At 48.8% G+C, this 57,671-nt stretch carries 54 protein-coding genes and 1 riboswitch (2 of these 55 cut by a window edge); of the genes, 23 read left to right on the top strand and 31 right to left on the bottom strand.

What is annotated here, in order from left to right; translation table 11 throughout:
* The 11 genes from ATL39_RS14275 to ATL39_RS14325 form a co-directional block, all read left to right on the top strand.
* On the top strand, window positions 1-15 hold the 3' end of the coding sequence (locus ATL39_RS14275) for an acetyl-CoA C-acetyltransferase (RefSeq protein ID WP_120194047.1). It extends 1,164 nt beyond the left edge of the window; the window shows 15 of its 1,179 coding nt (coding positions 1,165-1,179); its start codon lies off the left edge, out of view; the stop codon is at window positions 13-15.
* Window positions 16-92: 77 nt separating this feature from the next.
* Complete coding sequence (locus tag ATL39_RS14280) at window positions 93-2,075, top strand: sigma 54-interacting transcriptional regulator (protein WP_245961002.1); 1,983 nt, start codon at window positions 93-95, stop codon at window positions 2,073-2,075.
* Window positions 2,076-2,354: 279 nt separating this feature from the next.
* Entirely contained in the window at window positions 2,355-3,926 is a 1,572-nt protein-coding gene (locus ATL39_RS14285; protein ID WP_120194048.1) for an acyl CoA:acetate/3-ketoacid CoA transferase, read from the top strand.
* A gap of 14 nt (window positions 3,927-3,940) precedes the next feature.
* A complete protein-coding gene (locus ATL39_RS14290; RefSeq protein ID WP_120194049.1) occupies window positions 3,941-5,224 on the top strand; it encodes a GntP family permease in 1,284 nt (427 codons plus the stop codon).
* A 28-nt stretch (window positions 5,225-5,252) separates the two neighbouring features.
* Complete coding sequence (gene fabG, locus ATL39_RS14295; RefSeq protein WP_120194050.1) at window positions 5,253-5,996, top strand: 3-oxoacyl-ACP reductase FabG; 744 nt, start codon at window positions 5,253-5,255, stop codon at window positions 5,994-5,996.
* Between the two features lie 159 nt (window positions 5,997-6,155).
* Window positions 6,156-7,220, top strand: coding sequence for an ABC transporter ATP-binding protein (locus tag ATL39_RS14300; protein WP_120194330.1), 1,065 nt, complete (start codon window positions 6,156-6,158; stop codon window positions 7,218-7,220).
* Window positions 7,220-8,749: an ABC transporter permease/substrate-binding protein gene (locus ATL39_RS14305; protein WP_120194051.1), complete on the top strand. Its 1,530-nt coding sequence runs from the start codon at window positions 7,220-7,222 to the stop codon at window positions 8,747-8,749. The genes ATL39_RS14300 and ATL39_RS14305 overlap by 1 nt, the downstream gene beginning before the upstream one ends.
* Before the next feature lie 25 nt (window positions 8,750-8,774).
* Window positions 8,775-9,188: a CoA-binding protein gene (locus tag ATL39_RS14310; protein WP_120194052.1), complete on the top strand. Its 414-nt coding sequence runs from the start codon at window positions 8,775-8,777 to the stop codon at window positions 9,186-9,188.
* A 165-nt stretch (window positions 9,189-9,353) separates the two neighbouring features.
* Window positions 9,354-11,330 carry a DNA topoisomerase IV subunit B gene (parE, locus tag ATL39_RS14315; protein WP_281270897.1) on the top strand — a complete coding sequence of 659 codons (1,977 nt, stop codon included), beginning with the start codon at window positions 9,354-9,356 and terminating at the stop codon, window positions 11,328-11,330.
* Window positions 11,327-13,768 (top strand): DNA topoisomerase IV subunit A, encoded by a 2,442-nt coding sequence (parC, locus tag ATL39_RS14320; RefSeq protein ID WP_120194054.1) that lies wholly within the window; start codon window positions 11,327-11,329, stop codon window positions 13,766-13,768. The genes parE and parC overlap by 4 nt, the downstream gene beginning before the upstream one ends.
* Before the next feature lie 33 nt (window positions 13,769-13,801).
* A complete protein-coding gene (locus ATL39_RS14325; RefSeq protein WP_120194055.1) occupies window positions 13,802-14,308 on the top strand; it encodes a metal-dependent hydrolase in 507 nt (168 codons plus the stop codon).
* 700 nt (window positions 14,309-15,008) lie between these two features.
* Here the strand turns inward: ATL39_RS14325 and ATL39_RS14330 are convergent.
* The 8 genes from ATL39_RS14330 to ATL39_RS14365 all read right to left on the bottom strand — a co-directional run bounded on the left by ATL39_RS14330 (window position 15,009) and on the right by ATL39_RS14365 (window position 24,742).
* Complete coding sequence (locus tag ATL39_RS14330) at window positions 15,009-16,046, bottom strand: WD40/YVTN/BNR-like repeat-containing protein (protein WP_120194056.1); 1,038 nt, start codon at window positions 16,044-16,046, stop codon at window positions 15,009-15,011.
* Between the two features lie 34 nt (window positions 16,047-16,080).
* A complete protein-coding gene (locus tag ATL39_RS14335) occupies window positions 16,081-17,604 on the bottom strand; it encodes an acyl-CoA carboxylase subunit beta (protein WP_120194057.1) in 1,524 nt (507 codons plus the stop codon).
* 23 nt (window positions 17,605-17,627) lie between these two features.
* Window positions 17,628-18,770, bottom strand: coding sequence for an acyl-CoA dehydrogenase family protein (locus ATL39_RS14340; protein ID WP_120194058.1), 1,143 nt, complete (start codon window positions 18,768-18,770; stop codon window positions 17,628-17,630).
* A gap of 54 nt (window positions 18,771-18,824) precedes the next feature.
* Window positions 18,825-19,607, bottom strand: a complete 783-nt coding sequence (locus ATL39_RS14345) for an enoyl-CoA hydratase (protein WP_120194059.1) — start codon at window positions 19,605-19,607, stop codon at window positions 18,825-18,827.
* 24 nt (window positions 19,608-19,631) lie between these two features.
* The gene (locus ATL39_RS14350) at window positions 19,632-19,844 is read right to left on the bottom strand and encodes an acetyl-CoA carboxylase biotin carboxyl carrier protein subunit (RefSeq protein WP_120194060.1); all 213 of its coding nucleotides are present in this window, start codon (window positions 19,842-19,844) and stop codon (window positions 19,632-19,634) included.
* Between the two features lie 221 nt (window positions 19,845-20,065).
* Window positions 20,066-22,012, bottom strand: a complete 1,947-nt coding sequence (locus ATL39_RS14355) for an aconitate hydratase (protein ID WP_120194061.1) — start codon at window positions 22,010-22,012, stop codon at window positions 20,066-20,068.
* Window positions 22,013-22,125: 113 nt separating this feature from the next.
* Window positions 22,126-23,001, bottom strand: a complete 876-nt coding sequence (locus ATL39_RS14360) for an aminoglycoside 6-adenylyltransferase (RefSeq protein WP_120194062.1) — start codon at window positions 22,999-23,001, stop codon at window positions 22,126-22,128.
* 19 nt (window positions 23,002-23,020) lie between these two features.
* Window positions 23,021-24,742, bottom strand: a complete 1,722-nt coding sequence (locus tag ATL39_RS14365) for a sigma-54-dependent Fis family transcriptional regulator (RefSeq protein ID WP_170146942.1) — start codon at window positions 24,740-24,742, stop codon at window positions 23,021-23,023.
* A 227-nt stretch (window positions 24,743-24,969) separates the two neighbouring features.
* Between ATL39_RS14365 and ATL39_RS14370 the strand changes: the two genes are divergently transcribed.
* The 3 genes from ATL39_RS14370 to pdxA are packed head-to-tail and all read left to right on the top strand — an operon-like array spanning window position 24,970 to window position 28,377.
* Window positions 24,970-26,076: a 2-keto-3-deoxygluconate permease gene (locus ATL39_RS14370; RefSeq protein ID WP_120194064.1), complete on the top strand. Its 1,107-nt coding sequence runs from the start codon at window positions 24,970-24,972 to the stop codon at window positions 26,074-26,076.
* Window positions 26,045-27,385: a four-carbon acid sugar kinase family protein gene (locus ATL39_RS14375; protein ID WP_120194065.1), complete on the top strand. Its 1,341-nt coding sequence runs from the start codon at window positions 26,045-26,047 to the stop codon at window positions 27,383-27,385. Before ATL39_RS14370 ends, ATL39_RS14375 begins: the two co-directional genes overlap by 32 nt.
* On the top strand, window positions 27,382-28,377 hold the full coding sequence (gene pdxA, locus ATL39_RS14380; protein WP_120194066.1) for a 4-hydroxythreonine-4-phosphate dehydrogenase PdxA: 996 nt from the start codon (window positions 27,382-27,384) through the stop codon (window positions 28,375-28,377). The genes ATL39_RS14375 and pdxA overlap by 4 nt, the downstream gene beginning before the upstream one ends.
* A gap of 33 nt (window positions 28,378-28,410) precedes the next feature.
* Here pdxA and ATL39_RS14385 read toward each other — a convergent pair whose 3' ends face one another.
* The 7 genes from ATL39_RS14385 to hxlR all read right to left on the bottom strand — a co-directional run bounded on the left by ATL39_RS14385 (window position 28,411) and on the right by hxlR (window position 33,767).
* A complete protein-coding gene (locus tag ATL39_RS14385) occupies window positions 28,411-28,785 on the bottom strand; it encodes a hypothetical protein (protein ID WP_120194067.1) in 375 nt (124 codons plus the stop codon).
* Window positions 28,782-29,318, bottom strand: a complete 537-nt coding sequence (locus tag ATL39_RS14390; protein ID WP_120194068.1) for an acyl-CoA thioesterase — start codon at window positions 29,316-29,318, stop codon at window positions 28,782-28,784. The genes ATL39_RS14385 and ATL39_RS14390 overlap by 4 nt, the downstream gene beginning before the upstream one ends.
* Before the next feature lie 170 nt (window positions 29,319-29,488).
* On the bottom strand, window positions 29,489-30,385 hold the full coding sequence (gene cidR / locus ATL39_RS14400; RefSeq protein ID WP_120194070.1) for a cidABC operon transcriptional activator CidR: 897 nt from the start codon (window positions 30,383-30,385) through the stop codon (window positions 29,489-29,491).
* Window positions 30,386-30,399: 14 nt separating this feature from the next.
* Window positions 30,400-31,224 (bottom strand): sugar-phosphatase, encoded by an 825-nt coding sequence (yidA, locus tag ATL39_RS14405; RefSeq protein WP_120194071.1) that lies wholly within the window; start codon window positions 31,222-31,224, stop codon window positions 30,400-30,402.
* A gap of 115 nt (window positions 31,225-31,339) precedes the next feature.
* Complete coding sequence (locus ATL39_RS14410) at window positions 31,340-32,374, bottom strand: zinc-binding dehydrogenase (protein ID WP_120194072.1); 1,035 nt, start codon at window positions 32,372-32,374, stop codon at window positions 31,340-31,342.
* Between the two features lie 184 nt (window positions 32,375-32,558).
* Window positions 32,559-33,293 carry a MerR family transcriptional regulator gene (locus ATL39_RS14415; RefSeq protein ID WP_120194073.1) on the bottom strand — a complete coding sequence of 245 codons (735 nt, stop codon included), beginning with the start codon at window positions 33,291-33,293 and terminating at the stop codon, window positions 32,559-32,561.
* A 105-nt stretch (window positions 33,294-33,398) separates the two neighbouring features.
* Window positions 33,399-33,767: a transcriptional activator HxlR gene (hxlR, locus tag ATL39_RS14420; RefSeq protein ID WP_120194074.1), complete on the bottom strand. Its 369-nt coding sequence runs from the start codon at window positions 33,765-33,767 to the stop codon at window positions 33,399-33,401.
* Window positions 33,768-33,936: 169 nt separating this feature from the next.
* On the opposite strand from hxlR, the gene ATL39_RS14425 reads away from it, so the two are divergent.
* Window positions 33,937-35,103, top strand: coding sequence for an iron-containing alcohol dehydrogenase (locus tag ATL39_RS14425; RefSeq protein WP_120194075.1), 1,167 nt, complete (start codon window positions 33,937-33,939; stop codon window positions 35,101-35,103).
* 92 nt (window positions 35,104-35,195) lie between these two features.
* Here ATL39_RS14425 and ATL39_RS17645 read toward each other — a convergent pair whose 3' ends face one another.
* From ATL39_RS17645 to ATL39_RS14435, 3 genes are all read right to left on the bottom strand, one after another.
* Entirely contained in the window at window positions 35,196-35,330 is a 135-nt protein-coding gene (locus tag ATL39_RS17645; protein ID WP_256497873.1) for a hypothetical protein, read from the bottom strand.
* A gap of 77 nt (window positions 35,331-35,407) precedes the next feature.
* Complete coding sequence (sdaAA, locus tag ATL39_RS14430; RefSeq protein WP_120194331.1) at window positions 35,408-36,292, bottom strand: L-serine ammonia-lyase, iron-sulfur-dependent, subunit alpha; 885 nt, start codon at window positions 36,290-36,292, stop codon at window positions 35,408-35,410.
* A complete protein-coding gene (locus ATL39_RS14435; protein WP_120194076.1) occupies window positions 36,292-36,798 on the bottom strand; it encodes a serine dehydratase beta chain in 507 nt (168 codons plus the stop codon). Before ATL39_RS14435 ends, sdaAA begins: the two co-directional genes overlap by 1 nt.
* A gap of 181 nt (window positions 36,799-36,979) precedes the next feature.
* Window positions 36,980-37,086, bottom strand: a riboswitch (glycine riboswitch).
* A 140-nt stretch (window positions 37,087-37,226) separates the two neighbouring features.
* Between ATL39_RS14435 and ATL39_RS14440 the strand changes: the two genes are divergently transcribed.
* The gene (locus ATL39_RS14440) at window positions 37,227-38,192 is read left to right on the top strand and encodes an iron-hydroxamate ABC transporter substrate-binding protein (protein WP_170146943.1); all 966 of its coding nucleotides are present in this window, start codon (window positions 37,227-37,229) and stop codon (window positions 38,190-38,192) included.
* On the opposite strand, the gene ATL39_RS14445 is transcribed toward ATL39_RS14440, so the two are convergent.
* Together ATL39_RS14445 and ATL39_RS17475 are read right to left on the bottom strand one after the other, a co-directional pair.
* Window positions 38,176-38,775 carry a class I SAM-dependent methyltransferase gene (locus tag ATL39_RS14445; RefSeq protein WP_120194078.1) on the bottom strand — a complete coding sequence of 200 codons (600 nt, stop codon included), beginning with the start codon at window positions 38,773-38,775 and terminating at the stop codon, window positions 38,176-38,178. The two genes, ATL39_RS14440 and ATL39_RS14445, sit on opposite strands and share 17 nt — an antisense overlap.
* A gap of 53 nt (window positions 38,776-38,828) precedes the next feature.
* Entirely contained in the window at window positions 38,829-38,993 is a 165-nt protein-coding gene (locus tag ATL39_RS17475) for a hypothetical protein (protein WP_170146944.1), read from the bottom strand.
* Between the two features lie 216 nt (window positions 38,994-39,209).
* Here ATL39_RS17475 and ATL39_RS14450 point away from each other — a divergent pair, with 216 nt between their 5' ends.
* A complete protein-coding gene (locus ATL39_RS14450; RefSeq protein WP_120194079.1) occupies window positions 39,210-40,958 on the top strand; it encodes a bifunctional diguanylate cyclase/phosphodiesterase in 1,749 nt (582 codons plus the stop codon).
* Between the two features lie 54 nt (window positions 40,959-41,012).
* Here the strand turns inward: ATL39_RS14450 and ATL39_RS14455 are convergent, their stop codons facing one another.
* Window positions 41,013-41,324: a TIGR04104 family putative zinc finger protein gene (locus ATL39_RS14455; protein WP_120194080.1), complete on the bottom strand. Its 312-nt coding sequence runs from the start codon at window positions 41,322-41,324 to the stop codon at window positions 41,013-41,015.
* 181 nt (window positions 41,325-41,505) lie between these two features.
* Here ATL39_RS14455 and ATL39_RS14460 point away from each other — a divergent pair, with 181 nt between their 5' ends.
* The gene (locus ATL39_RS14460) at window positions 41,506-42,219 is read left to right on the top strand and encodes a hypothetical protein (RefSeq protein ID WP_120194081.1); all 714 of its coding nucleotides are present in this window, start codon (window positions 41,506-41,508) and stop codon (window positions 42,217-42,219) included.
* 52 nt (window positions 42,220-42,271) lie between these two features.
* On the opposite strand, the gene ATL39_RS14465 is transcribed toward ATL39_RS14460, so the two are convergent.
* Complete coding sequence (locus tag ATL39_RS14465; RefSeq protein ID WP_120194082.1) at window positions 42,272-43,225, bottom strand: calcium/sodium antiporter; 954 nt, start codon at window positions 43,223-43,225, stop codon at window positions 42,272-42,274.
* A 211-nt stretch (window positions 43,226-43,436) separates the two neighbouring features.
* On the opposite strand from ATL39_RS14465, the gene ATL39_RS14470 reads away from it, so the two are divergent.
* Together ATL39_RS14470 and ATL39_RS14475 are read left to right on the top strand one after the other, a co-directional pair.
* Window positions 43,437-43,709, top strand: a complete 273-nt coding sequence (locus ATL39_RS14470; RefSeq protein ID WP_120194083.1) for a hypothetical protein — start codon at window positions 43,437-43,439, stop codon at window positions 43,707-43,709.
* Between the two features lie 109 nt (window positions 43,710-43,818).
* The gene (locus tag ATL39_RS14475; protein ID WP_120194084.1) at window positions 43,819-44,160 is read left to right on the top strand and encodes a hypothetical protein; all 342 of its coding nucleotides are present in this window, start codon (window positions 43,819-43,821) and stop codon (window positions 44,158-44,160) included.
* A 218-nt stretch (window positions 44,161-44,378) separates the two neighbouring features.
* Here the strand turns inward: ATL39_RS14475 and ATL39_RS14480 are convergent, their stop codons facing one another.
* The 5 genes from ATL39_RS14480 to ATL39_RS14500 form a co-directional block, all read right to left on the bottom strand.
* Window positions 44,379-45,266 carry a universal stress protein gene (locus ATL39_RS14480; RefSeq protein ID WP_120194085.1) on the bottom strand — a complete coding sequence of 296 codons (888 nt, stop codon included), beginning with the start codon at window positions 45,264-45,266 and terminating at the stop codon, window positions 44,379-44,381.
* Window positions 45,267-45,483: 217 nt separating this feature from the next.
* On the bottom strand, window positions 45,484-46,437 hold the full coding sequence (locus ATL39_RS14485) for a ribose-phosphate diphosphokinase (RefSeq protein WP_120194086.1): 954 nt from the start codon (window positions 46,435-46,437) through the stop codon (window positions 45,484-45,486).
* 106 nt (window positions 46,438-46,543) lie between these two features.
* The gene (locus tag ATL39_RS14490) at window positions 46,544-48,382 is read right to left on the bottom strand and encodes a UbiD family decarboxylase (protein WP_120194087.1); all 1,839 of its coding nucleotides are present in this window, start codon (window positions 48,380-48,382) and stop codon (window positions 46,544-46,546) included.
* 143 nt (window positions 48,383-48,525) lie between these two features.
* Window positions 48,526-48,972, bottom strand: a complete 447-nt coding sequence (locus ATL39_RS14495; protein WP_120194088.1) for a universal stress protein — start codon at window positions 48,970-48,972, stop codon at window positions 48,526-48,528.
* Window positions 48,973-48,984: 12 nt separating this feature from the next.
* Complete coding sequence (locus ATL39_RS14500) at window positions 48,985-49,893, bottom strand: universal stress protein (protein ID WP_120194089.1); 909 nt, start codon at window positions 49,891-49,893, stop codon at window positions 48,985-48,987.
* 182 nt (window positions 49,894-50,075) lie between these two features.
* Between ATL39_RS14500 and ATL39_RS14505 the strand changes: the two genes are divergently transcribed.
* Window positions 50,076-51,170 carry a CapA family protein gene (locus ATL39_RS14505; protein WP_170146945.1) on the top strand — a complete coding sequence of 365 codons (1,095 nt, stop codon included), beginning with the start codon at window positions 50,076-50,078 and terminating at the stop codon, window positions 51,168-51,170.
* On the opposite strand, the gene ATL39_RS14510 is transcribed toward ATL39_RS14505, so the two are convergent.
* Window positions 51,157-51,627, bottom strand: a complete 471-nt coding sequence (locus ATL39_RS14510) for a universal stress protein (protein ID WP_120194091.1) — start codon at window positions 51,625-51,627, stop codon at window positions 51,157-51,159. The genes ATL39_RS14505 and ATL39_RS14510 overlap by 14 nt on opposite strands.
* 264 nt (window positions 51,628-51,891) lie before the next feature.
* On the opposite strand from ATL39_RS14510, the gene ATL39_RS14515 reads away from it, so the two are divergent.
* Window positions 51,892-52,791: a YsnF/AvaK domain-containing protein gene (locus ATL39_RS14515; RefSeq protein ID WP_120194092.1), complete on the top strand. Its 900-nt coding sequence runs from the start codon at window positions 51,892-51,894 to the stop codon at window positions 52,789-52,791.
* A 64-nt stretch (window positions 52,792-52,855) separates the two neighbouring features.
* Here the strand turns inward: ATL39_RS14515 and ATL39_RS14520 are convergent, their stop codons facing one another.
* Both ATL39_RS14520 and ATL39_RS14525 read right to left on the bottom strand, forming a co-directional pair.
* A complete protein-coding gene (locus tag ATL39_RS14520; RefSeq protein WP_120194093.1) occupies window positions 52,856-54,109 on the bottom strand; it encodes a Glu/Leu/Phe/Val family dehydrogenase in 1,254 nt (417 codons plus the stop codon).
* A gap of 458 nt (window positions 54,110-54,567) precedes the next feature.
* Complete coding sequence (locus ATL39_RS14525; RefSeq protein WP_245961003.1) at window positions 54,568-55,440, bottom strand: Cof-type HAD-IIB family hydrolase; 873 nt, start codon at window positions 55,438-55,440, stop codon at window positions 54,568-54,570.
* A gap of 219 nt (window positions 55,441-55,659) precedes the next feature.
* Here ATL39_RS14525 and ATL39_RS14530 point away from each other — a divergent pair, with 219 nt between their 5' ends.
* Complete coding sequence (locus ATL39_RS14530; RefSeq protein WP_120194094.1) at window positions 55,660-57,471, top strand: alkaline phosphatase D family protein; 1,812 nt, start codon at window positions 55,660-55,662, stop codon at window positions 57,469-57,471.
* A 103-nt stretch (window positions 57,472-57,574) separates the two neighbouring features.
* Here ATL39_RS14530 and ATL39_RS14535 read toward each other — a convergent pair whose 3' ends face one another.
* On the bottom strand, window positions 57,575-57,671 hold the 3' portion of the coding sequence (locus ATL39_RS14535) for a P-loop nucleotide/nucleoside kinase family protein (protein ID WP_120194095.1). Its footprint extends 401 nt past the window's final position; 97 of the gene's 498 nt are visible here — the last part of the coding sequence; its start codon lies off the right edge, out of view; the stop codon is at window positions 57,575-57,577.

A 57,671-nucleotide genomic window follows, 5' to 3' on the forward strand; every position in this document is an offset into this window, starting at 1 on the left:
ATTGTAGAAAGATAACGATTCTCCCTGCCTGTTTGGTATACTAAAAACATACCGGACAGGTTTTTAATGTATACACACAGGGGGACAGACTAATGAACCGACCGATTGATCTGCAGACATTCGCCTGTACACTTCAGGAAACAACAACTATCAAAGAAGCGGCTTTTTTATTCAAAGAGCACGGGACAGCAGAGCTTCCGGTGCTTAATGAGCAGCAGCAGTTTATCGGCCTGCTTCATCAAAATACATTGTTCGACACGGTCATCCAGGGCATTTCCCCGGAGGAGCCGATCCGCAGCTGGGTCGAGCCGGAAGCTTCGGGGCTGTATATTCCTTCCTGTGAAGCAGGGGGGCGAATTGCCTGTTATGAGGGAGCCGTTTTCGCGGGGCTGGTTCCTCTTGCTCCGCTCATAAAAGAAAACAAACGACTGCAGACGATGCTCGCGATGGCGCCGCTCCAGATCTGGATTACCGACAGGGAAGGCACGGTGTTATTTACCAATGACGGAGAGCCGCCGCTGTTTACACAGGAAGAGTGGAGCCGCGTGCAGACGTCTGAAGCAGCGAGGCTGTCTATACATGTGTCGGCCGCAGATAAAACGTATACGGTGGAAAAACAGCGGTCTGCCGAGGAAGATGGGCTTGTCTTCTATTACGCGATGCGGGCCGAAGCGGCCAACAGTGCAGGAGAAGAGCGGGCGGAGCTTCTGGAAATGATCTACGAATATTTATACGATGGCATTATTACCGTGGACAAAGAGGGTTATGTGACGATGCTGAGCAAAGAATACGGGGAGTTTCTCGGCGTTAACCCTGAAGAAATGATCGGCCGGCACTGCACGGAAGTGATTGAAAACACAAGGATGCACATTGTCGCCAAAACCGGCAAGCCGGAAATCGCCGATTTTCAAAAATTAAAAACGGGCTATATGGTTGCTACCCGTGTACCAATTATAAAAAATGGTGAAATCACCGGAGCGCTCGGCAAAGTCCTTTTTAAAAATATTACCGGCGTGAAAGGACTGCAGACGCGCATCCAGCAGATGGAGAAGGAATGGAAGCACTACAAAGGAGAATGGCAGGAACAGAATACGTCCCGCTACCAGCTCGATGATATTATCGGCACCCATGAGGCGATGGTACAGACAAAGCAGATGGCGCACCAGGCCGCCCAGGGCGATTCCAATGTGCTGCTGCTCGGGGAGAGCGGTACGGGTAAAGAGCTGTTTGCCCATGCGGTGCATGGAGCAAGCTCTCGTGCTGCCGGTCCTTTTGTCAAAGTAAACTGCGCGGCTATTCCTCCGGAGCTGCTCGAATCAGAGCTGTTCGGCTACGTGGAAGGCTCTTTTACCGGAGCCCGGAAAGGCGGCAAAAAAGGAAAATTTGAGGCCGCACAGCACGGCACGATTTTTCTTGATGAAATCGGGGAGCTTCCGCTTCATATGCAGGTGAAATTTCTGCGGGTTCTCCAGGAAAAGGAAGTAGAAAAGGTCGGAGACATCCGCTCCACGCCCGTTGATATCCGCGTTGTTGCTGCGACCAACCGGGACCTGGAAACGATGGTGGAGCATAACGAATTCCGGCTTGATCTTTACTACCGGCTGAATGTGATGCCTATTACGATACCACCGCTGCGGGAGCGGAAATCCGATATTCTCCTTCTGGTGGAAGCGGCGCTTAAACGGATTACCGAGCTGATGGGTAAACCGGTGCAAGGCCTGTCCGAACAGGCCGACCGGCTGCTGCTTGAGTATAGCTGGCCGGGAAACGTCCGCGAACTGGAAAATGTGCTGGAGCGGGCAGTTAATATGGCGCCGGTAAATGAGACGATCACACCAGCACACCTGCCGAACAAACTGCTTCAGGGCAGAACGGCCGCTCCTATACGCACTCTTCAGGAAACGGTGCAGCTTGCAGAAAAAGAGGCGCTGGCCGGGGCCCTGCGATACGCCAGCGGCAACAAAAGCTATGCAGCCAAGCTGCTTGGCATCAGCCGGACCGCTTTTTACGACAAGTGGAAACGGCTGGAAGACGGTGATCGTCCGGAAATACGTACACACTTCGTTAGAAAATAAACAACTGTCCTTATTTACGCACACTTATAATGACTACGCTTTCATTTTGTGCGGGATATCGGACACATTTTGCTTAATGAGCCGATACCAGCTTCAAAAAATCAAAAAAACAATATTCTTAAATGACATGATTCTCCCCTGCAAGGACATGATTGTATCACTTTAAAGGCAGAACGAAGATAATCCAGCCGGATTATCTTTTTTTTCGTGCAGATGTAAATGTTGGCATGTATCTTGCAATTGTATAATGTAAGCGAATACACAAGGAGGATATTCATCATGTCAAAAGTAATGAGCGTAGAAGAGGCCGTAGGAATGATCCCAAACGGTGCGACGGTGGCGACCGGGGGGTTTGTCGGCAACGGCCATCCGGAAGCATTAACGAAAGCACTCGGCCGGCGGTTTGAACAGGAACAACAGCCGATCGATTTGACGCTGGTGTATGCAGCCGGCCAGGGTGACGGCGCAGACAAAGGGCTGAACAATCTCGGCCATGAACGTCTGATCAAAAAAGTAATCGGCGGCCACTGGGGACTTGCCCCCAAACTGGCAAAGCTTGCCATAGAAAACAAAATCGAAGCCTATAACCTTCCTCAGGGAGTCATTACTCATTTGTTCCGGGATATTGCAGCTAAAAAGCCGGGCCTGCTGACCCATGTCGGTTTGAAAACATTCGTGGATCCAAGGCTCGACGGCGGCAAGCTGAATACAAAAAGCACCGAAGACCATGTGGAACTGTTTCCGGTCAATGGAACCGACTACTTATTTTATAAAACGTTTCCTATTCATGTGGCATTAATCCGGGCAACGTATGCCGATGAAAATGGCAATGCTTCCATGGAAAAGGAAGCGGCAACGCTCGAGGTGCTTTCGATTGCCCAGGCAGCCAAAAATTCAGGCGGTATCGTTATTCTGCAGGTGGAAAAAGTGGTGGAAGCCCGGACGCTGCAGACAAGGCTTACTAAAATCCCCGGAATATACGTAGATGCGATCGTTGAAGCTCCCCTCGAGGATCACATGCAGACAAACGGCGAGCAGTACAATCCGGCCTACAGCGGAGAGATTCGTACGTCGGTGCATTCTCTGGCACGACTGCCGCTGACCGAACGAAAAGTGATTGCGAGACGTTCGGTGATGGAGCTGGTGCCGCATGCTATTACAAACCTGGGCATCGGCATGCCGGAGGGCGTGGCAATGGTAGCCAACGAAGAGGGAGTCGGACGAGATCTCCGCCTGACGCTTGAATCCGGACCGATCGGCGGCATACCGGCCGGTGGGAAAAGCTTCGGGGCCTCCACCAACCCAGACGTTATTATTGACCAGCCGTATCAATTTGATTTTTATGACGGCGGCGGCCTGGATGTGGCATTTCTCGGACTGGCCCAGCTCGATGCGTCCGGAAACGTCAACGTCAGTAAATTCGGCCCGAAAATAGCCGGTGCCGGCGGGTTTATTAACATCTCCCAGAATGCCAAAAAAGTAGTATTCTGCGGAACATTTACCGCAGGCGGCCTGAAAACCCGGGTAGAGAATGGAAAGCTTACGATAGAACAGGAAGGAACATTTCCTAAGTTTGTAAAACAGGTGGAACACGTCACCTTCAGCGGCGACTATGCCAGTGAAGTAAAACAGGAGGTATTTTACATTACCGAGCGGGCCGTGTTTGAACTGCGTCCGGAAGGTCTTCTGCTGACAGAAACAGCTCCGGGCATTGACCTGGAAAAGGATATACTCGCACACATGGATTTCATCCCGCTGATGGCGGAGCCGCTTCGGACGATGGATGTCCGGCTGTTTTCGGAAGCCGTCATGGGAATCGCCGAGCCGCAGGATAATCCCGTGGTTCAATAAAAGGAGGAAAAAGCATGTTTGGAATAATACTGGGATTGGTTGTGTTGATGGTACTGGCTTACATGGGCTGGTCAATTATCTGGGTGGCACCGATTGCCGCCGGCGTCGTAGCCGTGTTTGGAGGACTGAATCTGCTTGATGCCTATACCGATACGTATATGAGCGGATTTGTCGGATTTGCCGAGCAGTGGTTTCCGGTCTTTCTGCTTGGAGCCATATTTGGAAAACTGATGGAAGACACGGGCATGGCCCGTTCGGTGGCGATGGCCCTCAGCCGCTTTATCGGTACGAAACGCGCCATACTGAGCGTAGTGGTTTCTGCCGCTATCCTGACATACGGCGGCGTCAGCCTGTTTGTTGTCGTGTTTGCCGTCTACCCGCTGTCGCTTGCTTTATTCAGAGAAGCCAATATCACGAGAAAGCTGATTCCACCGACCATTGCATTAGGAGCCATTACGTTTACGATGACTGCTCTTCCCGGGACTCCGCAGATTCAGAACCTGATACCGATTGCTTCGTTTGAAACGACCGCGATGGCGGCTCCTATAATGGGCCTCGCAGCGGCGGCAGTTATGGGTGTCGGCGGGTACTTGTACCTGCGCTGGCGCGAAAAAAAGCTTACCGCCCAGGGAGAAGTATTCACGGAGCCCAAAGACAAAAAAATAGTAGAAGATAATGGGAAAACCCCGCTGTTTTTATTGTCCATTCTACCGCTTTTAGTCGTACTTGTGACGTTAAATATATTCGGCTGGGACATTGTAGTGTCGCTTATTTCCGGCATTGTGCTTATTCTTCTGCTTAATCTCGACAAATGGAAAGGATATATAAAAGCTATGAACGCCGGCGCTTCCGGCTCTGTTCTTGCGATTATTAACACAAGCGCGGCCGTTGGGTTTGGTACCGTGGTGCAGAACGTGCCCGGCTTTGACCGGTTAACCGAGCTGCTTCTCGGCGTGCGCGGAAGCCCGCTCATTTCCGAAGCAATTGCCGTCAATATTCTCGCAGGGGCCACCGGCTCTGCGTCAGGCGGGATGGGTATCGCGCTTGAAGCACTGGGTGAACAGTATTACCAGCTGGCGCTTGAAACCGGCATCAGTCCGGAAGCCTTTCACCGCGTCGCTTCGCTGTCTTCGGGCGGACTGGACGCACTTCCGCATAACGGAGCTATATTAACCTTGTTAGCTGTAACCGGCATGACGCATCGGGATTCCTACAAAGACATCTTTGTCGTTGCAGTGGCAATTCCTATCCTTGCCACCGTGGTAGCCATTATTCTTGCAAGCATCGGTCTTGTCTAATACACAGAAAAGAAAGGATCAGGATAATATGAAACGACTAGAAGGAAAAACAGCCGTTATTACAGGAGGCGGGCGCGGCATTGGCGCGGCGACTGCCGGAAAATTCCTCGAAGAAGGCGCCAACGTTGTCGTTGTTGACGTGAATCAGGACGACCTTGATCATGTGGTTAACGAAGCGGGAGAGCAACAGGAACGAATACTCGGCATTAAAGCAGATATTACGAGCAAACAGGATATAGATCATGTATTAGCGGAAAGTGTCCGGACTTTTACCCGCGTGGATATTCTGATCAATAACGCCGGCATTACAGCGGATTCCCAGCTGTTAAAAATGGAGGAAGAAGACTGGGACAAGGTGATAAACGTTAATTTAAAAGGCGTTTTTCTAATGACCCAAAAGGCGGCCGCTTTGATGAAAGAGCAGCAGTCCGGCGTCATCCTCAATGCGTCCTCCGTTGTTGGTGTTTACGGGAATTTCGGGCAGACCAACTACGCGGCTTCCAAATTTGGGATTAATGGCATGACCAAAACGTGGGCAAAGGAACTCGGCCGGTATAAAATCAGAGTAAATTCCGTAGCTCCGGGTTTTATATTGTCACCGATGACAGAAAAGATGCCGGAAAAAGCATTAACTATGATGAAAGAAAAAGCGGTGCTCGGCACGCTTGGCAGACCAGAAGACATTGCCAATGCCTACGCTTTTCTCGCATCAGATGAAGCGTCGTTTATTACAGGAGCCGTTCTGAATGTAGACGGCGGCGCGGTGATATAGAATAGAATACAAAACCGGGGGGCCCGCACCATGCCCTCCGGTTTTTTTGTTGTACCTTTTTATTTGTAAAGGACTGGGAGATGAAATATGATTAGGTCAGCTTTCCTTACCCTGTATGCACGGCAACAGGCGACTATGACCAAGAAAGGGCTTGACGACATGATATCTTTTCACGACATTACAAAACAATTTGCCGACCAGTCAACTGCCGTGGAGAACTTCAATCTGACGATTAACAAAGGGGAATTTTTCGTTTTGATCGGCCCCAGCGGCTGCGGGAAAACGACCACGTTGAAAATGATCAACCGCCTGATTGAACCTACATCCGGCCGCATTACAATCGAGGATAAAAACATTACCGAATGGAACCGCCAGGAGCTCCGCTGGAATATCGGCTACGTCCTTCAGCAGATTGCTCTGTTCCCGACAATGACGATTGCTGAAAACATCGCCGTTGTGCCGGAAATGCGCAAATGGAAAAAAGCCGCTGTAGAGGAGCGGGTCGATGAGCTTTTGAATATGGTGGGGCTGGATCCGGATACCTACAGGAACCGCCGCCCCTCTGAGCTTTCAGGCGGCCAGCAGCAGCGGATCGGTGTTATCCGGGCGCTTGCCGGCAATCCGGACATTATTTTAATGGATGAGCCGTTCAGCGCCCTTGATCCGATCAGCCGGGAACAGCTGCAAAAGGACATCCGCCAGCTGCAGGCCGATATTAAAAAAACCATCGTTTTTGTAACGCACGATATCGATGAAGCGATGGCTATCGGCGACCGGATCTGCCTGATGAAGGACGGCGGCATTGTCCAGGTGGGAACCCGGGAGGAGCTCGTCAATGAGCCGGCCGATGACTTCGTGAAAAACTTTATCGGTGACCGCCGGGACCCATGGGACACGCGCGTAAAAGAAGTGATGAACCCTAACAGCCATCTGCTGGCAAGCACCCAGGATATCAGTGACTACCCGCTGTATCCGGCGCCTCTTTATATTTTTAAAGATGACCGCACCTATGTAGGCCGCCAGGCCGAGGAGGGCATTGTCTCCAACGATCCTGCCATTCATCCGGAGGATACGCTGAAACACGCGCTGAAGTCATTTGACAATACCGAACTTGAAGCCCTCCCTGTGTTAACCGGGAGCCGCATTGAAGGGGTACTCAGCTACAAAGATATTGTACAGTTTATGAAAAAATCCCAGCTGGAGCAGGAAGGGGAGCTGGTATAATGGCGACGCTGCAGGAGTTGTGGGAACTATTTTCCACCCGCCAGGGCGAATTCTGGCAGGTGATGTGGCAGCACGTGCATATGTCGGTCGTTGCACTATTGTTTGCCGTACTAATTGCCGTTCCGCTTGGCATTATTCTTACCCGGAAGCAAAAGCTGGCTGAACCGATCATCGGCGTGGCAGCGGTACTGCAGACAATACCAAGTCTTGCGCTGCTCGGGTTTATGATCCTGCTTTTAAATCAAATCGGTACGCTTCCCGCGGTCGTAGCACTCACCGCCTACGCCCTGCTTCCCATTCTGCGGAATACATATACCGGCATCCAGGGAGTGGATCCTTCGATTCAGGAAGCGGCTGTCGGGATGGGGATGTCTTCGTTCCGGAAGCTTCGCAAAATTGAGCTGCCGATGGCGATGCCGATTATTATGGCCGGTGTCCGCACCTCGATGGTGCTGATTGTAGGTACGGCTACGCTGGCCGCCCTTATCAGCGCCGGCGGTCTGGGCGACTTTATTATGACCGGGATTGACCGGGCGAACAATGCCTACATTCTGCTGGGGGCTCTTCCTGCCGCCCTGCTGGCGCTGTTTTTTGATTTTATCCTGCGGATGACAGAAAAACGCTCCCAGGGCAAAACGCTGGCTCCGATCCTTGCCGTACTGGGCCTGTCCGTGGCGATCGCCCTGGCACCATTATTTTCTTTTGCCCAGCAGCCGCAGATCACCATCGGCGGCAAGATTACCGCTGAACCGGAAATAATTGCCAACATGTACAAGCATCTGATTGAGGAAGAGACTGATCTTATGGTGGACGTTCGCACTGGGATGGGCAGCACCGATATTGCGTTTAATGCCCTTCAGTCCGATGATGTGGATGTGTACCTGGAATTTACAGGCACGGCGTTAACTACGCTTTTAAATCAAACCCCGGAGCCCGGCACGACCGAAGAAGAAGTGTATGAGCAGGCGCGTACGGGATTGATGGAAGAGTACGACCTCGCTTATCTCGAGCCGATGGCATTTAACAATACCTATGCGCTTGCCGTCCGCGGGGAAACAGCGGAAGAGCTGGGCATTGAAACGATCTCTGATATGGAGACATACCGGGATCAGCTGACGGCCGGGTTTACTTTTGAGTTTGCCGACCGGGAAGACGGGTATATAGGATTACAGGACATCTATGGATTTTCTTTTGAAAACGTAGAAACGATGGACTCAGGTCTGCGCACCCGTGCCTTAACGACGGAGCAGGTGGACTTTATTGACGCCTTCTCCACTAGCGCGGACATTATTGAATACGACCTTGCGCTGATGGAAGACGACGAAAATCTGTTTCCGCCGTATCAGGGAGCCCCTCTGATGAAGCAGGAAACGCTTGAAGAGTATCCGGAACTAGAAGAGCCCCTGAATCGTCTTGGCGGTATGATTACCGACGAGGAAATGCAGGAAATGAACTACAAAGTCGAGTATGATGACGAAGATCCGTATGATGTAGCAGAAGAGTACCTGCAGTCTGTTGATTTACTTTAACTACATGCTAAAGGAGATAGATAACATGGCACACCGTAATCCCGACCAGCAGAAAATTAAGCATATTCTGGACACAAGCAAACGAATTGCTGTGGTAGGCCTGTCCGATAATCCCTCGCGGACGTCCTATCAGATCAGCAGCCAAATGCAGCAGGCCGGTTATGAAATTATTCCGGTCAATCCTGTAGTTGATGAAGTGCTTGGAGTCAAAGCCGTTAAGCGGCTGCAGGACATTGACGGCCCGGTGGACATTGTCAACGTTTTCCGCCGCAGTGAATTCCTGCCGGAAGTTGCCCGCGACGTGCTCGATATTGAAGCAGGCACCTTCTGGGCCCAGCTTGGCGTCTCTCACGACGAAGTACCTGCCATTCTGAAAGAAAAAAATATAAATATAGTAATGGATTCATGCATCAAGGTCGAATACCAGATGACGCGCTGAGACAATTCCGGGAACCAGTTCAAACTTGAACTGGTTCTTTTTGTTTTTTTATGATATTTTGATGGAGGACGTGTCATATAAAACATATGTTCGTATAATGGCATGTGGTATGATAAGATATTATATAAAGATATTTGTTCTTGCATGAGAAGGGAGTCGGATTTTTTGGCAGCAAAGGGAACATACCAATATAACGACGAATCCATTCAGGTCCTCGAAGGCCTTGAAGCGGTTCGCAAACGCCCCGGCATGTATATCGGAAGCACCGATAGCCGGGGACTTCATCATCTTGTTTTTGAAATTGTTGACAATGCCGTCGATGAAGCACTCGGCGGATATGGAAAAAACATTCAGGTCGTTCTGCATAAAGACAACAGCGTAAGCGTCTCTGATGCCGGCAGGGGAATGCCTACCGGTATGCACCAGACGGGAAAGCCAACGCCGGAAGTTATCCTGACGGTTCTTCATGCCGGCGGGAAGTTCGGCCAGGGCGGTTATGCAACAAGCGGAGGACTCCATGGCGTGGGGGCCTCTGTAGTGAACGCCTTGTCCGAATCACTTGATGTTATGATCGACCGCGATGGCGAGAGCTTCCAGCAGTCCTTCCGGGACGGCGGTAAGCCGGTCACAGGTCTCGTAAAAAAAGGAACCACCAAAAAAACAGGTACAACGATCCGCTTTAAACCGGATCCGGCGATTTTTAACCATACCGTGTTTCAATACGACACATTAGCCGAACGCCTTCGGGAAGCAGCCTTTCTTTTGGGCGGAGTAACGATTGGTCTCCGCGATGAACGTCAGAAGGAAGTTGTGACCGATACGTTTTTATTTGATACAGGAATTAAAGCATTCGTGGAATACTTGAACGAGGACAAGGAAACCCTTCATCCGGTCGTTTTCTTTGAAGGCGTCAATCAGGAGATTGAGGTGGAAACAGCCTTTCAATTTAATGATGCCTATACCGAAACCACGCTGTCGTTTGTGAACAACGTGCGTACAAGAGACGGAGGCACCCATGAGTCCGGAGCCAGATCGGCGCTCACCCGGATTGTAAATGAATATGCCAGAAAGACCGGCCTGCTAAAAGAAAAAGATAAAAACCTTGACGGGTCAGACATCCGTGAGGGCTTTACGTCGGTTATTTCAATACGGGTGCCGGAAGAAAAGCTGCAGTTTGAAGGCCAGACGAAAAGCAAACTCGGCACACCGGATGCACGTTCTGCTGTAGAGCAGGTTCTTGCCGAGAAACTGACCTACTTTTTTGAAGAAAACCCGACTGTCAGCCAGATGCTGATAAAAAAGGCTGTCAAGGCGTCCCAGGCAAGAGAAGCGGCACGCCGTGCCCGGGAAGAAGCCAGAAACGGCAAGAAAAACCGGAAAAAAGACGTGCTTCTCAGCGGAAAGCTGACTCCGGCCCAGTCCAAAAATCCGGACCGCAATGAGCTGTACCTGGTCGAGGGGGATTCGGCCGGCGGTTCAGCGAAGCAGGGACGGGACCGGAAATTTCAGGCGGTCCTTCCCCTCCGCGGAAAGGTCATCAATACGGAAAAAGCCCGTATAGACGACATTATGAAAAACGAAGAGATCCGCACGATTATTTATGCTCTCGGCGCGGGAGTCGGTGCGGACTTTGTTCTCGAAGAGCGCAACTACGATAAAGTCGTGATTATGACCGATGCCGATACGGACGGTGCCCATATTCAGGTGCTGCTGCTGACGTTTTTTTACCGGTACATGCGGGAGCTTATTTCCTCCGGCAAGGTCTATATTGCCCTGCCGCCGCTGTATAAGATAAGCAAAGGCTCCGGCAAGAAAGAAAAAACAGAATATGCCTGGGATGAAGAAGGCATGCAGGAAGCAATGAAAAAGATCGGCAAAGGCTATATCATTCAGCGCTATAAGGGTCTCGGGGAAATGGACGCGACCCAGCTGTGGGAAACGACAATGAATCCCGAGTCCCGTACGCTGATCCGGGTGACGATTGAAGATCTTGCCCGGGCCGACAAGCGCGTCAGCGTGTTGATGGGCGATAAAGTCGAACCCCGCCGGAAGTGGATTGAGTCGAATGTGGCCTTTGGGCTGGAGGAAGACAGCAACATTCTGGAAAACGAAAACCTTCACCTGGAGGATGAATACGAATGACGCAGACAGAGAAATTTTTAGACTTACCGCTTGAAGATGTTATCGGCGACCGCTTCGGCCGCTACAGCAAATATATTATCCAGGAGCGGGCCCTGCCTGACGCCCGGGATGGTCTGAAGCCGGTACAACGCCGGATTTTATACGCGATGTACCACGAAGGCAATACGTTTGAAAAACCGTTCCGTAAAGCCGCTAAAACGGTAGGTAACGTAATTGGTAACTACCATCCGCACGGGGACAGCTCCGTGTATGAAGCGATGGTACGCATGAGCCAGGACTGGAAGGTCCGCAATGCGCTTGTGCAGATGCACGGCAACAACGGTTCGGTGGACGGAGACCCGCCCGCCGCGATGCGTTATACCGAGGCACGGCTGTCGGCACTTTCTGCCGAGCTTCTCCGTGATATTGAAAAAAGCACGGTCGAATATATTCCAAACTTCGATGATTCCCAGGAGGAGCCGGTCGTTCTGCCGGCGATGTACCCGAACCTTCTGGTTAATGGCTCCACCGGTATCAGTGCCGGGTATGCTACCGATATTCCTCCGCATCAGCTCGGAGAAGTAATTGATGCAGCCTTAATGATGATTGATAAGCCGGAAGCGGGCGTCGAGGAACTGATGACGGTATTAAAAGGGCCGGATTTCCCGACCGGCGGCACTATTCAGGGACTAGAAGGCATCCGCAGTGCTTACGAAACCGGTAAAGGAAAAGTAATGCTGCGTGCCAATGCAGAAATTGAAGAGCTTCGCGGAGGACGCAAGCAGATCGTTATTACGGAAATCCCCTATGACGTAGTGAAATCTAATCTTGTTAAAAAGATGGACGAAATCCGTTTTGATAAAAAAATCGACGGTATCGCTGAAGTCCGGGATGATACGGACCGGACCGGACTCCGTATTGTGATTGAGCTTAAAAAAGAAGCCGATCCCGAAAACGTACTGACATTTTTATACAAATCCACGGATCTGCAGATTGCCTATCATTTCAATATGGTGGCCATCTATAACCAGACGCCGCAGCTTATGGGACTTAAACCATTGCTATCGGCTTATATCGACCACCAGCGTGAGGTCGTCACCAACCGGTCCCGTCATGAACTCGATAAAGCGGTCAAACGCCAGCATATTGTCGAAGGCCTGATTAAAGCCATATCGATTCTTGATGAAGTGATCGCAGCAATACGGGAATCCAACGATAAGGCGGATGCCAAACGGAACCTGGAAGAAAAGTATTCCTTTACTTCCGAACAGGCCGAAGCGATCGTCAACCTGCAGCTGTACCGTTTAACCAATACCGACATTGTGACGCTTGAAAAAGAAGCAGATGCCCTCCGTAAAGAAATTACGCGTCTGGAAGGTATTCTTAAAAGCGATAAAAAGCTGATGGACGTGATTAAAAAAGAATTAACGCGGATCCGCAAGTTGTATAATGATGAGCGCCTCACAAAAATCGAAGAACATATCCAGGAGCTCAAGGTCGATATGGAGGGAATGATCCCTTCGGAAGACGTTATTATTACAGCAACACAGGAAGGCTATGTGAAACGTACGAGCATCCGCTCCTATTCGGCTTCCAAAGAAGAAAAGCCGGGAATGAAAGAAACCGATGAGCTCCTGTATTTCAGGGAAATGAACACCACGGATACGCTGCTGCTGTTTACAAAACGCGGCCAGTATATATATATGCCGGTTCACCAGCTCTCCGAGATCCGCTGGAAAGACAACGGACAGCATATCGGCAACCTCGTGCAGCTGGAGGCGGGGGATGAGCTGATCAAAGCCCTGCCGATCCGGACGTTTGATACAACAAACGAGCTATTGTTTATTACCAGACAGGGACTCGTGAAAAAAACACCGCTGAATGTGTACAAAGCCCAGCGCTATTCCAAAGCGCTGACGGCAGTTAAGCTTAAAGACGGCGATCAGGTCACAGCAGTCCTTGAGCTGGAACAAGAAACCGATCTATTTTTAGCCAGCTCCTACGGCTACGGCCTGCGTTTTCCAATCGAGGACATTCCTGTGGTCGGTAAACAGGCTGCCGGCGTAAAGGGCATTAATTTAAAAGATGGGGATGAAGTCATTAACGCTCTCCCGGTTACCAATGACACGATGCTGGTTCTTGTGACACAGCGGGGCGCTGTAAAGAAAATGAGCGCCGGTGACTTTGAACAGGCGAAGCGGGCCACAAGGGGACTTGTGATGATCCGCGAGCTCAAATCCAATCCTCATCGGATTATCGGTCTGTACGAAACAAACGGCGGGGAGCAGGAAATTGTTCTCCGGACAGATAAAGGGGTCACACACACCGAGAACCTGAAACGTTTCCGGAAAAACGACCGGTACAGCAGCGGTTCGTTTGTTATTGATGAGAAAAAGCAAGGTATTGTGAAATACGTATGGACACCAGTAGAATATAAATTACTTTCTAGTAAACCGTAATAACATTATGTAAACAAGAGCGGGGCGGACATCATGAAAGCAGCAACACACACCGTAGGCGCCCTCGCTGCAGGATCTGCAGCAGTATATTTGAATTGGGCTCCCCAGGCAGTAGAGCAGGATGTATTCCAGGCAGCAGTTTTTATAGGTTCGCTGATGTTTGGCGGCCTGCTGCCGGACATCTGCCAGCCAAATTCCTGGATGGGAAGACGTCTGAAAGCAACATCCTACATTGTCTTTAAGCTTGTCGGCCACCGGACACTCACGCACAGCCTGGTCGGCACGGCTATTGTATTTATATTGACGGGGCTGATTCCGGGATTAACCGGCACGGTTATGCAGACAGGCATTACCGCAGGCGTGATCAGCCATATTTTACTTGATATGCTGACACCTAAAGGCGTTCATTTATTTTTTCCGGTACGGTATAACGTGAGATTTCCATTCGGGAAGCTGACCGGGTCAAAACCGGGAGAATTTTTGATTTTTATGCTGCTGAGTTTCTTTTTCATTAACGGAATCTGGCGGCTGATTGCATAGCAGAAAACCCTTGATGGCCATATATAAGGCTTTCAGGGGTTTTTTTATTTATGAGCAGTAGTGAGGCGCTGTGAGAGCAAACGAAACCGGATAGACGTACCATTGTCCGGTGTCGATTGATGTGAGAGTAGTTTACAGCAAGTTTTTAACGAGGAAATGATGTAATAAAGCCGTATAGCAGATAATCCAATATGGATGAAATCAACAGTTACCAAAACATGCTATAGAGAGCGCAGTAAAAAATAATTAGAATCAGAAAAGTCTACAGTACGAATAAACGTCTAAATGAAACGGATAAAACGGATAGACCGCAGTTATAAAAAAGAACTAAAATCGCTGCAGTAAATCTGCGATGAAAAGAAAGGCTGCAAGAAATCAAGTAATGAATTTAATCAGAACATGCTGTACGAAAAGAAATAAGAAAAATGCGCACATATACACAGCAAATCTATATATAATATAATAAGTTCACGGATCACAATTTTTCACGCTTCGTCTCATTAATAGTAGTTTACTTAACTAATGATACAGGAATGAAAGCTTTTTATATAACTTCCGATAATATATATTATGTAAACTAGAATAAAAGTAAAACGAATATATGGATGTTGTCCGGTTTTTTGTCCCGCCTATCATGTCTCTTTGCTGCGTGTTTATTTCATTCGATGACCCAGTATTTTTTTGTCATGATGCTGCTTCTTTACTCATGTTTTTCATCGTGACCGGCTATTATTGCAAACCCGGGAATCCTTTTTCCTTTCACAAATTCCGGCCATTCGATTGAAATCTTGTTCCATGTCCGCCCGGCATCATAGGATATATACAACCCAAGATTATTTACTGCGTAAAAGACGCCCGGCCTCGATTCATGTGAAGCCAGCGCAAAATGAGCGGAACCGTCCGCATCCGGTAGTCCTTCATGCACCCGGACCCAGGACCCGCCATTTTCCCGCCGAACTACAATCGTATTTGCTCTCTCGGGATTGTATGCTTCATACGGACTTTTAGACGCAGACGCAACGACCGTGTCTGCATTTGCCGGGTCTACAGCCACACTAATCAGATAGTTATACGGCGCCAGCCCTTCATTTACCGTCTGCCACGTTGTTCCTCCATCGAAACTTTCTGCATATCCCCCGCCTGCGGCTTCATATACCCGTCCAGACACACGCGGATGAACAGCCATCGAGTGACAGTCGTACTGGGAGTGCGGTTTCCTGTCTTCCCAATGTGCCCCTTTATCTTCGCTTTTCATAACGCCCCCGAGCTCGATTCCAACAAAAATTCGATGTTCATTATGATGGTCCGGCTGAATCCAGCGGACATGATGTGTATGCGGACGCGGCGGAAAACTCCAGCTCGGCCTGGACGGGAGATCCAGCAGCGACGGACAATCCGTCCATGTGTTTCCGCCATCTTCAGAACGAAACAATCCGCTTGGTTCTGTACCGGCCCACACCACACTCAGATCGTTTTTAACTTCTATCGGACTGACCGCAACGCTCATTATCCGTTTATGAGTGATACCGGCACCGGCAGGCTCCCATGTATCACCGTTGTCACAGCTGAGCCAGAGCCCGTCGTTAAATGTTCCTCCATACAGCCGGCCCGGCCGATTCGGATCTGCGGCCAGACATAAAAATGTATTCGGCGTTATTTTTTCATTTAATGTCCATTCCTGCTGTTCTTTTTTCACTTCCAAAATAGATCTTCCGGCTGAAAAATAAACAATCTCCATAGTACTCACCACCTTTATCTAATGAACTCCCATTTCACACCGGATATACCCCGTGTTTACGGTCGGTGAAGGTTGTTTGTTTGGCCTGGTACACGCTGAATCTGGAAATGAGTTCGGCTCTAAGTGTATCCGGCTCAATTACCGCATCAACTACGAGGTCGGATGCCAGCCGGTAAATATCGATGTTCTGCTTGTATTCTTCTCGTTTTTCCTTTAAAAAAGCCGGGCGATCTTCTTCAGCAAGTTCCTGTATTTTATTGGCATACACTGCATTAACGGCGGCTTCCGGTCCCATCACAGCGATCTGTGCCTGCGGAAATGCCAGGCAGCAGTCCGGCTCAAAGGCAGGACCGGTCATCGCATACAACCCCGCTCCATAGGCTTTACGCACAATAACGGATATTTTAGGAACCGTCGCTTCAGCCATGGCAGCAATCATTTTTGCACCGTGGCGGATAATACCCGCCCGCTCGACTTTGCTGCCAATCATGAAGCCGGGAATATCAGCCAGGAACAAAAGCGGTATGCCAAAGGCGTCGCAGAGCGCGATAAATTTAGCGGCTTTGTCTGCTGAATCCTGAAACAGCACCCCGCCTTTTACTTTAGGCTGGTTGGCTACAATTCCTACTGTTTTTCCGTCAATACGGGCAAGCACGGTAATCAGCTCGGGCGCAAACATCTTTTTCACATCAAACATCGAATCTTTGTCCACCAGGCGCTCCAGCAGATCATATATATTAAAAGGCGCATTTTGGTTCGCTGGGATCATGGCTTCGATCGACTCCTTCACCGCCGGCTCCTTCCCGGCAGGAGATTCGGGAGGCGTAGAGCCGTAATAAGACGGAAAATAGGTCAGGTAGTCCCTGGTCTGAGCGATGGCTTCCTTCTCATCAGCGGCCAACACGTCTCCACATCCGGACACCGAGCAGTGCATCTCCGCTCCACCCATTTCTTCGAGGCTTACTTTTTCTCCTATGACCATTTCTGCCATCCGCGGCGACCCGAGATACATCGACGCGTTTCCTTTTACCATAATAACTAGATCACAGAATGCCGGAATATATGCACCTCCCGCAGCCGACGGCCCGAACAAGAGGCATACCTGAGGCACTTTCCCGGATAGCTTCACCTGGTTGTAAAAAATCCGTCCGGCTCCTCTTCTTCCCGGAAACATCTCGATCTGATCGGTAATCCGCGCGCCGGCAGAATCTACTAAGTACAGCATCGGCAGACGCAGCCGGTCCGCTGTTTCCTGGATACGGATGATTTTTTCCACCGTCCTGGCTCCCCATGAACCTGCTTTGACCGTTGAGTCATTAGCCATAAAACAAACATCGCGGCCGTTTATTTTCCCTGTGCCCGTTATCACCCCATCAGCCGGCAGGGACTCCGACTCGTAGTTGGCAAATTTTCCGTCTTCTAACTGCTGTCCGTCATCCAACAGCAGAGCCAGACGCTCTCTGACAAACAGTTTACCTTTTTCGGTATTGGCGTTATGGTACTTTTCCTGACCGCCTTCTTCAATTTTCTGTTCTTTTTGCTGGTGCCTGCTTTTCATGACTGCCTCCTTTTCTCCGGTCCTCAGCACCCGAGCTGCCGGGCGATAACAAGCCGCTGGATTTCTGAAGTTCCTTCGCCAATCTCCATCAGCTTCGTATCCCGAAGCATGCGTTCAATGCCGTATTCTCTCATGTAGCCGTAGCCGCCGTGGATCTGCAGTGACTGGTTGCACGTTCTGGACGCCATTTCGGACGCAAACAGCTTGGCGTAGGCTGCTTCTTTCGTAAATGGCTTGTTATGATCTTTCAGCCAGGCGGCTTTACGAACCATATTCTGTGCCAGCTCAATCTCCATCGCCATATCCGCTAATTTAAACTGAATCGCCTGAAACGACGAAATTTCTGTCCCAAACTGCCTGCGTTCGTGAGAATACTGCAGGGCCTTTTCAAAAGCGCCCCGTGCAATACCGACAGCGAGGGCTGCGATCGAAATACGGCCTCCATCCAGCGTATGCAGAAACTGCTTAAAACCCTTCGCCGGATCACCAAGCAGGTTGCCTGCAGGCACTCTGACATCATCGAGTATCAGCTCACACGTATTGGAGCCGCGGACTCCCATTTTGTTGTAAGGGCTCGAAATCGTAAATCCATCCGCATCCGGCGGCACGATAATAGCGGAGATAATATTCCGCCCGCGTTCATCTTTTCCTGTAACCGCAGTAACAATGATCGTGCGCGCGTACTGGGCGTTGGTGATCCAGCACTTCTCCCCGTTAATCCGGTATTCTCCATTTTCCAGCACCGCAGTCGTTCGCGTACCGCCTGCATCGGAGCCGGCGTTTGGTTCGGTCAGCCCGAATGCCCCAAGTGTCTCTCCTTTGGCGAGCGGAATCAGGTAGTCCTGCTTCTGCTGTTCCGTACCGTAGTAATAGATCGGAGCCGCTCCGAGCGATACGGCTGCCGCGTAGCTAAGCCCTGTACTGCCGCAGGCTTTGCCTATTTCTTCAACGGCGAGCGTATAGGAAATGGTATCCCCTCCGGATCCACCGTAGTCTTCTGGAAACGGGATACCCATCAGACCGAGTTTCCCCATTTCTAAAAACGTCTCTACCGGAAAAGCCGCCTGCACATCTACTTCCTCCGCCCGGGGAGCAATTACTTCCGTGGCAAAATCGCGGGCGAGAGCGGCCACCATCTTCTGCTCCTCTGTTAACTCAAAGTTCATCAGAATTCCTCCTTTCTATAAAGCACCTTATTCGCCAGCCTGCTGACTGGGCAGCTACCTGCCTTTGTAAACAGGAGAGCGCTTTTCCCGAAAAGCGTTCAGCCCCTCCCGGCGGTCTTCGGTCCAAAGCGTGGCATGATACGCCTCCTGTTCTATTTTTAGGCCGGATGGCAGGTCGATATCAGCTCCAGCGTTCATCGCGGCTTTTGCCTGTTTTACTGCAATCGGCGCATTCCGGCAGATCCGCTCTGACATTTCTGCCGTTTTTTCTGCCAGTGCGGAAGCGGGCACAACATGTTCGACGAGACCGATTGCTAATGCGTCCGCTGCGCTTATTTTTTCAGCGGTAAAAATAAGTTCTTTTGCCCGGGCCATTCCGATGGCACGCGGCAGTCTCTGGGTGCCGCCTGCTCCCGGGATAATGCCGAGGGAGGTTTCGGTCAGGCCGGTTTTGATGTGATCGGCCGCTATCCGGATGTCACAGGCGAGGGCAAGTTCGAGGCCGCCGCCAAAGGCGCTTCCGTTCATCATGGCAAGCGTCGGCTGCGGCATTCCTGCCAGACGGGCGACCACTGACCCGATAAGCGCCACCACATCTTTCGTTTCCGCCGGCGTCATCTGCGCCCTTTCTTTCAGATCCGCTCCGGCACAAAACGCTTTATCGCCTTTACCGGTGAGTATCACACAGCGCACGTCCGGCTGAACGGCCAGCTCGTCCATTATTGCGGTAAGGGCGTGGAGCAGTTCAATCGATAAGGCATTGGCGGCTTCGGGGCGCTGCAGCGTTATAGTCGCTGTCCCGTTTGGATCGATCACCCGGGTCACTGGTTCCGGCATTCTGCCATTCCTCCTTCGGCTGCTTTATTCAAGCTCCAGAATAATATCGCCTTCTTCTACAAAGTCACCTTCTTTTTTGTGAATCATGTGCACCCTGCCGCTTTCGGTAGACTCCATCGGTATTTCCATTTTCATAGACTCCAGTATGGCGATTTCCTGTCCTGTCGCTACGTTTTCGCCGACCGTGGTGGTAATTTTCCAGATGCTTCCTGACATGTCTGCTTTGACTTGTTTCATTGCAGGCCTCCTGTGTAGATAATTATAATTAAAGCGCTTTCAAAAATCTGTACAGTAACACTGCCGCTGAACTTTCGTTCTATGGCTGTCTGTATAGCTAATAGTTCGGCACATGCGGGTTGGATTCCTGTTTTTGTTACCATGTTTTTTCCTGATGGCTGCTTCATTACAAAAAAAAGACACCGGCCCGGGGTGTTCAGCCCGGGCCGGTGTCAGTCACGTTAATGCTGGGTTTCGCCTTTTTTGATCCAGTTGATCATACCGCCGTCCAGCATAATTTCAATCTGCCTGCCGGACATAGCATGCTCTACTTCTATCGTGGATTTCCCTTTGATTTCTGCTGTCAGAACTGAAGATTCCTGCAGCGAGCGGCGGATGTCTTTAAAAACAATCACGTCGTCCTGTTCAATCAGGTCATAATCAGACTCGTTCACAAAAGTGAGCGGAAGAACGCCGAAATTGACAAGGTTCTGCCAGTGAATCCGGGCAAAATCCTTTACGATTGCAGCACGCAGTCCCAGATACCTCGGCGCCAGAGCCGCATGTTCCCGGCTCGATCCCTGCCCGTAGTTGCTTCCGCCTATTACAGCATGACCGCCCTGGTCTCTGGATTCCATGGCCCGCTTATAGTAGGACTCATCCAGCTTTTCAAAGGTGAATTTGCTGATTTCAGGCAGATTGCTTCGAAATGGCAGTACCCGGCCGCCGCCTGCCAGTATTTCATCGGTGGAGACATCGTCCCCCGTCTTAAAGCCGACGGTTACCTCCAGTTCATCCGGAAGGGCATCAAATTCCGGAATAGCTTCAATATTCGGCCCTTTGGATAAGCGGATTTCTTTGGCTTCTTCAAAAGGATACGGATGCATCAACAGTTCGTTGTTAATCGCAGGCTTTGGAATATCTATCTGCGGGTATTCCATATCAAGCTCTCTTGGATCGGTGATTTTCCCGGTAAGTGCTGAGGCAGCCGCTGTTTCCGGACTGCATAGAAATACGCTGTCATCCAGCGTGCCGGAGCGGCCCGGGAAGTTTCTTGGCACGGTGCGCAGGCTGTTCTTTCCCGAAGCCGGTGCCTGTCCCATGCCGATACAGCCATTACAGCCCGCCTGATGAAGCCTGGCGCCTGCATCAATTAAATGGGAGAGGTTGCCGGTGTTAATTAAGTCAGAAAGCGTTTCCCGGGAAGACGGGTTAATATCGAGCGAGACGCCGGGCGCAATCGACCGCCCTTTCATCATCTGCGCCACAATCGCAAAGTCCCTGTAGCCCGGATTTGCCGAGGAGCCGATATACGACTGGTAAATAGGCTCTCCGGCTGCCTCACGGACAGTTACCACATTGCCGGGACTTGACGGCCTGGCAATCATCGGCTCCAGCTCGGACAAGTTGATTTCTTCGTGCTCCTCATAGGAGGCATCCTCATCCGCTGACAGCTCGATCCAGTCCTCTCCCCGTTCCTCCATCTCCAGGAAATGACGAACCTGCTCATCGGATGGAAATACAGAGGTGGTGGCGCCGAGTTCTGCTCCCATGTTTGCAATGACGTGCCGGTCCATAGCGGTTAGATCCGCAAGAGCGGGCCCGTAGTATTCAATTACTTTTCCAACTCCGCCCTTTACGCCGTGGCGGCGCAGCAGCTCCAGGATAATATCTTTAGCGCTTACCCATTCCGGGAGCTTCCCGGTAAGCTTCACGCCCCATACTTTCGGCATTTTTACGTATATCGGCTCGCCGGCGGCCGCCATGGCGACTTCAATACCGCCCGCTCCCATGGCAAACATGCCCAGAGACCCGGCCGCACAGGTGTGGCTGTCTGAACCAAGCAGTGTTTTTCCGGGCTTGCCGAGCCGCTGCATATGAACGGGGTGGCTTACCCCGTTGCCCGGCTTGCTGTAATAAATACCAAACCGCTGGGCAGCACTTTGGAGAAACAGATGGTCATCCGGATTTTTGTAATCTTCCTGGATCAGGTTGTGATCCACATACTGGGCGGAGACCTCTGTTTTAACACGGTCAATGCCCATCGCTTCCAGTTCCAGCATAACAAGTGTGCCGGTGGCGTCCTGGGTGAGCGTCTGGTCTATTTTTAATCCAATTTCTTCCCCTGCCTTCATCTCACCGGATAAAAGATGGACCCCAAGCAGTTTCTGCGTCACGTTTTTTCCCATTTTTTTCGTCCCCCTTGATTATAGAATATTCGGACAATAATTCTGGTAAAAAAGCGGGGCACTTATAACCCCTCTTCTATCTTTCGTACCCTAATTGGTTTTGACGAAAACCATTACAGATGCAGATTCCATTTACTCGTATTCTGTGGAAGCTGGTGAAGGTGCTGCAGATACCGGTACACGTTTTGCGCCTCCTCAGCGGAAACTTCCAACTCCAGCAGATCTGCTGTATGAAGCGTTATGTCTAAGAATAAATCACTCATGTGAAATACAGCCTCCCATATCGGGGCAACGGCCGCTTCCGGAAAAGTGTCCTGCAGACGCTTCCAGATATCGCCGCTGACGTACAGCGGAAGATGTTTATAGCTTTTTCCGATATTAATAGGAAAGGAATGCGAGGCGCCGGCATACCAGGTGGTCATTCTCAGAAGCATCTCCCGCATAACAGCGAGATGGTCCATCGCATAAAGAACTTCGCTGCGCCAGGCTCCTTTGGCGGCATATGTGGACACCCACCAAAACTCATTGCAGCAGTCCCGGAAGGCTTGCCGATCAGGCGTCTGCACGTAATGAGTCTGCTCTGACGGAGGAGGAAGAGCCGGAAACAGGGCATCTTTATCCAGCAGAACAACCGTGAGGCTGTCTTCATTGATGTAATCGGTAACGCCTGCTTTCAGAAGCAGAGTCAGGTCGATCCGGATGCCGTCTGTAAACAGCATGAGAAAAGCAAATTTATGACGGCGCCCCGATCCTCCATTCATTTCGTCCGGCGTCTGCATAATTAACAGATCCCCGAATTCCTGCAGCCACTCCCGCTGCCTGATAAATGGTTCCAGATCGTTGACTACATACACGACGTCAAAATCCTGAAGCAGGTCCTGCCTGCTCGTTGGATTGACTCTCGATCCATTCAGGCAGGCGGCTCTTACTGCCGGATCTGCCTGCGCTTTTTTAAAAAGAAGGGTAATCATCTCTTCCTGATTTCTCATTTCCAGCGCCTCCCTCCGTTTATTCAGCCTCCGCTTCCTTCAGCCTCCGCCACAGCGTGGAACGATTAATTCCAAGCCGTTTAGCCGCCGTGCTCTGGTTGTAGTTCTCCTGCTTGACGACCCGCATAATAATGTCGAGTTCCATTTCCTTTAACGACCTGGATAAATCGATGGTTTCTTTTATACCATTTCGATGCACGGGAACCGTATCCTCTTTTTCCAGATAAACGGCCGTGGAGTTTGCAACCGCCCGCTCAATAGCATCGGAAAGCTCCGAGAGATTATGTTCCCACGCCTGTTTTTTCCAATAGGCAAGCAGCCTGCTGCCAATTCCCACCACCTGTTTGCCGTATTTAACGTTAGAAAGGGAAATAAACAGCCTCGCATAGTCTTCGAGATGGTCGATGCGTTCTTTCAGCGGCGGCAGCGTTACGCTTTTTAGAAAAGCAGGCACATCCGCCCCGGGCCTTTGTTCACTGACAAAGAAAATCAGTGCGCTTGCACGGGAGGCCGCTTCCCAAAGACGCTCTCTCTCCGGCGCAGCCAGGGTTTCCCAGCCCTTAATGTAATAAGTTCCTTTGGAAGCCGAAAGCAGTTTCTCCAGCTGCGTGAGCGTCTGCGTGTGAATGGAGCTTTTTAGCGTAACGCGCCAGATATCATGGGAATAACTGTGCCTGTGCTGATGCATCGCATAGGCCAGTGATTTTTTCCCAGTACCGGGCGCCCCGTTCAGCAAAAACGTAGAAGCGTCGGCTTCGTGTTTGCAGTACTCAATTACTTTTTTTAAGCTGGGATCGGTCTCGCTCAGCTGGGTAAAAGAAATCATTTCCGTTCGGAATGGCTGCACGGACAGGCCGTCCCGGTCGAGGGCGTAACGGCTCTCTTCGATGCATTTCACAAGGTAATGGGGTTGTTCCTGCACGTCGAGGCTCGTGCCCTCAATAATAATCTGCCGTCCCTGCGCTTCTGTTTTTTCCTGTATAAACGGTTTTCCGATAGACTGCAGCAGCAGCTGATTGATGGGAGGCTCGAGCTCCTGGATGTATTCCTGTTCTTTGAACATATTGGCAAAAGCCGGATTCATATAGCGGACTCTGCCCGTTTTTTCAAATAAAATCACGCCGTCGGATAACGTGTGCATCATCGATTGATAGGCCGCCGTTTCCTGTTTGTTTTTTAAAAGAACATGCCCGATCTGCCTGGCCTGCTGAATAGCCTGGGCGACCGACTCCTTCCCGGATGTGATCATAATTCCCTTGAGCCCGAATTTCTCCGCAAAGCTCATCGTAACCGCATCGCCGATAATTAAGGACGTGCCGGCCTCCCAGGCTGCCTGAACCGCACGCTCTGTTTCCGCTGTCGTATTCACCTGGGTGTAGGGGATCGAAAACGCCAGCAGCTTGGAGACTTCGCTGACTCCGCTGCAGACACTCGGGAATCCAATCACCCGCGCCTGCTCTTTTGTGCCCTTCACAAGAAGCAGCGTCCGCAGAATATCAAAGCCGGACACCTCAATTTCAATCAGAGGCACCGATACGCTTCCTTTAATCGTCTCTGCGGTCAGGCCCCGGCTGACCAGCACATCCACTCCACGCTCCTCGAGCAGGGCAGCCTGCCTCAGCGCATCGACTTCCCGGGTGACACTCACTTCTATTTCAATGCCATCGATTTGAGCGGCCTGATCCAAAACGACATGTTCCAATCCTCTGTATGGAGCTAATATACCAATTTTTACTATCATTTCCATCTCCTTTTAAAAAGTGTTTCATATTTAAACAATAATCGTTATAGTGTTGCATTTTTAAATGGCGGCTGTAACAATCATTATAAGTTTATGAAAGCGTTTGTCAATTCGTGCCGGCCCGTTGATGAGAAGCAGGGTCCCCAGACAAGGAATCGTCAGCTGTACATCCTTGTCGATTATTTAAGCACATTTGTAAGCGTTTACTAAAAAGAGGAGGAACAAGCATGCGAATTAAGAAAACGGTTGAGAAAGTACCAGGAGGATTAATGGTTGTACCTTTAATGCTCGGGGCCTTATTAAATACGATTGATCAGCTGCAGTTAGGTTTTATCGTACAATTTCTCCAGTTTATCGGTGCTCCGGAAACCGAGGAAGGCACCTATGAATTTCTCCGTATCGGCGGTTTCTCCCAGGAGCTGTTTAAAGACGGGGCACTCGTCCTTATTGCACTGTTTCTCTTTTGCGCCGGTTCCCAGATGAATTTAAAAATCGGCGGGAAAGCGTTGAAAAAAGGAGTGCTTCTTACCTCCAGTAAATATGTAGTCGGCCTGTTAATCGGCCTTGCATTCGGCTTCTTCTTTGACCCGATGAACGGTATTCTCGGCCTTTCCACCGTCGCCATTATTGCTGCGATGACGAACGGTAACGGCGGCATGTATGCAGCCCTTACGAGCCAGTATGGAAACCGTTCCGATGTGGGCGGCGTTGCTGTCCTGTCTATCAACGATGGACCGTTCTTTACCATGATGTCGCTCGGTCTGCTTGGGGCCACTTTCCCGTTTGCGACGTTCCTGGCCGTGCTTCTGCCGATTGCGATTGGTATGATCCTCGGCAACCTGGATGAAGATATCCGTTCCTTCTTAAGACCCGGAGAAATTCTTCCTGTACCGTTTTTTGCTTTTGCACTTGGAGCCGGTATGAACTTTGCCCTTTTCTTTAATCCGGAAGTAGTAGGCGCCGGCATCGCCCTTGGCCTGATGACAACCATTCTTACCGGTCTTGGCGGAATTCTCGTATTTAAGCTGTTTAAAGAAAGAAGCTACATTGCCCCGGTCGCCGAAGCTTCCACCGCTGGTAATGCCGTTGGAACTCCAGCTGCCATCGCAGCCGCGGCGGCAACCTCTGCGGCCGGCGGAGCCATGAGCCAGGCCGATGCAGATGCCTATCAGAACCTGGTAAGCCTGGCAACCGCCCAGATTTCCATTTCGGTTATTGTTACTGCAATTCTTTGTCCAGTAGCCGTTATCCTCATCGACCGCTACCAGCGCAAACGCGGTGTGATCGGCACGCGGGAGGATTTTGAAACCGGCGGGAACGACGAAACCAACTAACAGCGAGGTGCTTGCAGTGGAACTATGTATTATTGCCGATGATGTAACCGGCGCAAATGATGCGGGCGTTCAGTGCGCCCGGCACGGCTATACGCCTGCTGTCGCATTGACCGGCCGTCTGACGGATTCCCTGCTCCGGGAACAGGTGTTGATTGTAAATACCGACTCCCGGCCCTTTTACGGCGAACAGGCGTATAATAGAGTACGCAGCGTATCCGATGCTCTTGCTGCCTCTGTACCTAAAGTAGTTTATAAAAAAATCGATTCTACTCTCCGGGGAGCGGTCGGGGCAGAACTCGATGCCGTGTTTGATGCGTTTCAGCCGGATTTTATTGTGGTAAATCCTTCCTACCCGGCCAAACACCGGGTCATAAAGGGAGGGCAGCTGTACGTAAACGATATTCCGCTTCAAGAAGCAGGCTATACGACATTTGCAGGAGAAACAGCCGTTACGTCAAGCGTAGTGGAAATAATTGAAGCCGACAGTAAACGCCGTGCGGTTCATCTCGATGATGATATGCTGTACGGGAACGACCTGCCAGCTGTCCTGACCCAAGAGCAGAATAAGGGCACCGCGTTTCTTTCGTTTGACAGTAGTACCGAAGCAGACCTGCAAAAAGGGATGGAACAGCTCCTGGACTCCGGCTTCTCCATCCTGTTTGCCGGATCGGCAGGGGCGGCATTCTATCTTTTTCCCGAGCCGGGCCGAACGAAGCAGAATCCGGTGTACAGCAGTTTGTTAAAAGATTCGTCTCCCCGGTCGGCGCTGTTTGTTGTCGGAAGCCGTTCGGACATAAGCCGAAAGCAGCGGCAGCTGCTAATGACGGAGCCGGACATTGTGCCGCTCTCGTTATCTCCTTCCTTGTTCTTCGACCAGAAAACCCGGGAGACGGAAATAGAAAAAGTAATCGAACAGATCGTCCATCAGCACCCGTCCTACTCCCTCTTGTATCTGGAGTCGGGCCAAGCAGCAGTGCAGGCGGTCGAATCCCACGCAGACGCTGCCGGCATCAGCCTGCAGGAAGCCTCTCTTTATATGGCAGAACAAATGGGATACATCGTCAGCCGTATTTATGAAAGAATACCGTATGATGCCTTGTTTCTCACCGGCGGTGATATCGCTTCTGCCGTCTGCACTTCCCTTGGCAGCGATTCATTGGAGCTTTACGGGGAATGGGAGCCCGGCATCCCGATCGGCCGGTTAAGAGGCGCTTTTCGTCCTCTCGTTATGACCAAAGCAGGAGGATTCGGAAACGAAGATTCACTCATACAGGCTCTACATTTTTTTCAAGGAGGTACAAATGAATGAACAAACCAATTATTGCTATTACAATGGGCGATGCAGCCGGCGTCGGTCCGGAAATTATCGTCAAGGCCCTGCAGGATGAAACGCTGTACAGCCGCTGCCGTCCTTTCGTCATTGGGGACACTGCGCGTTTGAATCAGGCAGCCGCTCTCTGCGGTCTGTCTGTCAAAGCGGCGTCCATCTCGTCTGTCGCGGACGCCGGATTCACGCCGGGCCTTATCGACTGCCTGCAGGTAGGAGAACTTCCGGAGGGGCTGGCGTTTGGAGAGCTTTCCTACGAAGCTGGAAAACATGCCTATCTTTATGTGGAAAAAGCCGTAGCGCTTGCGGTCAACCAGGAGATAGACAGTATCTGCACGGCGCCGTTAAATAAAGAAGCCATGCAGGGAGCCGGCTACAAGTATCCCGGGCATACGGAAATTCTGGCGGGCCTTACCGGCACAAAAGACTACTCCATGATGCTCTCCGCTCCCAATTTAAAAGTGATTCACCTGACCACCCACCTGGGCCTGCGTGATGCCATTGATGCCATTACGCCGGAGCGGACCTTCAAAGTGCTCTCGTTAGCGCATGAAACGCTCACCAAAGCGGGCATTGCCCATCCGCGGATTGCGGTATGCGGCATTAATCCCCACGCCGGAGAGAACGGTCTCTTCGGCCAGGGGGAAGAAGAAGAAAAGTTAGCGCCGGCCATTGAAAAAGCACAGCAGCAGGGTATGGATGTTGTAGGGCCGTGGCCGGCGGATACGCTCTTTTACCGGGCGGTCCGCGGTGACTTTGATATCGTGGTCGCCTGCTATCACGACCAGGGGCATGCTCCGGTGAAAGTACTCGGCCTCGAAGCCGGTGTTAATATTACCGTCGGATTGAATCACGGCGTAATCCGCACGTCCGTTGATCACGGCACAGCCTTTGACATTGCCGGAAAAAACATCGCCGATCCGAGAAGCCTGCAGGCTGCCCTGCAGTCGGCTATAGAGCTCAGTCCCGTATAAAAAGAAGACCGCCGCATTTGCGGCGGTTTTCTTTTATTTAATAAACGTGGATCCTTGAATCATTTCCGGCCGGGCACCGATCACCATCAAGGACAGCTTCGAGCACCCAACGTGATCGTTTGCCTTGAGAAGCGCTGACAATTCCGGGAAGTCACTGCGCATTTGCAGCTGGCGTACTTCTTCCATATACAGAGCCAGAACCGACTCTTTCATAAAGGCCGGCGCGTCTTCTTCAGCCGCCTGTCCGGTGAGCAGTCCGCCGAGATAGCTGTAGCGGACCTGAAGCTGGCGGGTGAGGCTGACGACATGATGAAACTGTTCATATAAGGCCGGGTGCTTTTGCTTCAGTTCGTTTAAGTCTTCTTTAGCCTGCTGTATATCATGCAGGCCGGGCATCGATTGCATCATGACGTTACCGCTCCTTTTTCCCATGGTTTTTCCAGGGCAATAATATTGTTAAGCTCTTTGCTCTGCATCCGGCGCACATGCCGCTGTTCGGCACGCTCTTTTCCGGATTCATACAAAAACGTCTCTTCCTCTGTCTCCGGCAGAATCCCCGGCACCGGAAGCGGCTTTTTGTGCTCATCCAGCGCTACAAACGTTAAAAAAGCAGTAGCTGCCATCCGCCGCTCTCCGGTCATCATATCTTCAGCTATTACCTTGCAGAATATTTCCATTGATTTACTGCCGGTGTAAGAGACAAAGGATTCCACACAGACCGAATCCGATTGGGTAATTGGATACAGAAAATCAATTGAATCGGTAGAGGCAGTTACGCATTCTTTCACCCGGGCATGGCGTCTCGCCGACAGGGTGGCATTGTTATCCAGTTTTTTCATTAACACTCCGCCAAACAGGGTGTTGTAGTTATTTAAATCATTAATCATTACCTGGTCGGTATTTACAATCAGGCTTTCTCTCGGATGTTTCGCGTGCATCATAACGATTGTTCCCTTCTTTCCTCTGCGTCTGTTTCCAGTGTAAAAGCCGCAGCTGCAAAAGAAAAATGGATATTTCTTATGTTCAGCATAGATACTGTCTATGAGATGGTTTTCATTCCTGCTGAATACGTCCCCGCTCTCTTAACAGCGGCACAAAAAAAAGACGCCTTCTAGGTAGAGGGCGTCTCCATCATTAACCGCTCCTGTGTGAAACGGAGCCATTCTTTTGTCGCAAAGGATACGTAGCTGTGTTTGCGCCAGATAATCGCAAGATCCCACTCCAGCATCGGCTTGACCACTTTGATCGTGCATAAGTCCTCCTGCAGCAGCCGGGACACGCTGTGGGGCAGAATCGAGATACCGAGACGGGAGGCAATCATTTTACCGATAAAATCCCACTGTGTGCTCTCAGACACCACTTTTGGAAGAAATCCTGCTTCCCGGCAGGCATCGGTAATCCTATCATTTAAGGCAAAATCCTTATTAAACAATATCAGCTGTTCCCGCTCGAGCTCCTCCATCCGCACCTGTTTACGCGAGGCAAGCGGATGCGCGGGAGGCACTACTACCTTTAAATCTTCTCTCATAAACGAAAAGGAATGAAATTCCTCTGCATTGGTCGGAAGCACGGTAATCCCAACATCAAGCAGATCCCCGCGGATATCCTCTTCGATCTTTTTGGTGCCGTTTTCCTGAAGCTGAAACGTAATATTGGGATAAAGCTGGTGAAATTCCCCAAGAATTTTAATAAACCGATCGGCATCCATAATCGGCGGCAGTCCGATGCGGATATGCCCCTTCTGCAGCCCCATTAAATCGTTGAGCTCGGTCTGCAGGCTGTCGAAGGCGCGGTTGATCGTTTCTGCCTGCCCTAGAATCAGCCGGCCGGCATCGGTGAGCACGAGCTGCTTGTGCGACCGGTCAAACAGCTCCGCGCCGAGGTCGGTCTCCAGGTTTTTTATCATTTTGCTGATGGTCGGCTGTGTGATAAATAAATGCTCCGCGGCTTTTGTGAAGCTTTGAAAACGGGAAACTTCAATAAAGTATTTCAAATGGCGGATATCCATACGACCGCCTCCTTTTATGACGATGGATGCTTGGCGAGTACGAGTTTTTGAATAGCATCCGCGACGCCGTGGGCGTTATTGGAGAGCGTTTCGTAGTCCGCGTGCTGCTTGATGACAGGAATGGCATTTTCCATGGCCACGCCGCAGCCGGCGTACTGAATCATCGACAGATCATTGCCGTTATCCCCAATACACATGACTTGCTCCCGGGTAATGTCAAGACTTTCGGCCAGCTGCTGTACCGCACTGCCTTTGCTTGCCTGCGGATGCAGAATTTCAAAAAAGTAAGGCGCGCTCTGGACCATAGTGTACTTCTGTTTCAGCGAATCCGGCACGGCTGCAATAACCTCACTCAATTTTTCCGGGTCATGAATGAACATAACCTTTGGAAAGAGCGTCCCTTTTGGCATTTCCTCTACTTTTCGGTAGCTGAGCGGAAGCTGGGTCAGGTGAGCTTCCAGTATCGTATACCGGCTGATGTCTTTATTAGGCGTATAAACCTGCTCAGAATCAAAATAATGCATCGGCGTGTCCAGCTCGCGGCTTACTTCATACAGCTCCTCGAGGTTTTCATGAGTCAGCGACAGCTCGTTGACGACGCGGCCGGTATGCGTATCCTGAACGAGCGCCCCGTTGTAGGCAATAACGTAGTCCCCTTCGTCTGTAAGCCCGAGTTCATCCAAATAACGATGTACGCCGCCAATCGGGCGTCCGGTGCAGAGAACAATGTGGGATCCTTTGGAGCGGGCTTCGAGCAGTGTCTCCCGCACCTCCGGTGTAATCTCATGCTGATCGTTCAGCAGCGTTCCATCCATATCAATAGCAATTAATTTGTACATGGGAAATCTCCTATCCTGTTTCTCTATTTTTCTCTCTATCAGCATAGCGCGTTTAAGCAATGAAATCTATCCCGTCTCCGGAAAAACATCCCGGTCTTCAGAGGAAAGCCTTTGTTTATGGAAGCAGGACTACTTTTCCCAGTTTGCCGGCTTTTTTAAAATACGTCTGCGCTTTTCCTGCCTCTTCTAATGGAAAAGTACAGTCGATCACCGGTTTTATTTTACCAGCAGCGACCGCTTGAAGCAGGCGTTTGAATTCGGCCCGCGTTCCCAGCACAGAACCGTAAAGCGTAATATGCTTTAAATACAGGAGCCGGAAATCAAGCTCTGTCTTCTGGCCGCCCGCTGATCCGGACGTGCAGAATTTCCCGCCTTTCTTCAGCACCTGAAGAGAGACGGCAAACAGCGCATCTCCTACGATATCCAATACAGCATCCACCGGTCCTCCGTTAACGCTTTCTATTTCTTCAGCAAGGTCTGCTGATTTATAGGATAAGACATGGGAGGCACCCAGCTCCTTTAGTTTAGCCTCCAGCTGCAGATCTCCCACAATCGCAATGACCTCCGCCCCAAACACCTTTGCGGCAATTTGAACATTCAAGGAGCCGACGCCGCCGTTTGCGCCGGTTACGACTACCGTTTCGCCGGGCTGAATGCGAATCTGCTTGGCCATATGCCAGGCTGTTAAACCGCTCACTGTAAAAACCGCACTTTCGGTATAATCCGGAAGCGGCATGTCAAAACATAAGTGAGCCGGCCACACTACGTATTCTGCGTAGCCGCCGTCATATTCCGATCCTATAAAAGACATATCTTCTGAAATATGTTCAGCTCCTTCTTTTCCACTGGACGTAAATGGAAAAAGAACGACACTTCTGCCAAGCATGGATTCCTCTACAGCGCTTCCCAGCTTTACTACCTCTCCTGTTATATCAGAACCTGGGATACGGGGGAAATGAACGCCTTCCGGCCGCCATCCGGATTTTGAACCCGTTCCGTATGCTCCTTCTCTCATCCAAATTTCTGTATTATTAATGGCGCACGCCTTGACCCGGATTAACACTTCCTTCTCTTTTGGCTCCGGTACGGCCCGGTCCACTATGTCTAATTTATCCACATCCCCATAGCCTGTTACTTGTACAGCTTTCATAAACCCCTCACCTCTCCTGCAGGAACACCTCCATCCCTCGGGACGTCCCTTTACTGTTAAAACGATGCACTCCTGGCACTAAAGACGTTATCTTTATCATCATAGCGTGTTAAAGGGCCGAAATCCATCCCGTTTTCAGAAAAAAGCACCGCTCCAGAGGGAGCAGTGCACTGTGGCTTGCGGGTTAAGAAGAAAGCCGGGCGTTTCCGTATATCCGCATCGCTTCTTGCATAAATACAGCCAGTCCGTCCCCAAACTGATCAATGTTTTTAGTAAAACGCTCGTCTTCTGTATACATGCGGCCTAAGCTGATAAACACTTCCGGCGGATATTCCCCGATCGTCTGCAGCAGGTCGTACCAGTGGCCGATTCTTTGCTGCACCTCGTCAGATCCCGGGTCTTCCCGACGCACTTCTGCCAGGCTCCGGTAGATGTCGTTAAACCGCTCCTGTTCGTTCTCGCTCCACTGATTGACGTTCCGATTAACGGCGTTAACTTTTTCTCTGCCCCAGCGCTTCTGTGCTTCTTTTTCATATGGGTTGGTTGAAAAATCAAACCCTTTAAATTTATCTGGGTTGTTCATCGTCTTCTCTCCTTTATGGTGACGTATCGTCCGGTCAATCGTGCGGATCATCTCCTCAATCTGCTGCTGTCTGGCGCGCAGCCTTTCTTTATGGCCGGCAAGCATAGATACCTGTTCCTCTGTTGTCAAGGCGGGCATGGTTTTAATAGTGGCCAGCGGGACTCCAGCATCCCGCAGAAGCAGAATCTGCTGGAGACGATCCATCTCATCATCATTGTAAAGCCGGTAGCCCGATTCTGTGCGTATCGAAGGCACCAGCAGGCCGATGTCATCGTAATGGTGAAGCGTGCGCACGCTGATTCCGGCAGCTTCTGCCGCTTCCTTAATCTGGAGCATCCTCTTCTTCCTCCTTCCTGTCTTTACTATAAGGTCTGACGCAGCGTGAGGGTCAAGGGCTGCAGATAAAAAACTCCCTTCCGGGTACTCGGACGGGAGTTGTGTTTATTTTACGTGGGCCTGGATCGTTTCTTCATCCATCTTAAGTACATCAGTCATATAGCCTCTGCCCCAGTCATACATTACATCCAAAATAGGAATTAAGGTTTCGCCGTGGCTCGTGAGGGAATACTCTACTTTAGGCGGAACGACCGGATATACTTCCCGGTGCACGATCTGGTCTTCTTCGAGTTCTCTGAGCTGGGTAACAAGCATACGCTGCGTAATGCCTGGAATCATGGCTTTCAGCTCACCGAACCGTTTGGTGCCCTCTTTTCCCAGATGCCAGATGATCAGCATTTTCCATTTGCCGCCGATTATGGACAGGGTTAGTTCTTTTTCACAGTTGTACACTTTCTCATCAAATCTACTCATGTTCTTTATCCCCTTTACAGGCTGATATGGCCCAATAGTATACTTTTTATCACTATGTGTGGTAAATGTGGGTACTTACATTATCTGCTTGTACGAAGTATACTTGATTTTGTGCCTGGGGTAAAGAACCTCTCACACTTTTTCAAACAATCAACTGGAGGTTTTACCTATGAATAGATTTACCATACCAAGAGATATTTATTTCGGAGAAGACGCACTGGGCGTACTCGAAACACTTGAAGGCAAAAAAGCCATCCTCGTTATCGGCGGCGGCTCTGCCAAGAAAAACGGCACGCTGGATGCCATCGAGCAGAAACTTGCTAAAGCATCAATTGAGACAAAAGTAATCGAAGGTATATCCGATGAACCAACAACGCAGAAAATCAGCGAAAGTGCTTCCGTTCTGGAATCATTCCAGCCGGACTGGGTAATTGGTATCGGCGGCGGCTCTGTTATGGACGCAGCCAAAGCGATGTGGGTCTTCTATGAGCACCCGGAGCTTACGTTTGAAGATGCAACAAAACCTTTCGAACTTCCCCGCCTTCGCGGCAAAGCGAAATTTATCGGCATTCCAACAACAAGCGGAAGTGCTTCTGAGATTTCCAACTTGTCTGTTGTCACCGATGCGGAAACAAATATTAAATATCCAATGGCTGACTTTGAACTGACGCCGGACATTGCGATCATTGATCCGATGACGGTAGATCAAATGCCAAAAGACGTAACGGCCAACACAGGCATGGATGCCGTAACGCACTGCATTGAAGCATATGTAGCGAAGCCGCACACGGTGTTTACCGATGCATTGGCTTTGGAAGGCGCAGAAATCTTGAAAAATGACCTGCTCCGCTCGTATGACGGCAATAAAGAAGCCCGTGAACAGGTACACTATGCACAGGCAATGGCCGGTATGGCATTTGCCAACGCTGTTCTTGGTAACGCGCACAGCCTGGCTCACAAAAGCGGTCCAACATTCGGCATTGCCCACGGCCTTGCTAATGCGATCTACCTGCCGTACGTAATGCAGTTCAACCGTTCTGTTTCAGCTGACCGCTTTGCTGTGATTGCAAAACGTCTCGGCCTGAACGGTACGACATCTGAAGAGCTGACCGATTCGTTGATCGAATGGGTTCGCGATTTGAACGTACAGATGGAAATCCCTTCTACCCTGCAAAAATGGGGACTTGATGAAGAAACGTTCACTTCTCACGTAGCGGATATGGCGAAAAATGCGGTCGAAGATCCATGTACCGGCACGAATCCTCGTGAAACATCTGAAGCACAGATGAAAAAATTATACGAAGCTGCTTATTACGGACAAGACGTCACGTTCTAAGACTGCTTACCTCAAAAAGCCCGTTCCCTCTACTGAGAGGAAGCGGGCTTTTTTTACTGAAAAAAAAACAGCGTATTTTGGAAATCTCGTATTCAGCGGATTCTGCGGGTGCGCATCCGTCCCCGGCTTTTATGCCGTTTTTTTGCATTTTTGCTGCGCTCGATCCGGTGCATCGACACGCCAACGAGCAGGGCGCCAATAATTGATAACCATAAAATCAGATCCATAGCCATCCTCCTTTGCAAAACGAACTCATATAGGTGTTATCATATCATAGAAAAGAAGGCATTTCTCTAATCCTCTGTTAAAAAGAACAAGGTCTGGCCGCCATCGCCGCTGACGCTTTCTGTCCGGCAGGGGTTACCGCATGTCCGCCTTTGGATGTTTCTTTTAGAGCAGACGGCATGCTGCTTCCGATGCGATGCATGGTATCAATCACTTCGTCACAGGGTATCCGGCTTTGTATGCCGGCCAATGCCATATCAGCGGCGCTGAAGGCAATAGAGGTACCAATAACATTTCGTTTGACGCACGGCACTTCCACCAGGCCGGCTAACGGGTCACATACAAGTCCAAGCAGGGATTTCATTGCAATGGCTGTCGCATCGGAAGCCTGAGCGGGCGAGCCGCCTTTTATTTCAACAATCGTTCCGGCCGCCATCACTGCGGCTGAACCAATCTCCGCCTGACACCCGCCGGCCGCACCGGATATCATCGCGTGATTGGCAAACACATAGCCAATGGCACTGGCGGAAAATAACCCCATTACCAGGGCATCTTCAGAGACCTGATGATTGTGAGCCAATGACAAAAGCACCCCGGGAAGAATACCGGCTGACTCTGCGGTAGGTGTAGCAACGATCACTTCCATGCGGGCATTGCTCTCTGAGACAGCCATTGCAAACAGCATCGCGTCACTGATTAATGTACCGGATAACGGTGTGCCCTGTTGAACATAGGTGTTCATACGGAAGGCATCCCCGCTCGAGAGGCCGCTTTCGGATTCACAGGTATTGGCTTTCCCCTTCTCTACAGCCTGCTTCATTACCTGCAGCCGTTCTTTCATCTGCAGACGGACTGCTTCCTCTGCTCTGCCGGACCGACTGACTTCCCGGGCAAGCATCCATTCACCTATCGAACTGTTTCCTGCCTCTGTTGCATCAACTATATCCTTCATTCGTTCTTTCATCATGAATATCTGCCCTCCCTGTTTTTAGAGCCGGCTGCAATTTGCTTTATTTCTGCATCAGCTGCAATTGCAATACGTACCGGTTCATTATTGAGCGAGCGGATCTCTGCCAGTCCTCCGCCGATAGAAGCTCCTTCCACTACTATTACGGTTTGTCCAGATAAGTGCGCTTTAATAACAGCGGTGTTTGGATGACCTCTCCATCCCACGTCAGTCATGGGATTTAACATGGTATTCATTTTCTTTTTCTTCGCTTCTTCCTGAGACTCACGTATGCCATGTGATCGAGCATCCATACCCAGCAGTCCGCCAACAATTGCTTTATCAGTACCATGCCCTTGAAATGTATCGGCAAAAGAACCATATAAAGTGATTTCTGCCCATTCCGGTACGTCCCCCAGCCATTCATAAATGAATCGTCCAATCGAAACCGCACCTGCCGTATGGGAACTGGACGGTCCTACCATAATTGGTCCGATAATATCAAAACAACTGTCAAAACTCATTAAACCCACGCCCCTTATTGGATTGATGGATTTTCTCCCTTCCAGTAATGCTTCACCGCGCAAAAAAGGGACAGAGAAAAGCCAGAATTTCTTCTGCCTTTTCTCTGTCCCTTTTACCTGAGAGATTTGCTTCAAACAAGGAAGCTCCCCTTTGGCGGCCCATAGGTTCTCTCCAGAGTTGCATCCAGCAGCGGTCAGTTGTACCTGAGAGTTTAGCCGCCAAGGCTTTTTTGGCGAATTGCTCCTTCGGTGCCGGATGCATAAACCGGTCTCTCCCCCTGCTGTCATTTGCCGAACTTATTTTTTCTTTGAATATGCAGCTGTATTCTCTTAAAGTCAACTTCCTATTACAGCTGGACAAATAAAAATATTCCTGCTATGTTTTAAATGATAATGATTTTCAATATCAATAAAGGGTGTGCATGTATATGTTGAAGAAATGGACAACAGCTCCTGGTTTTCTTCTCTGTCTTGCGTTTTTTCTTTCCGCCTGCGGAAGCAGCTCTGAGGGAAACAGCGATGCCGGAGAAAACGAACAGGCAGAAGAATCCGGCAGTGACACGAGAACCGTTACCGCTGAAAATGGTGAAGTAGAAATTCCGGCGGATCCAGAGCGCGTTATCGCTTTGCAGTTTGCCGGTGACCTGCTCGCTTTAGGTATTGAGCCCATAGGCGTGGATTCTACGATAAAAAACAATTCCGAGCAGCTGGAAGAGGAACTGGCTGATGCGGAAGATGTAGGAGATCCGTCCGTCGAAAAGGTCCTGGAAATGGAACCGGATCTTATTGTAGCCCCTACATATTTAGAGGAAAATGTTATCAGTCAGCTCGAACAAATTGCTCCAACGGTCACTGCCCCATGGGCGGAGATGGATGCAAAGGAAGAAGTGGCATATTTCGGTGAGATGCTAGGTCGTGAAGAAGAGGCAGATGAATGGATTGCTTCCTACGAACAGCAGGCCGAAGACGCAAAGGAACAAATCAGCGGTATTATCGAATCCGGTGAAACCGTAGGAGTCTACGAATTATCTGCGAAGGAAATATACGTCCACACCACCCCGGGACGCGGCTCCTATAATTTATACGAAACCCTGGATCTGCCCGCTCCTGACCTTGTTCAGGAGGAAGTACTGGATCCCGGCGAACAGTTCGCAGCGCTTTCCCTGGAAACATTGCCTGACTATGCTGCGGACCATATGTTTGTCACTGTGTACGAGGAAGGCGGCGTAGAAGAAGCAGAACAATTAATGGAGAGCTCCATTTGGAAAAGCCTGCCTGCTTATCAAAACGACCAAATATATATGGTGCCGCTGGAGAAATTCTGGTTCAATGACGGCGTTTCGCTGGAAAGACAGCTTGATATTCAGGTGGAGGAGCTTACTTCAGGGGAGTGACTCCGGGAGGTACATAGGCTTCTATAATGAGAAACAGCCCGCCGTATAATGAACGGACCTGCTGGATGCGAAGCGGACTTTCTTCCACCAGCTGCCTTGTCGGCCGGTTTAACTGACAGCCTTCTGCTGCCAGCTGCCATGCTGGTGCCAGAAAATCCTGGAGCGCCGCCGCTTTTGGGTGATGATCCATTCGGACATGTTCAAATAACTGAATGCGTCCTCCGGGTTTAACGACTCTTGCAGTTTCGCTGAGAGCAAGTGCAGGATCCGGAATTGTACAGAACGCAAGAAAGGCGGCAGCTTCATCAAACGTATTATCAGGAAAAGGAATGCATTCAGCAGAAGCTTCCGCCCAGTATAGTGTCCCCCGCTTCTTCTTGCGGGAAATACGTTTAATTTTAGCGGCATCCGGCTCCAGCATGGTGACACTTTCCGCCTGCTGATAGTAAGGTATCGAGGCTCCCGTGCCGGAGCCGATATCGAGCACGTGTCCTTTAACAGATTCAAGCATCCCGCGGCGTATCTGCTTAAAGCGGCTGTGTTCGAGTGGTGCCATCAGCATATCGTAAATACAGCCTTTCATTTTCTTTTCCTCCAGACAAAACCGGTTCTCTAGAAAGAGGACCGGTTTTTTATTTATGAGTCTTCAGCGCCTGCTGCGTTTTCTTTTGGACGCTTCCGTTTTATATCGATAATGCGTCCGCCGGCAAAGCCTTCGTTAATCATGCGGTCGATTTCAAGTTCATATTCTTTTATTTCATCACGAACGATACCCTTTTTCTCTTTTTCAGGAGCAGTCATCTTTGCCACCTCCCTTCTTGAAAAAACGGCTCACCTGAAAACAAATCAGGTACATTTTCTTGCTTCTATTATATCATAATCCTATGTATAAGGTCGTTTTCTCCCCTTTATTTTGTTCACTGTGATAGGATAAGTAGAGAAGGCTATACAAATTATGGCAGTAATATAATATTGTATCCATATCTGAGGTAATTTAGATTTTAAGGAGAAACGATAATGCTTTATACCGAAATAAACTATACAGATAAGCTCGATCATATTGTGTCGGAAGCAATTGATTATTTAAGCGCTTCTCTGCAGGCAAATACAATATTTTTTTCCACCACCAATGGAACCGTTAATACAATACGCCGCGTGTTTAATCGCAGGCATAAATTGCTAAAAGAAGGCGAAATCCGGGATTACCGGCATGAGTTCTGTCAGGTGGTTACGAAGAGTGAAGAAAACCCGCTCGTTATTAATGATTTAAGTCTTCACCCGCTTACTAAAGGCCATCCGGTTACCCGAATGGTGGGGACCGGCTCTTTAATGGGAGTTCCTATTTATACAGAAGACAACGAAATTGTAGGGAGCCTCTGCGTTCTGGATCTCGATCCGTATCATTTTGCGGAGGAAGATGTCCGGCTGATGAAAATGCTTGGGTTTATTATTAATCAAAGCCTGATGCTTGAAGAAGCTTTAATAACAGACAGGCTGACGGGTTTATATAATCGTTCTTATATCTTTGATCATTTTCCGTGTTATAGTACCACTCATTCCCGGATAGCGGTTCTTTATTTGGATTTTGACTACTTTAAAGAGATAAACGACATATACGGACACGCCGCCGGAGACAAAGCACTTCAGTCAATCAGCCGATGTCTAACCACTTATCTTCCCTCGCATAGCACGGTTGCCAGAATCGGAGGCGATGAATTTGTTGTGCTGCTTCCCCAGGAAAACACACCTCTTACTCAAGCTTATATCCGCGATATTTTCGATCATATTTATAGAGAATGCCATAACGAGGGCATGATTATTGAAGGAGATAAAATATTTTTTACGTTCAGTGCGGGTGTCAGCATGTATCCGGAAGATGGCAATGTCATGGAAGAGCTTTTGAATAAAGCTGATATGGCTATGTATGGGGCGAAAGATAAAGGCAAAAACCGGGTGGAATTTTATAAAGAGGAAATACTGGGAACCTACACAAGAAACTTCTTAATAAAAAACGAGCTGAAGCAGGCCGTGCAAAAAGAACAGTTCCACCTCATGTTTCAGCCGTTAATTGAACTGGGAACAAACCGGATAATAGGTGCCGAATCCCTGCTCCGCTGGACGCACCCTTATTTAGGAGTTGTCTCTCCCTTTGAATTTATCCCTATCGCAGAAAATGCCGGTCTGATGAGAGACATTGGCAGCTGGGTGCTGGAAGAAAGCTTTCGGTTGACCGGGGACTGGATAAAATCACGGAAAGATGATTTTCAACTGGCGGTAAATATTTCTCCGCAGCAGTTTGAGGACAGGCAGATGGCTGAAAATATCATTGCGCTTCTTCACGATTATCAAATTCCGCCCTCCCAGCTTAACATTGAAATTACCGAGGGCATGATTATCCGCCGGGAACAGCAGTCACTTGATCTACTGCGTACGCTGAAACAAGAAGGCGTTCAAATCGCACTCGATGATTTCGGTACAGGGTATTCTTCTCTTTCATATTTGGCTTCATTTCCAGTGGACATGATCAAAATTGATAAATCTTTGACTATGAACCTGGATGCAGCCTCTAACAAAAAAATTATCGAAGCGATTATTCGGTTAGCGGAATCAATGGATATTGTACCGCTGGCAGAAGGTATTGAAACACAAGAACAGCTGGCCTTTTTAAAAGAAAACGCCTGTTTGTTTGGCCAGGGCTATTATTTTGACAAACCGATGCTGCCCGAAGCGTTTGCCTCTAAGTATTTACAGGGAGATATTGTATAATCCTACCCTCTCATTCATCAAACAGCCGCGCAGGTATCCTCTGCGCGGCTGTTTTTATAAAGGGGACTCCTTATAGCTGCTGAGACGAAGAGCAAAAGGGAAAATCAAAAAGACCAGGACATAACTTACTGTTATTACGCCGGCCACTTGTACAAATGATAGATGAAGAAATAAAAATACCAGCAGGCTGGCTGCTGCCAAAAAATACAATAAGGCAAAACGGATCATCGAGGTGAACGTCGGATACTGGGTTTCCCCGCATAAAGGACAATTCCACTGATTTCCCGAATGACTTAGGTTGGCAAGGGTCTGCTTGTAGTTCCATTTTCGGCGGCAGTTTGTGCATGTGGGCATGCATGTGGGCATAAAAGACCCTCCTCTGCGTTTAGAACTTTTTTACATATTTAGTATATCGTACTAAAAACGCATCGTACAGCCATTGTTCTATGCAGATTTTTTAGAAAAAGGGACTTCCTTCTTGTTTTTTATGGAAGGGGATATGCTATATTTAATTGGCTGTATAAAAAAAAGGAGACGACATCCAAATATGATTACGATAGATTCTATAATTATTGGGATTGGCTTTTTACTGATTCAGCTGTTTGCGAGCCAGATTATCTCCAAAACAAAACTATCTACATCCCGCTGGCTTTCGCTGTGTGGTGGTGTAGCGATTGCCTATGTATTTGTTTATATTCTGCCTACCCTTCATGATGAGCAGAATAAACTGGGCGGTGAAGCCCCTCTCGGCTCAGAGCTGTATGTTTTGGGTCTGCTGGGCCTGCTCGTCTATTTCACGATTTACAAATTAGCGGATTACCGTAAAGATGAAGAACATGGTGCGACCCGTTTTTATTTTGTGGAAGCAGGGTTTTTCGCAGCTTATACCTTTATGGTAACCTACATTGTTGTTTCGTCTGATGTGAAAACAGTTGAAGCTTTGTTTTACGGAACCGCTATCGGTCTTCATTTTATCGGCATCTCTTATAACCTATCGCTGGAGAACAAACCGCTTCATCTTCGGTACGGGCGGTTCATCCTGGCAGCCGCAACGATCGGAGGCTGTGCTGCCGGCGTGTTTGGCCCTTCTACCGGGCTTTACGTGGATTCGATGATTGCTTTTACGTCCGGTGCCATGATTTTTAATGTGATCAGCAAGGAAATGCCATCGGAGAAGCATACACATCTTTATATTTTTCTCGGTGCAGCGGTCGTATACGCAGCCACCATTACAATCTTAAGCTCGATATTAAGCTGGTAATAAAAAACCAACCCCGTCCGCTCTTTTCAGGAGCTGTCGGGGTTGGTTTTGTCTAATTTCGAATAATAATATAAATCATGTATAAAATATAAACTACAGCAAGCGTGACTCCTTCTCTTCGTCCAATCGTGTAGCTCGTTCTGGAGAATACGAGCAGGACCACGGTCAAAACAATCATTAGAATGATATCAAAAAATACTTTGCTGTCAACTGCAAGCGGAGATACAGCAGAGGCGGCACCAAGGACAAAAAAGATATTAAATATATTACTGCCCACGATATTACCGATTGCTATTCCGCCCTCCTTTTTGATGGCGGCTGTTATAGAAGTAATCAGCTCCGGCAGAGAGGTTCCAATTGCGACAATCGTCAGACCAACGAGGGTCGTGCTCATCCCAAAGGAAACCGCAATTTCTGATGCACTCCCCACGACCAGGTCGCCTCCGAAAATAATAGCGGCCAGTCCCAGGATGGTAAGGAATATATATTTCCCCCATACTTTGCCGTCTGTCGTTTCCTGCGCGGTCTGTGCGCTGCGGTCTCTTCTTGCTACTTCAAAGATATAATATAAAAATACCGCAAAGAAAAGCAATAAGACAAAACCGTCACTGCGTGTAATAATGTTGGTGCTTGCTGTCTGCAGCACAGCATCACTCATTAAAATCAATAAAGCGATTCCTGCCAGCAGGGTAAACGGAATTTCTTTACGAATCGTTTCTGTCTCTACTTTTAATGGAGCGATCAGCGCAGTCAGGCCGATAACGAATGTAATATTGAAAATATTACTGCCTACTACGTTTCCAAGCGCTACTCCTGCATTGTCCTCCAGAGCGGCCGTTATACTGACTGTAGCTTCCGGAGAGCTTGTTCCAAATGCCACAATCGTCAGACCGACAAGCAGCGGGCTGACCTGTAGATTTTCCGCTATGCGCGAGGCCCCTTTGACAAAATAATCCGCCCCTTTAATTAATAAAGCAAACCCTACTAATAGCAATACATAAGTCACCGGGCATTCCCTCACTCTTTTTTATTTGCATGCTTTTCTTTTAAGAAAATGCACTGCTTTCTTCTATACCTGTTCATTTATCCTGTGAAACTGTCGATTCTGTCTGCTGACTGCTGCTATGAAAAAAGGAAAAGCAAAAACTTGAAAATAATCATCACAACCCCTATCATAAAAAATAGTTTATACTTCATGCGAAAGGGTGTGCTCCCTTATGTTATTTTCATCCACCTTATCGGAAACACAGATGGGAAAATTAAAGAAAGCACTCGGATTGGATCATCATCATGTTCCTGTACAAAATTTTTATTATGGATCCGCTGCTGATGAAGACTGGCGCGATTTAATTCGAAAAGGATTTGCCCATCAGGAAGATCCACATTATCCCTCTAAAGAAAATATGACTATTTACTTTGTATCGTTTGAAGCTATCCTGCCGGTAAGCGGGCAGGTAATGACACCCAAAGAATACTATTATTTGAAGTGAAAGCAGCCCGGGCTTTTTATGCCCTGCTGCTTTTTTTAATAATCCCATGTTTACATGAAGCGTAATTCGGAAATGGCTACAGTAGCACACAATTAGAAGGGTGAGATATATGAGTTTACAAGTAATTATCAGCAAAACAAATGAAGAAATTGAAGTACGTTCTGTAGAAGGACAGCAGGACATTTACGACATCGCGGGAAACGAAGCGATTACGCTCGAAATGATCCCGGAACTTGATATTTATGCACTTGTTACAGAAGGCCAATATGAAGAAGCCGATTATAAAATGAAATCTAAAGATTTTGGAGACTTAACGAACAAGTACTCCCTAAAAGGCACATCCGTGCTGTTGGCATTGGATTCCAAAGGCAATTACAGTTCATTAACTGATATGCAGGTAGAAGCGGTCCGCCAGCTTCAGGAAGAACAAGGTGGATTAATTAATAAATAAAACAGAGCGCTCCCTATACGGGAGCGTTTTTTTTGTTGTTTGTATATTATTGTCCGCCTGCTCAAGCGCAGTGAATATGTAATACTGATTCTACATCACGTTCCTCCTTATTTTCTATTATATAAAATAAATTCTTTAGTTACCTGATTATATGAATATTTACACAAAATATACTTATTTATGTAAAAGGGAATCACCACACGTAATTCCCTTTTTTTCTATTGGTGATTACGAATGATTAACACATCACACGCTGCCCGCCTGGCAATTCCCTCGGAAACACTGCCAAGAAAAAACCGCTCGGTGCTGCTTAAACCAGAGGCCCCTACAATAATTAAGTCCACATGATGCCTATGCGCCGTTTCTTTTGGAAGAATGAGTTTAGGCGATCCCGCCTGAAGGGATAGAACCAGCTTGTCATCCTCCATTCCTTCTTCTTTAGCCATTCTGCTGTACTCATTAATAAGTTTTTCTCCGTTCTCTTTAAATGTTTCGAGTATATGATCACGGTAATGGTCAGCGCTCGATACCATCGGTGTGTGCATAGCATGCGCAATAACGACGGAGGCTCCGGACTTTTTTGCCATAGCAATTCCTTTTTTAAAAGCATCGAGACCCGTATCTGAGCCATCTACTGGTATCATAATCGTTTGATACTTTCTCTCCGGATTATCCCGTACGATAAGAACATCACATGAGGCGTGTCTTGCTATACCACCCGAAACACTTCCAACAATGAATTTTTCGAATGTGCCGGCGCCTGATGCTCCTGACACAATTAAATCAGCAGCAAATTCCGCCGCTATTTCTTTAGGGATTTTTGATTTTGGCATACCCTGCTGCATAGAAATGCTTACACTGCTTACTCCGGATTTTTCTGCAATTTCCTTGCATTCATCGAGAATAACCTGGCCTTTTTCTTCAGCTGCCGGCAGCACGTAAGGTGAATAAAGCTGCATCCGGCTGTAGTTGCGATAATCTACCACGTGTGTAATAACCAGTCTGCTTTCGTTGGTTTTTGCAAGCTCAATACTTCTTTTTAAAGCGAAGTGGGATTCCTCAGATCCGTCTGCCGCAACCAGTATGGTTTTATACCGTGTCTTCATTATTTCCCCTGCCCTCTCTCGTGGATTTATTACGTTTAGTATATACCAGTTTTTTTGACATGAACGTGATGCATATCACACTAACTAGAGTATGTTTATTTTGTTGCTTTTTTGATGTTTTTGTTAAATGTTTAATTTTTAAAAATAATATGGTATGTGAAATTATATATCTACTCCTATTAAAACCGCAGGCATAACCTGCGGTTTTAACTAATAATCAGCGTTTAAAAAGCTTATCTACAGACTGCCTGTTATGCACGCGGCTGATCGCTTCTGCGAAAAAAGGTGCCGCTGATAATACTTTCATATTCTTGCCCTGTTTTTCTTCTGGGATTTGAATGGTATCCGTTACGACCATCTCTTCTATTGGAGCCTGTTCGATCAGTTCGACCGCGTTTCCTGAAAGCACTGCATGGGTGCAGCAGGCATAAATTGTTTCGGTGCCGCTGTCTTTGAGCGCCTGGGCGGCTGAGGCAATCGTTTTGCCGGTATCTATTAAATCATCAATAATAATGGCATTTTTGCCTGCCGTGTCACCAATAATGTTTACAATTTCTGATTCACGCGGGCCTGTCTGCCTTTTGTCTATAAAGGCTATCGGCATACCGAGAATGTCTGCTAATTCCCGGGCAGCCTTCACTCCTCCATTGTTCGGAGCAACTATGACTCCATTTTCAATTTTCTTTTCCGCAAAATACTTGGACAGTATAGGCATTCCGAGCAGATGATCTACCGCTATATCAAAAAATCCCTGAATCTGCGGAGCATGAAGATCCATCGTGATTACCCGGGTTGCTCCCGCTGCCTGAAGCAGGTTAGCTATCAGCTTTGCCGTGATGGGCTCCCTTGAACGTGCCTTCCGATCCTGCCGGGAATAGCCGAAATAAGGAATTACCAAATTAATCCGCTTGGCGGACGCCCGCTTTAATGCATCAATCATGATTAACAGTTCCATTAAGTGGTCACTGCTTGGATGAGCAATGGACTGAACAACATAAATCTCACCGCCGCGCACGCTCTCTTCCACGTTCACTTTAACTTCTCCATCGCTGAAGCGCTGGACGTTGCTTCCTCCGAGCTCACTTCCTAGGTGACGGACAATGTCTTTTGTGAGCGGCTCATTGGAGCTGAGCGTAAACATTTTAAATCTGTCATTAACCGTAAACGTCATGTGGATGATACCCCTCTCTGTAATCTGCTGGGGTTATTGCCTTTTTTAAGAAAATAACCGCGCCCGGACGTTTCCGGGCTTATTCTTATCTGCGTTTTCTATTTTATCACTTTTGCGGGGAAATGTGGCTTAAACTTCCGCCATCTTTAAACAATCGATCGACATGCTTCTCTACTTCAGGGTCAGCAATAAGCGGCGGCGCATGATGCGGCTTGATTCTCGCATCTATAATCATATTGTCGCAGCCCCAGTGCTTATGATCGTAAAAGCTGTTTACCCCATGAATATCGTGGGACGGATTGCTTCTCGTAAACACAGCCCACATGAAATTGGAGATGGTTTCACTAATAAACGTGCTGTCATCACAGAGAATAATGATTGGACAATCCGGCATTTTTCCGTTTTTCAGCAGGCTTTGGCTTAATTCAGCCGTTTCCTTTTCCGCCTCTTCATACGTCGTGAATTCCGGTCCCTGTACGGCAGTCATTCCAGGCATCACCAGGCGTGCATTATGAAAGGTATCGATCTGTTCAAAATGAACGGGCACCGTTTGACAGAGCTCTCTTCTTTTATCTCCATACGCAGCAATGACGACTTTGCTGCCGCTGTTTAATCCGGTACCGGAATAGTCGAGCGTATCGATCGTCGTATTGGTGTAAAAATGCAGGTCACGGTGCAGATCAAGACGTTCCATAATATACGTTAGAAATTCCACTTCTTTATGAGTATCGAGCGTTTTCTCCTGCTCTGCTGTAATAAAAAGAAACTTAGCGAGGCTTACGTGGCCGGTTCCCAGAATCCGGTTGGCAATCGTGAGCAGTTCGGCCGGGCGCTGTACATCCTGAAAAGGCGTATAACGTTCGCTTCCAATGGCAAACAGCAGCGGGTGCACTCCTGCCGCATCAACGGCGTTTACTTCTTTCACGCCGGGGATTTCCTCTTTTAAGGCATCGCCGGTCAGCTTATGAATCAGGTCGCCAAACGCCGTGTCTTCCTGCGGCGGACGGCCAACGACCGTCAGCGGCCAGATTGCCTGCTGCTTGGCATATACTTTATGCACACGCATCATCGGAAACTCATGTACCAGGCTGTAGTAGCCCAGATGATCGCCAAAGGGTCCTTCCGGCTTGGTTTCCTGCGGGTGCAGCTCTCCGGTAATCACAAAATCAGCATCAAGGCTGATACAGTATCCGTCTGCATACGTATAACGGAAACGGCGTCCGGCCAGAAGACCGGCAAATGTCATTTCGCTTAATCCTTCCGGCAGCGGCATGACGGCGGAGAGCGTATGGGAAGGCGGTCCTCCTATAAAAATACTTACTTTTAACGGCCGGCCGAGGCGGTTGGCTTTTTCCTGGTGCACCCCGATGCCCCTGTGAATCTGATAGTGCATACCGATTTCTTTATTTGTTTCAAAATCATTGCCGTCCAGCTGTACCCGGTACATGCCGAGGTTACTATTCATAATACCCGGCTTTTCCGGATCCTCTGAGTAAACCTGGGGAAGCGTAACAAAAGCTCCGCCGTCATCCGGCCAATGTTTAATTAACGGCAGGTCTTCAATACGAATTTCGTCAAATCCATCTACTTCTTTTTCCTTTTTCTTCATGGGGAGCGCTTTGGAACCGGCCACGCCGGAGCTGAAGTTTTTTATCGGCTGCTTTAATGCAGCTACCGGATCGCTGCGCAGGGAAATCAGACGCTGCGTTGTTTCCAGCGTGTTCCGGAAAATAAATTCACTTCTTTCCAAATCGCCGAATAAGTTGGATACAGCCCGGTATTTTGATCCTTTTACATTTTCAAATAGTAAAGCAGGACCGCCTGCCGCGTTTACACGCATATGTATGGATGCAAGCTCCAGATGGGGATCCACTTCTTCTTTAATCCGGATGAGGCGTCCATTCTTTTCTAAATCGTTAATACAGTCTTCCAGGGTTGGATACATAAGTCACGTCTCCTATTTGTATGATTAGTTCTGATTATACCTGTCTTACCGGACACTGTCTTTGATTTAGATGGGAAAGCGTGCTTTGTTCATTGATTTGTCATATAAAAAAGCCGCCGGCATTTACTGCCGGCAGCGCTGATTTATTGTTTGTCTGCACGGACAATCAGTACATCGCAGGCCGCTCTTCTTGTTATTTGTTCGGAGACACTTCCAAGGACAAACCGCTCGACTGCTCCCATCCCGGCAGCCCCAGCTACAATCAAATCAACATGGTATTTCCCTGCAATACTTTTGGGGATTTTTGATTTCGGGGAACCGTGCTCCATAATCGTAATGATTTTTACTTTTCCTTCCTTCTCCGCCTCGGCTTTATACTCATTTAAAAGGTTCTGCGAGTATTCTTCCAGTCCTTTTACAAACGACGTGTTGTAGTGTTCCATGCCCGCGTACGAGGTGGTATCTACAACGTGACAGATCAGCAGTTCAGCACCCTCGCGTTCAGCCAGCCGTCTGGCTTTTTGAAACGCCGCTTTGGATTCGCTGGATCCATCTACCGCTGCCAGGATTCGTTTGTATATCTGTGTCATATAGAGTCCCCCTTATAGTGTTGTTTCCTCCTGCACCGGCTGCCTTACAACGAGCACATCGCATCCCGCTCTTCTAGTAATGCCTTCCGATACGCTGCCCAGGAAAAACCGCTCTCTGCTGCGCAGTCCTGACGCCCCGGATACAATAAGATCAGCATGATGTCTGGGTGCGACGCTTCTTGCTAGTACCATCTTCGGAGCCCCATGTTCTACTTCCACCCTGACTGGAGAAATCCCTTCGCTTTCTGCCTCCTGCTTATACTCGGTAAGCATTTTCCAGCCGGCGTCTTCCATAGACTGCAGTGCCTCCTTGCTGTTTTTTGTCACGTTTGACAGCATTCTTTTATTGATAACGTGGGCGATCGTTAATTCAGCTTTTTCCAATTTAGCCAGGTGAATGGTTTTTTTGAAGGCACGATGCGCCGATTCAGAGCCGTCTACCGCCAGGAGGATGGACACATATGGGTAGCCGTCCGCTTTTTTCCTGACGATCAGCACGTCACTCGTGGCATGTCTGGCAATACCTGCCGATACGCTTCCAATAACAAACTTCTCTACTGTGCCCGCTCCTGATGCGCCTGCCACTATTAAATCCGCCTTCTGTGCTGCTGCTATTTCTTTAGGAATAAGAACCTTGGGATTTCCCCGGTCGAGAATGGTTTCGATATTAGTAAGTCCGGCATCCATCATGTCGCTTTCCATGTCATGGAGCAGCTCTTTGCCCCGCTCCTCTGCCTCTTTAAAAAAATCAACGGGAAACGTCTGGACTCCGGCGTAGGCGGCTTCATCTACGACGTGTGTAATAATCAGCTTCGCGTCATTGTTCATTTTTGCGATTTCACTTGCTTTGCGAAGCGCGTTTTTGGACTCCGAGGAGTCATCCACCGCTACTAATATGCGTTCGTAAGCTGTTTTCATCATGTATCCTCCTCATAATAGGTTTTTAAATAATGTATCGTATGGCAGTGTATCCATAGGTTTGTCACAGGTACTTCAGCACAGGCATTTCAGCATATATTCCTTTATACTGTCGACATATTGATTCCTTCTTTTGACAAAAGATCCTTATGTTTACCATCACTACACAGCCAGGAGGCTTTTCATTGAAGTATTTATTTTCTTTATTAGGAGCTGGGCTTCTTTTAACTGCAGCGGGGTGCGGCAGCAATACTGCGGATCCCTCTGATCAAAAAGTTCCTTCCATTCCGGCTGAAAAAACAGCAAATGCGCTGGAAGCCGTACCGGAAGCCAGTCCTTTTACAATCGCTTTTGCCGGAGACACGATGTTTGACTGGGACCTGCGGCCGGTTCTCGACGAGCGGGGCTATGATTATCCATTTGAGTACGTACATAACGAATTTGAAAAGGCCGATTACAGCATGGTGAACCTGGAGAGCACCATCACGGAGCGGGAAACAAAAACCGACGGCCAGCTGTTCTGGATTAAAAGCAGGCTCGAATCTCTGGATGCATTAAAAGGCGCCCACGTTGATATGGTTAATCTCGGCAACAATCATATGATGGACTATGGCGAGCAGGGCCTGCTGGACACGATAGATGCCCTGGAAACGAAAGAAATTGCTTATATCGGTGCCGGAAGTTCCAGTGAAGAAGCTTATGAAGCAGAAGTAGTCGAAATTAACGGCAGCACGGTCGCTTTTCTGTCTTTCACACGTTTTTTCCCCGATTTCAGCTGGACGGCCCAGCCCGGAAAGCCCGGCGTTACGAATGGCTACGACCTTGATCACGTGATCGAAACCATTCAGGCGCACGAGGAGTCCGTTGATGCCGATCATCTGGTCGTTAATTTTCACTGGGGAGTTGAAAAAACCAGCGCACCGGCGGCTTATCAGCATGAATATGTGGAGCGCATCGTAGACGAAACGGGTACCGACGCCATTGTAGGTGCACATCCGCACTGGCTGCAGGGATTTGAGTTTTATGACGGCGTTCCCATTGCCTATTCGCTTGGGAATTTTCTTTTTCCGGACTACGTGAGCGGCCATTCTGCCGAAACAGGCGTACTCCATTTAACCTTTACAGAAGAAGAAACAAGTCTTGCTTTCGCCCCCTATCAAATTAAAAACAACCAAATTACACCGGTCGAAGGCCAGGAAAAACAACAGATGTTTCAATACCTTGAAGATATTTCTATAAATGCTGAAGTAGATGAAAATGGATACGTTACGGAGTCATAGCCAGGGCTTCTTCGTATCCTTTCTTTTTGCGTACAATCAGCACATCACATGAAGCTCTTCTCACAATGTGCTCCGACACGCTTCCAAGAATAAGCCTTTCCACAGCGCCCGTTCCGGCCGCACCGGCGATAATCAGGTCCACGTTAAACTTAGGAGCTGCTGATTTTGGGATTTTCACCCGTGGAGATCCGAATTCCAGGCTGGTGGTAACCTTTTTAACCCCCGCTTCCTGCGCCTGGGTTTTGTATTCTGCTAAAAGCGTTTTGGCATATTTTTCAAAACCTGCAAAGATAGCCGGGCTGTACTCAATTCCTGTGTAGGAGCGTTCGTCTACTACCGTGCAGATAATAAGCTCTGCTCCTTCTTTTCCTGCCAGGCTGACTGCCTTTCTAAATGCATAGTATCCTTCCTCTGATCCGTCTACTGCTGCAAGGATGGTGTGATAAATAGCGCTCATATACGGTCCCCCTTTTCTGTCATTAGGACTGATGTTCTTCCTTTATTATAATGGGTTTCGCTTTCCGGCAATGTGATGTAAATCACTCATTGATTGGCTTCCTGCCGCTTCTGCAGAAAAGATATCGAATATGGGACTATATGTTCAACTATGGCGGATATAGGTTTGATAACGGCAGGAAATGGCAATCCCACTACTATATCCTTTCGTTTATGACGTTAAAGGGTAAAAGGATTATGCACGATATAATAAGGAGGCACTATCATGACAGCAGCTGTGCACGGAGTATACGAGAACAGTCAGCAGGCAGCCGAAGCCATAGCCGCTTTAAAGCAGGAAGGCGTCCTTTCTGACAATATTTCCATCGTCTTAAATGATGAAAATGAAGGCAGTTTCATTTCGAAAGAAACCGGCGTTCAGGCAAATGTGGAACAAACGCAGGAAAAAGAAAACACCAGCTTTATGGATGGTTTAAAAAATATGTTCAAAGGCAGTTCTTCTGATACCGATTCAACGACGCATACAAGTGCCACGCTTCAGGAGCTGGGGCTGTCCGAAGCAGAAGCCGATTCACATGCTTCTGCTGTAGAAAAGGGAAGTGTTATTGTTCTCACCCATTCTTTAGACACGGCTCCCATCGACGAGCAGGAAGTACCTCCTCCCGGCAATGAATATACAACGGCCGAACCGGATAAAGCTCCTACCGCACAAAACGAATCCACCGAGGAGCAGGTCATGCCGCTTCGCGAAGAACAATTGGACGTTACGAAGAAAAAAGTGGATAAAGGAGAAGTCGGTGTTACTAAAGAGGTGGTAGAGGAAGAACAAACAGTCTCCGTACCGGTCCAGCGGGAAGAAGCTTTTATTGAAAAGCGCCCGGTCGACAGCAGCGAAACAGCACCACCCGGGGAAATAGGAGAAGACCACGATGAAGTTCGGATGCGCCTCACAGATGAGGAGGTTGAAATAAAAAAAACCTCGGTCGTTACCGATGAAGTTGTGGTAGGCAAAAGAAAAATCCAGGAAACCGAAGAAGAGACAGAACACGTAAAACGGGAAGAAGCCCGTATTAACGACGAAGGCCAAACAACAGAAAACGAAGACCCTTCCGTGCATCCTCTTTCGAATAAAAAAGGAAATGACAACGAAACAAAGAAATCATAAAAAGCAGCCCCGTGTCCTTTATAAGGATGCGGGGCTGCTTGTTTTTCGTGTAATAGTCAATCTGTTATGAAATATATCCTCTGTATTCCAGTGCCTGTTCCAGCTTCTGGAGTGCAAAGATCATCGCACCGTTTCGGTAGGTAGTTTGATAGGATGCAGCGGTTTCTTCGGTGTTTTCATAAGCCTCCAAAATAAACGTTTTCATCCGCTCGTTTATTTCGTCTTCTTCCCAGTAATAGTTCATGTGATTCTGCACCGATTCGAGATAAGACACGATGACTCCTCCGGCATTCACCAGAATATCCGGATAAACATGCTGGTCTTTCTCTTTTAACATATGGTCGGCTTCCGGAGTGGTCGGCCCGTTTGCCAGTTCCATAATATGCTTTGCTTTAATACGGGACGCATTGTTTTTCGTAATGACGCCTTCCATGGCCGCCGGGATTAAAATATCGGTATCCACATACAGAACGTCCTCACTGCTGTCGAGCATAAATGCTGCACCGTATTCTTTCAGTCCACTGTTTTCTTTTGCTTCCTGGGCTTTTGGAATATCGAGCCCTTCTTTATCGTACAGGGCCGTTTTAGAATCACTGACGCCGACAACCTTGAAACCTTTGTCATAGAGCAGGCGTGCTGCGATCTGACCGCCATTGCCAAAGCCCTGAACGGCTACCCGCGTATGTTCCGGAGCCTGTTTCATTTTCTCAAGCATCTGCTCTATAACATAAACGGCACCCTGCGCTGTAGCGGCGCCTCTCGCTTTTGAACCGCCGACTAAAGGTGGTTTTCCTGTGATAACACCCGCTTCATGCCTGCCGGCAATTCTTGAATACGTATCCATCATAATGCCCATCGTTTTTGGGTCCGTGTATACGTCAGGCGCCGGCACGTCGCGGCCCGCTCCGAACAAGTCGGAAAATGCTTCCATATAGCCCCGGCTTACTTCCCGCAGCTCCCGATCACTCAGCATCGATGGATCACACGCCACGCCGCCTTTTGCTCCACCGTGCGGAATCTGTACGAGAGCCGATTTAAACGTCATCCATGTGCCCAGAGCCTGTGATTCCTCAACGGTCATGGACGGATGAAACCGGATCCCGCCTTTGAATGGTCCCAGGAGATCATTATGCTGGGTCCGGTATCCTTTGAAAAGCTGCGTATGGCCATCGTCCATTTCGACGGGAAACGATACTTCTACTTTTCGTTTAGGGTGAGACAGCAGTGTCTGCACGCTGTCTTTTAGTTTCATTGTCCGGGATGCCTCTTCAATTTGTTCAAACACAACATCCAGCGGTCCCTGTTCTTTTTCTGTCATTAGTCTACTCTCCTTATTTCCTTCATGCCTCTGTTTCTTTATCTTGTGACAAAAGGTAATGAAATGGTAAAAGGTATTCTTTGTACTATTACCACTTTTCAGGGAAGGTTAATCTACTCCAGGCTGTTATTCCTTTTTTTCCAGCCGGTTAAGCTTCCAGTAAACCGGGATAAGTACAAGAATCAAAATCAAACCGTACAAGTATGCTTCCCAAAGAGATTCCGAAGTGATATTAATAAACGGCATGATGACAAATATTAATAAAAAGAAAAATATTCCCTGAAAAATAAGCAGGGACCTGCTGTATCTGCTTACCCGGTCACATGACGGACATTTTAATTCCCATGGGCGGACGTCCCGTCTTCGCCACTTTGGCTTCCATAACGGAATTTTATGTCCGCAGTAGGGACACGTTAAATGAAAAATGTGATCACCTGCTTTATCTTTTTCTACAGCCTCTACGCTTTATGATCTGCCTTGTTTTTTAAAAAAGTGTGCTCCAGATAGGCCGCTACTCCGTCTTCGTCACAGGTGAATTCAGTGACTTCATCGGTAATCGCCTTTATATCATCGGCTGCGTTCTGCATAGCTACAGCATGATGAACATATTCAAACATCGGGAGGTCATTGTGACTGTCTCCTACTGCCAGCGTATCTTCCTGGGAAAGGTTGTACCGCTCCACCATTTCTTTTATACCGCTCGCTTTATTAATGCCGGCAGACATCACTTCCACGTTATGCGAGGAAGAAGTCGACGTTGTAAAGCTGGTGTGTTCTTTTAAACGCTCCAACTCTGCTTTCCATTCATCTATATGCCCGGTCGTTCTGGAAAAGAAGTAAAATTTGGAATAGCCGGCCTGTTCCGGCAGCGTTTCCGTCCAGACAATATCCTGCCGGACCGCCTGCTTTCGGGATAGCCATTCATTTATTTCCACTTCCGCAGGCTTTGGATCCTCCACTGCTCTTTCGATAAACGCCTGATCCTCCGCCATCATAATGCGCGGGGCATTGTAAGGAAACAGTTCGTAGTAGACTTCCTTTTTTCTGGCTTCTGCAATAATCGTTTCGACCAGGTCCAGCGGCAGCGAATGCTCAAAGAGGATCTCATCGTTAATATGGCCTTCCATGCCGTTGGAAGCAACGATTCCATCTACTTCAAATCCCTCCGGCACAAGGGACTTTACTTCCATCGCCGATCTGCCTGTTGCTATAAATACATACAGCCCCTGGCTCCGGAGCCGGTCAATTACCTTTTTGATCGTGAGGCTGACTTTATTCTGGCTGTCGAGCACCGTTCCATCCATATCCAGAAAGATTGCTTTTGTTTTCATTTCTTTTCCACTCCTATTGATTTCTTTTTCTATCCTTTTTAATCCCATCTTTATCAGTATAACAAAGAAACAAGGGCGTATTTGTTTCTATTCCCTCAGGCAGTATATCTAACCCGCTGCGATGCCATGAATTTCCAATAGGAGTTTGTAGAGTCCTCCGGCTATCTGTAGTACACTCATTTATAGACAAATGAAGTTTTTCCAAAGGAGCGCTCTGTATTGAATGAGTACGGCAGTTATATATTTAAAAAAGGCCATCCCTTTTCCTCTTATTTTCTGGAAGGGACGATATTTCCCGTAACAGAAAACCTGTATCCTTTTTATTCGGCATCGAGCTATTCTGAGAACGTTTTTCCCCAATCTGTCGTCTCCGGCGATCCCACATCAAGCGGCATGATTCTCTGGACGAGAATTGATCCTTCTTATATAGAAGGAGCTTCAAATAAAAAAGTCAACACGGAGGCTGAAACGTGGAAAACCGATCCATCCCACTTAACCGACAGCGCAGCGGAGGATGTATTTGTCCTGGTCGAGATTGCACAAACAGACGACTTTTCTGTTCCGGTGCTGCGGGCACTCGCTCCGGTCTGGAGCGAGCATGATTATGTGGTCCGGATAGACACGGATACATATCTGGAAGCAGACAGCACCTATTGCTACCGGTTTATAACAAAAAATGGGTGGACCAGTCCGGTTGGACGCTGTCGGACGCTTCCCGGGGCGGAGGAAGAAATAAAAGAGGTTTCCATCGGTCATGTCTCCTGCCAGGATTACACGAATGGACACTTTACGGCTTTTACCCACCTGGCGGCAGAAGACATTGCCTTTTTTATACACCTGGGCGATTATGTATACGAAGTTACGGGCAACGCCGATTACCAGGCTCCGGATAACTTTCGTGAGGTTGACCTGCCAAGCGGCAGCCCTACCGCGTATACGCTGGAAGACTATAGACAGCTCTACAAAACGTACCGTACCGATTTTCACCTGCAGCGTCTTCATGAACGGCACGCCATGGTAGCCGTGTGGGATGACCATGAATACGCAAATGACACCTACTATCCGGGTGTCGCTCCGGATGATGACCTGGAGCCGAATATGGAACGCCGTTCTTTTGCAAACCAGGCCTGGTTTGAGCACATGCCCTGCCGGTTTACGTACCAGACAGAGGATGGTGCCGAAAGTACGCTCGCCGTATACCGTCATATAGAAATTGGCAGCCTGGCCGGCATCTATATGATGGATGAGCGTTTGTACCGGGACTCCTTTCCATGCGGAAACGAACCGGCCGACCGCTACTTTACAGACGGCTGCGCAGAGAGGGAAAGCAGTGAACGGTCCATGCTCGGCTCCCGGCAGCGGGAGTGGCTTCTCGATAAGCTTGCCTCTTCGAAAAGCAAATGGAATATCTGGGGGAATCAGGTTCAGGTAACGCAGCTGAAATTTCTCGGCCGTTTCATTAACCTGGATTCCTGGGACGGATTTCCCTATGAACGGAATACGATTGCCCGCGCCATCGCAAACCACCAGGTTCCCAACTTTATTGCGCTGACAGGAGATTTTCATACATTTGAAGCGTCCCATATTCAGGAACATTACCGCAGCGGAAAAAGCAAACCGATCGGCGTTGAATTTATGGTTGGACCGATCAGCTCCAATCACTTGATCGAAACCACCAAAAACTACGCCGATCATCTGCTCGAAAGAGTGCCGCTTCCTATAAAAGAAACAACGGATGCTGTTGAATCCTACGTCCCCTCTGTGATTAAAGAGGGTCTTAAACTACCGGTCACGCGATTATTTACGGAATTTCAGAATATTATTAAAGTAGAAAACCCATGGATTCAGCTTTTCGACAGTACGTCCCACGGCTATGCCGTACTGACCCTGTCTGAGACGAAAGCCGACTGGAAAGCCTATGCGGTGGACACGATTGAAGAACTCGAATCCCCGAAATCGCTCCTGCTTCACTGTGAAGTACCGGAAGGCGAATCGGTTATACGCGTATTAAAGAAAAACACCTATTTTTAAAAATAGAACATAAGAAAAGGAGCTGTCCTTAAAAGGGCAGTTCCTTTTTATAATTATATGTGTGTACTTCCATCATGGCGCCGCTGGTTGAAACCTCTCCCTTTTATTCATTTTCACTACACTCTAAAATATTTAAACCCTCGGATGCTTCTGGTGCTTCAAAAAAGGTAGTAACATGAATAAACACCGCTTCCGTATCA

The organism is Sinobaca qinghaiensis (assembly GCF_003610495.1).
In the GTDB taxonomy this organism is placed as follows: domain Bacteria; phylum Bacillota; class Bacilli; order Bacillales; family Marinococcaceae; genus Sinobaca; species Sinobaca qinghaiensis.

Coding starts and splice junctions, on each gene's coding strand:
- hxlR (WP_120194074.1), bottom strand. CDS start 33,767: ATGAGTAGATTTGATGAGAAAGTGTACAACTGTGAAAAAGAACTAACC.
- ATL39_RS14500 (WP_120194089.1), bottom strand. CDS start 49,893: ATGATGAAAACAGCTTACGAACGCATATTAGTAGCGGTGGATGACTCC.
- fabG (WP_120194050.1), top strand. CDS start 5,253: ATGAAACGACTAGAAGGAAAAACAGCCGTTATTACAGGAGGCGGGCGC.
- ATL39_RS14390 (WP_120194068.1), bottom strand. CDS start 29,318: ATGATGCACGCGAAACATCCGAGAGAAAGCCTGATTGTAAATACCGAC.
- ATL39_RS14305 (WP_120194051.1), top strand. CDS start 7,220: ATGGCGACGCTGCAGGAGTTGTGGGAACTATTTTCCACCCGCCAGGGC.
- ATL39_RS14350 (WP_120194060.1), bottom strand. CDS start 19,844: ATGAAACAAGTCAAAGCAGACATGTCAGGAAGCATCTGGAAAATTACC.
- ATL39_RS14285 (WP_120194048.1), top strand. CDS start 2,355: ATGTCAAAAGTAATGAGCGTAGAAGAGGCCGTAGGAATGATCCCAAAC.
- sdaAA (WP_120194331.1), bottom strand. CDS start 36,292: ATGAAAGAACGAATGAAGGATATAGTTGATGCAACAGAGGCAGGAAAC.
- ATL39_RS14495 (WP_120194088.1), bottom strand. CDS start 48,972: ATGACACAGATATACAAACGAATCCTGGCAGCGGTAGATGGATCCAGC.
- ATL39_RS14425 (WP_120194075.1), top strand. CDS start 33,937: ATGAATAGATTTACCATACCAAGAGATATTTATTTCGGAGAAGACGCA.
- ATL39_RS14330 (WP_120194056.1), bottom strand. CDS start 16,046: ATGGAGATTGTTTATTTTTCAGCCGGAAGATCTATTTTGGAAGTGAAA.
- ATL39_RS14370 (WP_120194064.1), top strand. CDS start 24,970: ATGCGAATTAAGAAAACGGTTGAGAAAGTACCAGGAGGATTAATGGTT.
- ATL39_RS14410 (WP_120194072.1), bottom strand. CDS start 32,374: ATGAAAGCTGTACAAGTAACAGGCTATGGGGATGTGGATAAATTAGAC.
- ATL39_RS14490 (WP_120194087.1), bottom strand. CDS start 48,382: ATGTATCCAACCCTGGAAGACTGTATTAACGATTTAGAAAAGAATGGA.
- ATL39_RS14290 (WP_120194049.1), top strand. CDS start 3,941: ATGTTTGGAATAATACTGGGATTGGTTGTGTTGATGGTACTGGCTTAC.
- ATL39_RS14435 (WP_120194076.1), bottom strand. CDS start 36,798: ATGAGTTTTGACAGTTGTTTTGATATTATCGGACCAATTATGGTAGGA.
- ATL39_RS14485 (WP_120194086.1), bottom strand. CDS start 46,437: ATGACGTTTACGGTTAATGACAGATTTAAAATGTTTACGCTCAGCTCC.
- ATL39_RS14480 (WP_120194085.1), bottom strand. CDS start 45,266: ATGAAGACACGGTATAAAACCATACTGGTTGCGGCAGACGGATCTGAG.
- ATL39_RS14515 (WP_120194092.1), top strand. CDS start 51,892: ATGACAGCAGCTGTGCACGGAGTATACGAGAACAGTCAGCAGGCAGCC.
- cidR (WP_120194070.1), bottom strand. CDS start 30,385: ATGGATATCCGCCATTTGAAATACTTTATTGAAGTTTCCCGTTTTCAA.
- ATL39_RS14475 (WP_120194084.1), top strand. CDS start 43,819: ATGAGTTTACAAGTAATTATCAGCAAAACAAATGAAGAAATTGAAGTA.
- ATL39_RS14525 (WP_245961003.1), bottom strand. CDS start 55,440: ATGAAAACAAAAGCAATCTTTCTGGATATGGATGGAACGGTGCTCGAC.
- ATL39_RS14365 (WP_170146942.1), bottom strand. CDS start 24,742: ATGATAGTAAAAATTGGTATATTAGCTCCATACAGAGGATTGGAACAT.
- ATL39_RS14520 (WP_120194093.1), bottom strand. CDS start 54,109: ATGACAGAAAAAGAACAGGGACCGCTGGATGTTGTGTTTGAACAAATT.
- ATL39_RS14300 (WP_120194330.1), top strand. CDS start 6,156: ATGATATCTTTTCACGACATTACAAAACAATTTGCCGACCAGTCAACT.
- ATL39_RS14470 (WP_120194083.1), top strand. CDS start 43,437: ATGTTATTTTCATCCACCTTATCGGAAACACAGATGGGAAAATTAAAG.
- ATL39_RS14325 (WP_120194055.1), top strand. CDS start 13,802: ATGAAAGCAGCAACACACACCGTAGGCGCCCTCGCTGCAGGATCTGCA.
- ATL39_RS14510 (WP_120194091.1), bottom strand. CDS start 51,627: ATGAGCGCTATTTATCACACCATCCTTGCAGCAGTAGACGGATCAGAG.
- ATL39_RS14415 (WP_120194073.1), bottom strand. CDS start 33,293: ATGCTCCAGATTAAGGAAGCGGCAGAAGCTGCCGGAATCAGCGTGCGC.
- ATL39_RS14335 (WP_120194057.1), bottom strand. CDS start 17,604: ATGAAAAGCAGGCACCAGCAAAAAGAACAGAAAATTGAAGAAGGCGGT.
- yidA (WP_120194071.1), bottom strand. CDS start 31,224: ATGTACAAATTAATTGCTATTGATATGGATGGAACGCTGCTGAACGAT.
- ATL39_RS14450 (WP_120194079.1), top strand. CDS start 39,210: ATGCTTTATACCGAAATAAACTATACAGATAAGCTCGATCATATTGTG.
- pdxA (WP_120194066.1), top strand. CDS start 27,382: ATGAACAAACCAATTATTGCTATTACAATGGGCGATGCAGCCGGCGTC.
- ATL39_RS14355 (WP_120194061.1), bottom strand. CDS start 22,012: ATGGGAAAAAACGTGACGCAGAAACTGCTTGGGGTCCATCTTTTATCC.
- ATL39_RS17475 (WP_170146944.1), bottom strand. CDS start 38,993: ATGACTGCTCCTGAAAAAGAGAAAAAGGGTATCGTTCGTGATGAAATA.
- ATL39_RS17645 (WP_256497873.1), bottom strand. CDS start 35,330: ATGGATCTGATTTTATGGTTATCAATTATTGGCGCCCTGCTCGTTGGC.
- ATL39_RS14440 (WP_170146943.1), top strand. CDS start 37,227: ATGTTGAAGAAATGGACAACAGCTCCTGGTTTTCTTCTCTGTCTTGCG.
- ATL39_RS14385 (WP_120194067.1), bottom strand. CDS start 28,785: ATGATGCAATCGATGCCCGGCCTGCATGATATACAGCAGGCTAAAGAA.
- ATL39_RS14455 (WP_120194080.1), bottom strand. CDS start 41,324: ATGCCCACATGCATGCCCACATGCACAAACTGCCGCCGAAAATGGAAC.
- ATL39_RS14460 (WP_120194081.1), top strand. CDS start 41,506: ATGATTACGATAGATTCTATAATTATTGGGATTGGCTTTTTACTGATT.
- ATL39_RS14340 (WP_120194058.1), bottom strand. CDS start 18,770: ATGAACTTTGAGTTAACAGAGGAGCAGAAGATGGTGGCCGCTCTCGCC.
- ATL39_RS14280 (WP_245961002.1), top strand. CDS start 93: ATGAACCGACCGATTGATCTGCAGACATTCGCCTGTACACTTCAGGAA.
- ATL39_RS14360 (WP_120194062.1), bottom strand. CDS start 23,001: ATGAGAAATCAGGAAGAGATGATTACCCTTCTTTTTAAAAAAGCGCAG.
- ATL39_RS14345 (WP_120194059.1), bottom strand. CDS start 19,607: ATGCCGGAACCAGTGACCCGGGTGATCGATCCAAACGGGACAGCGACT.
- parC (WP_120194054.1), top strand. CDS start 11,327: ATGACGCAGACAGAGAAATTTTTAGACTTACCGCTTGAAGATGTTATC.
- ATL39_RS14310 (WP_120194052.1), top strand. CDS start 8,775: ATGGCACACCGTAATCCCGACCAGCAGAAAATTAAGCATATTCTGGAC.
- ATL39_RS14445 (WP_120194078.1), bottom strand. CDS start 38,775: ATGAAAGGCTGTATTTACGATATGCTGATGGCACCACTCGAACACAGC.